A 55,963-nucleotide genomic window follows, 5' to 3' on the forward strand; every position below is an offset into this window, starting at 1 on the left:
GCGACGCCGGCGCCGGTGAGTCCTGCCGCGCGCAGGAAACGGCGCCGATCCATCGGGTTCTCGGCGGAGCGCTCGATCGAGTCGTTCAGGAACTTCTTGGTGAAACCGGGGAACACGAGTACTCCTCATGTCGGGCGCGTGGAGCGCAGAGCAGGGTTCGAGGGCGGCGCCAGAAACGTATGGGCGTGATCCTGTTGGGTCATAACGCCTCACCTGCCCCGTGCAACGACGCACACCCGGTCGAGGTAACAACCCGATCGAGTGAAAACCGTTCAAAGATCCAGTTCGAAAATTCGGTCCTCAAGCAGCTCAGGCGCGCACCCCCGGATACGGAGAATCGACCGTGCTATACCGTCCACAGCCATGTTCGATTCCGTGGGTTGGGCCGAGATTCTCGTGCTCGTCGTGGCCGGGCTGTTCATCCTCGGTCCCGAACGACTCCCCGAGGCTGCCGCTTGGTTCGGGCGGGCGGCCGCCCGCGCCCGCGAGTTCACCGCCGGTGCGGGCCAGAAGGTGCGGGCTGAGATGCCCGAGATCGACGAGCTCTCCCGCCCGGTGCGCGAGCTGGACCGGATGCGACGGGGTGGCGTACGGGGCGCGCTGAAGGGTGTACTCGACGACGAGTCGCCCACCCGCTGACCGGCAGGGCCGCCACCACACGATCCTCGTCGTCGTGACGTACGGCGGCCAGGAGCCTCTGGCCTCGTCGACTCCCACCACGCGTAGCCCCGTTCGCGTCGTCGGGGCTGCGACCTGGGCGGAGTCCGCCCATACGCGTTCGGTCGACGATGCGTGGGGCTGACCGCCTTGAGGAATCTCACGGAAACTGCGGCTACAAGTCGGGCCCGAGAGGCCCTCGGTAGCGACGCTCGCGCCCCGCTGTGTCCGTTCGGCCTGGGTCTACGTAGTCGCATCGCCGATCTCCGTACACGAAAATCGAACATACGTGACGCTGAACCTTGATTTGCCCGTGGTCGTCCTGATTGCCCGAGACCGCGGGTGCAGCAAGAATGGATTCAGGCCGGCTCGACCGGGTCGGTCCGAAAGGAAAGTGGATTCCGTTCGAACGGGGATCCACTTGCACGAAAGGATGACCGGATGATGGATCAGTTCCCCCGCCACTTCGAGGACGAGCAGGTCGAGCTGCTCCCCGCCCGGACCCAGCTGAGCCTGCTGGGCGTCGTCGGTGGCTCCGGTGGGGACGCCGGCGACGGCGGCGACGCCGAGGCCTCGGCCGATGGCGGCGATGGCGGCGACGGCACCAACGTCGCCGTGCTCAACGGCTTCAGCCTGACCGGCGACGGTGGCGACACCAACCAGCTCGCCGAGGGTGGCGATGGTGGCGACGGCGGTGACGCCGACGCCGACGCCGGCGACGGCGGTGATGGTGGCGACGGCGGCGACGCCGAGTCCTGGGTCTTCGACTCCTACCGCTGAGTCGGCGACCGTCGATGGGAGCTCGCGGTGACGGGTGAGTGATCGCTCGTCCTCGCGATCTCCGCTGGCGATGGAGGGGTGACCCGCGGGGCCGCCCTTCCATCGTCGTCCGAAACCGTTGTGTGCTGAGAGGCGACGATGCAGGCCCCGGTTCTCGACCCGCCCACCGAGCTCGTCAGCGCGCCGTTCCGGCTGGCCGACGGGGTCGAGCTGGTCGGCCCGTACCAGGGATCGGGGTACCGTGATCGGCGCTATGTGATCATGCGCGCCGACGGTCAGGTCGTGCAGGTCTCCGAACTGCTCTATCGGCTCGCCGCGGCGGTCGATGGCCGACGCGGGCCCGGGGAGCTGGCCCGACGCCTCGGCGAGGCCACCGGGCGCGAGCTCGCTGCCGCGGACGTCGAGGTCTTGGTCCGCGAACGGCTGGTGCCCGCCGGACTGGTCGACGACGGCGCCCCGGCCGGAGCAGGGGACGATGCCGCGTCCCCGGCGGCCCCGCAGCGTTCGGACCACCTGTTGATGTTGCGCTTCCGGCTGCCGGTGGTCCCGGCCGCGGTGACCTGGGGCATCGCCGGGGCGTTCCGATGGCTGCACCGCCGCGCGATCGTCGTCGCGGTGCTGGTCGCGGTGCTCGCGGTGGACGTCGCAGTACTGGTCGGCGGTGGCGTCTCGGGCGCGGTCACCGGCACGACCGACCTGGTCGAGAACCCGGCACTGGTACTTGCGGTGTTCGGGCTCTTGCTGGCCGCTGGGGCGTTTCACGAGTTCGGGCATGTCTCGGCCTGCCGTTACGGCGGCGCCCGGCCGGGCCCGATGGGCGTGGGCATCTACCTGGTGTGGCCGGCGTTCTACAGTACTGTCACCGACAGCTACCGGCTCTCCCGCGCCGGGCGGCTGCGCACCGACCTCGGCGGGGTCTACTTCAACGCGATCGTCCTGGCCGTGCTCGGCGCCGTGTACCTGACGACCGGCACGGACTGGCTGCTGGTCGTCCTGGCGTTACTGCATGTGGAGACGGCGCGCCAGTTCCTTCCGATGATCCGGCTGGACGGCTACTACATCCTCAGCGACATCGTCGGCGTCCCGGACCTGTTCAGCTACCTCGGGCCGGTGCTGCGTAACCGGTTGCCGGGGGCGACACCGGATCCGCGGCTGGAACGGCTGCGTCCAGCGGTCCGGCGCACCGTCGAGCTCTGGGTCGCCCTCGTCATCCCGGTGCTGGTGGTGTTCCTCGGCGGCTTCGTGCTCGCCGCGCCGGCGGTCCTACCGGAGATCGTCGCCGGCGTGCGCGGGCACCTCGGTGACGCCGCCGCCGGGATCCGGTCGGGTGCCACCGCGGAGGCCGTACTCGGTGCCGTGCGGGCGGCGTTGCTCGTTCTGCCCGCGCTCGGAGCGGCGTTGCTGCTCGGGGTGGTGGTGCGACGGATCGGCGCACCACTGGTGGCCCGGCTCATCGAGACCCGGACCGGCGGGGACCGCGCGATCCCGACCCTGGTCGGGTCGGTCCTGCCCGTGCTGCTGGTCGGGACGCTCGCCCTCACCGGATCCGCGGTACTCGGGGCCCCGGCGCCCTCGTGGGACCCGGTCGGAGCGGGACAACGGCAGCTCGCGGCGGTGGTCGCGTTGCTCGGCGGTGACGCCTCCCCGGCGGTGACCGGGGTGCTGGCCGGGGGCTTGGCGGCGGTCCTGCTGTGGCCGCTCGGCCGGCGTCTCGGGCTGCCCGCGCCGATCGCCGGGCTCGCTGTGGTGCTGGCGGGGGCGACCCCGCCGCTGGTCGTGCTGCAGGCCGGCGGGGACCCGGCGGCGCCGGCCGCAGTGTGGCTGGTGCTGGCGGCCCTTCTGGCCGGGCGAGGCCCGGCCGCGGCCCGGATCGCATACCTGGCGCTGGGCGCTGCGGCTGTGACAGCTCCGGTGGCCGGGGTGGCGCTGGCGGCCTTCGTGGCGCACGCCGTGCGGAGCCGCCAGCTCGGGCCTCGGCTGAGCCCGGAAGGACGGTGGGTGACCTCGGCCCTCGCCACCGCGCTGGCGGCGTCCGGTACGGGGTTTCTGGCCGGCTCCGCGCCCGCCGGCCCGCTCCCGGATGCCGGTCTGGTCGCGCTGCTCACCATCGGCGTGCTGGCCGTGATGCTGACCGTGCGGTTCCGCCGTCCACTCGCTCCGGTCGGCACCGCGGCGCTGGTGTTGCTGACCCTGGCTGCCGTCCCGGGGTCCCGGACGGCAGCGTTGCTACTGCTCGGCCCGGTGCTGGCGATGCTGGGCGCGGGTCTCGCAGACCGCGCACTGCCCCGGGACCGCCCGGCCCGGGCGGGCGCCGTCCTGGCGGTGACCGTCCTGGTGCTGCTCGCGGCCACAGGTCCGCTGCTGAGCGCGGCGGCGTCCGTCACCGGCCCCGATCGGGTCGCCGCACCGCTGCCAGGCGACGCGTCCGAGGTCGCCACCCCGGTGTCCGGTGTCGCACCCACAGGTGGGTGACCCCCGGCCGTCGTCGGTGAACCACGGGCGACACCGCTCCCGTACCTACGAGTGGAAACCGCAACCGCCGCAGGGAGTGAACGTGTCCGTGACGGGGTCGCTGTCGCGCGAGCCGACCGATGCCGCTCCCCGGCCGCCGGTACCCGCCGGGGACCCACCCTTGGTAGGCCGGGAAGGCGAGCTCGATGTGCTGGCCACCGCGCTCGCCGACCAGGAGGCGGGTGGTGTCCTGCTGAGTGGCCCGACCGGTGTCGGCCGCACGCGGCTGCTGCGCGAGGCCGTCCGGATCGGCGGGGACCTCGGGCTCCGCACCGTCCGGATCACCGGGTCGACCGCGTCCGAGGGGATCACGCTCGGGGCACTGGCCCACGTCCTGCCCCAGCCGCCGGGGACCCCGGACAGGTTCGCCCTGCTCCAGCACGCGCTTACCGCCCTGCGTGGCGACGGTGACCGGCCGCTGATCGCGGTGGACGACGCGCACCGGCTGGACGAGCTCACCATCGCGGTGCTGGAACAGCTCGTGCTCGGCGGGGACGTCGTCGTCGTCGCGACCGAACCGAGCGGGCACACGCCCTCCGACCCGGCGGCTCCCGACCCCCTGAGTACCTTGCGCGACGAGGTCCCCGCGGTGACGGTGGCCCCGCTCCCGGACCGGCACGTCGAGCGGCTGCTCGACGCGATGCTCGGGGGCGACGTCGAGGCCCGCACCTCCCACCGCCTGACGATCCTGTCCCGTGGCAGGCCGCTGTTCCTGCGGGAACTGCTGCGCACCGGCTGTGAGGCCGGACGGCTGACCACAGAAGACGGGCTCTGGCGCTGGGACGGCGGGATGGAACTTCCGCGCCGATTCCGCGAGCTCGTACCCGCTGCGTCCCGACCGCCGGTGTCAGACTCGCCGGACCCACCGGCCACTGCCCCTGCCCCGCATGTGGAGCTCGCCGGCGTGGGCGAGGCGGCCCGGGCCAACCGCGAACTCGACCACCCACGCGCCGAACGGATCGCCCGAGCACTCGTCCACGACGACCCGGACGGCGTCGCCCACCTGGAACTGATCGAGGCGGTCCGCTGGCAGGACCGAAGCGACGAGCTCGACCCGCTGCTCGAGAGCGCCGAACGCCGGGTCCTCACCGACGACGGCCGGGCTCGAGTCGCGCTGACCCGAGCCCTGCTCGCCCGCCGCCGGAGCAAGCCCGCGTCACGACCCGATCCCGGCGCGGACGGCGCGGGTCCGGCGCACACGGCCGTGCGGGAGACGGCGGCACGGATCGACGGCCTCGCGCTGTCCGAAGGCCGAGCTGCCCGGGAGCGACCGGACACCGGAGACATCGCCGTCGAGGGCCCGTGGGCCGCACTGGCCGGGGCCGCCCGGGCCGGACGGCTCGCCGCAGCGGGCAGGCCGGGGCCGGCCCTCGACGCCCTCGACCGGATCCGGGACGTGCTCGACCACGACGGTGACCAGGCCGAGGCCACGCTCGCCCGGCTCCTGCTGATCGACGCCGAGATGTCGGCGTTGTGGGTGGCCGGCCGTGGCGAAGACCTGGAACACGTCGCGCAGCAGGCCCACCGGCGGAACCTGGCAGCGATCGACTGGGCCGGAGACGCCTGGATCGCCTGGCACCGTGGGCGGGCAGCGCTCGTTCGCGGGAATCTCGCCGATGCCGCCCGCCGGCTGACCGAAGCCCGTTCAGGGACCGCGCGGCGCGATCCGCTCGCCCTCGCCGCCGACTGCGCCGGCTCGCTCGCCCTGGTGCACGTGCTCTCCGGGGACCTGGCCCGTGCGCGGGAGACCATGGCCGCCGCGCCGTCGGACCCGGTCGAGACAGCGCGCCCGAGCCTGGTCCGCGCCCAGGTCTGGCTCGACGCCGCCGGGCGGTCCGGGGCGCCCGCCGTCCGCCCGTTGCTGGACGTGGCCCGCGCCGCCGCCGCCCGGGGCGACCGAGTGACCGAAGTGGTGTTGCTGCACGACGTCGCCCGGCTCGGACGCGCGGACCTGGTCGCAGGTCGGCTGGAGGAGAGTTCCCGTTGCTCCGGTGCGCCGCTGGCCGGGCTCTACGCCGCGCACGCCGCCGCCGCCCGAGACGGTGCCGGCGACCGGCTGGATCGGGTGGCCGCCGGACTGGTCGCCGCCGGCGCCCGCCCGGACGCCGCCGACGCCGCCGCCGCGGCCGCAGTCGCACACCACACCGCCGGTGACCGGCGCCGCTCCGCGGTGTCGGCAGCGCACGCAGTCCGGCTCGCCGACGAATGCGGCGGTCTGCGAACCCGCGCCCTGAGCCGCATCGTCCGCCCCCACCTGACCCCTCGAGAGCGGGAGGTGGCGGAGCTGGCCGCGAACGGCGCGAACAACGCAGAGGTGGCCCGGCGACTGGTCCTGTCGGTGCGCACGGTGGAGACCCACCTCGCGCACGCCTACGCCAAGCTGGGCATCAAGACTCGCGCGGACCTGTCAGCGGCGCTGCCGGGAGCCCGACCGTCCACCGCCCCGGACGCCGTGCGCTGACTCCCTGACCGGCCTCCCTCCTCAGGGGGCGTCCTCGGCGCTGGCCGGTACCCTGCCGAACCGTTTCGCATCTCAGGGCCCCTGCTCCGCCGCCAGGATTCGAACCTGGACCATCGGAACCAAAATCCGAGGTGCTGCCTTTACACCACGGCGGATCGTGCCCGTCATCGTGGCACGCCCGGTCCGGCGCCCTCGCAGCGCACCTCCCGGTGAGGTTGCTTTGCGATGGCCCATCTCACGGACAAATGCCCACTATCGGGCGACTCCACCCCGCGCGCGGTGACCGTGCGTCGAGTTGACAGACTTCCCGCGTGCTGAACACGGACGCCTCGGGCGAGGCCGGTGGGACGGTGACGACGACGTCGTCCGGCATCACGGTCTCCTGTCGACTGTGCGGCTCGACGGACGTGCGCAGCTTCTGCGATCTCGGCGCGACGCCGCCCTGCGAGCTCTTCCTGACCGCCGAGACGGCGGAACGCCCCGAGCCGACGTATCCGCTGCACGTCCGGGTCTGCAACGCCTGCCTGCTGGCCCAGCTGCCCCCGGAGATCAGTCCCGAGGAGACGTTCTCCGAGTACGCCTACTTCTCGTCGTTCAGCTCGTCCTGGGTGGAGCACGCCCGCCGGTTCGTCGACGCCGCCCAGGAGCGGGCCGGGCTGACCGGCGACTCGTTCGTCGTCGAGGTCGCCAGCAACGACGGGTACCTGCTGCAGCACGTCGTCGGGAAGGGCATCCGCTGCCTGGGCGTGGAGCCGAGCGTGAACGTCGGTGAGGCGGCGCGCGAGAAGGGCGTGCCGACGCTGACCGCCTTCCTCACCCCGGAGACCGGGGCGCGGGTCCGCGCCGAGCACGGCCCGGCGGACCTGGTGTGCGGCAACAACGTCTTCGCGCACATCCCGGACGTCGTCGGGTTCGCCCGCGGCCTGCGCGCGATGGTCGCCGACGACGGCTGGGTCTCGATCGAGGTCCAGCATCTGCTCACGCTGGTCGAGCGCAAGCAGTTCGACACGATCTACCACGAGCACTTCCAGTACTACACGCTGCTGACCGGGCAGCGGGCGCTCGCGGCCGGCGGTCTGACCCTGGTCGACGTCGAGCTGCTCGACACCCACGGCGGCTCGATCCGGATGTGGGCCCGCCCGGCCGAGGTCGCCGGGGCCGCATCCGACCGGGTCCGTGAGGTGCTCGCCGCCGAGGGGGCCGCCGGGCTGCACACCCCGGAGGGGCACGACGGGTTCGCCGAGGCCGTCTCCACCATCCGCGACGACCTGGTGTCGTTCCTGATCGACGCCCGCCGGCAGGGCAAGCGGGTGGTCGGCTACGGCGCCCCCGGCAAGGGCAACACCCTGCTGAACTATTGCGGTATCCGGCCGGACCTGCTGGCGTACACGGTGGACCGGAACCCGTACAAGCACGGACGGCTGACGCCCGGCACGCGGATCCCGGTCCACGCTCCGGAGCGGATCGCGCAGGACCGCCCGGACTACGTGCTGGTCCTGCCCTGGAACCTGCGCACCGAGCTGACCGAGCAGCTGTCCTACGTGCACGAGTGGGGCGGCCGGCTGGTGTACCCGATCCCGTCGCTCGAGGTGGTCTGACGTGAAGGTCGTCCTGTTCTGCGGCGGCTACGGCATGCGGATGCGCGACGGCGCCTCCGACCTGCCCAAGCCGATGCACCCGGTGGGGCCGCGCCCGCTGATCTGGCACGTGATGCGCTACTACGCCCACTTCGGGCACAAGGACTTCGTCCTGTGCCTGGGCTACGGCGCGCACCACATCAAGGACTACTTCCTGCATTACGACGAGACCGAGTCGAACGACTTCGTCCTGCACCAGGGCGAGATCGAGCTGATGGGCAGCGACATCGGCGACTGGAACATCACGTTCGTGCACACCGGGCTGGACTCGCCGATCGGCGAGCGGCTGCGCCGGGTGAAGGCGCTGGTGGCCGGCGAGGAGATGTTCCACGCGAACTACGCCGACGTCCTCACCGACGCCCCGCTGGACCGGATGGTCGACCAGTTCGCCGGCACCGACGCCGTCGGGCAGCTGATGGCGGTGCCGCCGCAGTCGGCGTTCCACTGTGTCGACGTGACCGACGACGGCACGCTCGACTCGATCACCACGCTGCAGGAGATGCCGCTCTGGGAGAACGGCGGCTACCTGATGTTCCGCCCGGAGGTCTTCGACCATCTGGACAAGGACTGCGACCTGATCGGCGACGTCTGCGCGCCGCTGGCCCGCAAGGGCCGGATGTCGGCCTACCGGCACCGCGGGTTCTGGCAGCCGGCGGACACGGTCAAGGAGCGCAACGCCCTGGAGGCGGCCTACCAGAGCGGCGCCCGGCCCTGGATGCTGTGGGAGTCGCACGACCCGGACCGCGACCCGCTGCAGGCGGCGATCGCCGAGATGAACCACAGCAGCCACCAGCGGGACTGAGCGGTCCGGCTCCGGTGCGCCGGAGCCGACCACCTGGGGAGACGAGACCGTGCTGAATCTGCTGCCCGAGCGGCTCGACCGGATGCTGCTGCTCGGCGCGCACTGCGACGACATCCCGATCGGGGCCGGGGGCACGCTGCTGGAGCTGTGCCGGGCCTACCCGGGGGTCGATGTGACCGCGCTCGTCCTGACCGGCGCCGGGTCGTTGCGCGAGGAGGAGGAGCGGGCCGCGCTGGCCGCGTTCTGCCCGGGCGCGAACCTCGAGGTCATCGTCATGGACCTGCCCGACGGCCGGGTGCCGCTGCACTGGGAGCGGGCGAAGATGGCGCTGGAGGACCTGCGCACCCGGGGCGAGCCGGACCTGGTCATCGGCCCGTCGCCGCACGACGCGCACCAGGACCACCGCACGCTGGCGCAGATGATCCCGACCGCCTACCGGGACCACCTGACGCTGGGCTACGAGATCCTCAAGTGGGAGGGCGACCTGGCCCAGCCGACCCTCTACCTGCCGATGGCCGAGCCGGTGCTCACCGAGAAGATCGCCAAGCTGGGCGAGCACTACGGTTCGCAGCGCGACCGCACCTGGTTCGACGACGAGACCTTCCGCGGGCTCGCCCGGGTGCGCGGGGTGCAGTGCCACGCCCGCTACGCCGAGGCGTTCCACGTGCCGAAGATGACGATGTCCGTGGCGCCGATGGCCGGGTCCGACCCCTCGGGCTTCGGCGCCGGTGCCGGGTGACGTGGCGCGCACCCCCGAAACGAACGCCGGCCGCGGACCGATCCGACGGTCGGAACCGATCCACGCGAAGGGACAACCATGCGGGTACTGCTCACCGGACACCAGGGCTACCTCGGCACGGTGATGGCGCCGATCCTCGCCGCCGCCGGGCACGAGGTCACCGGCCTGGACTCGGGCCTGTTCGCCGACTGCGTCCTGGGTGAGCTGGACACCCCGGACGTCGCGGGCCTGAGCACCGATCTGCGCGACGTGACCGTCGATCAGCTCGCCGGCTTCGACGCCGTCGTGCACATGGCGGCCCTGTCGAACGACCCGCTGGGCTCGCTGGCCCCGGAGATCACCTACGACATCAACCACCACGCGTCGTCCCGGCTGGCGCGGCTGGCCAAGGAGGCCGGCGTCGGGCGGTTCGTCTACGCCTCCACCTGCTCGGTCTACGGTGCCCAGTCCGGTGACGACCTGGTCGACGAGGCCGCCCCGCTCAAGCCGGTCACCCCGTACGCGATCTCCAAGGTCCGGGTCGAGGACGACCTCGCCGAGCTGGCGGACGGCGACTTCGTGCCGGTCTCGATGCGCAACGCGACCGCGTTCGGGTTCTCCCCGCGGCTGCGTGCCGACATCGTGCTGAACAACCTGGTCGGCCGGGCCGTCCTCACCAACGAGGTCACCGTGCTCTCCGACGGCACACCGTGGCGCCCGCTGGCGCACGCCGACGACATCGCCGGCGCGGTGGCCGCCGCGCTGGCCGCCCCGGCCGACGTGGTGCGGGCCCGCGCCTACAACGTGGGCACCGAGACGAACAACCGGACCGTCGCCGAGATCGCCCAGGCGGTCATCGACGCCGTCCCGGGCTCGACGCTGAACATCACCGGCGAGGCCGGCAACGACCCGCGGTCCTACCGGGTGGACTTCTCCCGGGCCCGCAAGGAGCTCGGCTTCGAGGCCGGCTGGACGATCCCGGCCGGTGCCGAGCAGCTCGCGACCGAGTACCGCAACCGCGGCCTGACCCAGGACGCGTTCGACAACTCCTTCACCCGCCTCGCCGTGCTCAACGCCCGGCAGAAGGCCGGCGAGCTCGACGAGTGGTTCAGGCGCTGACGCGCCCGTGAGTGGTTATCGTGGCTCCGGCCGCGATAACCACTCACGAGCGCCGGAGGCGCCGATGTGCCGCAACATCCGGACGCTGCACAACTTCGAGCCGCCGGCCACCGCCGACGAGGTGGACGCCGCGGCGTTGCAGTACGTCCGCAAGATCGCCGGGGCGTCGAAGCCGTCGCAGGCCAACTCCGAGGCGTTCGAGAAGGCGGTCGCCGCCGTCGCCGACGCGACCCGGGAGCTGCTGGACGGGCTGACGACGACCGCCCCGCCGAAGGACCGCGAGGCCGAGGCCGCCAAGGCCCGGGCCCGCGCGGAGCTGCGCTACGCCCGCTGAGCGAGTACGCGAGTCGATCGAGTGTTGCGAAACGGTGGTCCCGGCCGCCGTTTCGCAACACTCGCCTCGCGGTCAGGCCGACGGGGCGGCCAGCGCGTCGATCTCGACCAGCATCTCCTCACGGGGCAGGCCGGCGATCACCGTGGTGCGGGCAGGCAGGTTCCCGTCCGGCACGTGCCGGGAGACGAACTCGCCGTAGGCCTCGTTCATCGCCGCGAAGTGCGCACGCTCGGTCAGGTAGACGCGGAACATCAGGACGTCGGCGACCGACGACCCCCCGGCCGCCAGGATCGCCCGGACGTTCTCCAGCGTCCGCAGCGTCTGTGCGTGCACGTCGCCCGGCGCGATGTAGGTCGCCGTCGCCGGGTCCATCGGGCCCTGGCCGGAGACCTGCAGCAGGCCGCCCTTGCGGATCGCCTGGCTGAAGGTGTGCGCCGGGGCCGGTGCGTCCGGGGTCGACACGACGGTGGTGCTCATCTCGATCGTCCTCTCAGGTCGGTCGCCAGCCGTGGTCGCGGGAGATCGCCCCGGCCACGGCCAGCAGTGACGGGACCAGCTCGATGAGCTGGTCGTAGGTGGCCACGATGCTCGGCACGGACACCGACACCGCCGCCACCGCGGTCCCGGCCGGTCCGCGGACCGGCGCCCCGATGCAGTTGATCGAGGGTTCGTTCTCCTCGCGGTCCTGCGCCCAGCCCCGTTCCCGGACGCGGTCCAGCTCGGACAGGTAGGCACCCCGGTCGATGATCGTGTGCGGGGTGCGGGGGCTGAGGTCGGCGCCCTCGAGCACGCGGTCCCGCTCGGCCGGGTCGAGGTCGGCGAGCAGCACCTTCCCGGCCGCCGTCGAGTGCACCGGACCGCGCAGCCCGACCCGGGACGCCATCCGCACGTGGTCGTGCGACTCCAGCTTGTCGATGTAGACGATCTCGCTGCCGATCAGCTCGGACAGGTGCGTGGTGTGGCCGTGCGCGCGGTTGAACGCGAGCAGGTGCGGGGCCGCGATCGGGCGCACCTCGCGCTGGTCCAGCCCGCGCGACGACAGCTCGAACAGCCGCGCGCCGAGGTGGTAGCGGAACTGCCCGTCGCGGTGCACGAAGTGCTCGTCGGCCAGCGTGCGCAGCAGCCGCAGCGCGGTCGTCTTGTGCACCTCGAGCCGTCCGGCGAGCTCGTCCAGCGACGCCGGCCCCTCGCCGAGCACGGTCAGCATCCGCAGCGCCTTGCCCAGGCTCCCGCTCACGCCGGCATCCCTTCCACGACGCCGTCCGGGCGTACGCGCAGGCCCGCCCAGGCGTCGTCGTCCAGGTCGAGCAGGTGCGCGGGCAGCGGTGGCGCCGAGTCGCCCGGCACGACGAGGACGGCGGCGGCGCCGAGGTGCCCGCGCCGCAGACAGCGACCGACGTCGTCGCCGCGCACCAGGCCGCTCAGCAGCCCGGCCGCGAACGCGTCACCGGCCCCGACCGGTTCGACGACGTCGACGGCGAGGGCGGGCCGCGACGTCACGGTGCCGTCCGGGTGCACGGCCAGCGTGCGGTCGGCGCCGTCCTTGAGCACGAGGAGGTCCGGGTCGGGCAGCAGCGCGCGGAGCCCGGCCGGGTCGGCGGTGCCGAACACCCGGCCGGCCTCGTCGGCACCGACGAGCACGACATCGGCCCGCGCGGCGAGGGCGGCGACGAGCGACGGGTCGCCGTCCGGCCACATCTGCTCCCTCCAGTTGACGTCGAACGTCACCCGGTAGGTCCGCGGCCGCTCCAGCAGCGCGTCCAGGGCGGCCGCACAGGACGGGGAGACGGCCGCGGTGATCCCGCCCAGATGCACCCAGGACGCGGTCGCCAGCAGCTCGCGCACCCCCGGCCGGTCCGGGAGGCCGGGCCCGGCCGCCGAGGCGGCGGAACCGGCCCGGCGGTAGTGCATCCGGGTCAGCGGCCCGTCGTGCGCGCCGGGGGCGCCGGGTGTCGCCGACTTGGCGTAGCGGCCGGTGGGGCGCGCCGGATCGATCTCGATGCCGCCGGTGTGCACCCCCGCCATCGCGAGCGCCCGGGTGATCAGCGCACCGTGCGGGTCGTCGCCGACCCGCCCGATCCAGGTGACCGGTACCCCGGCCGAGGCGAGATCGAGGGCCACGTTCACCTCGGCCCCGGCCGCGCTCGCCGGCGCGGCGGGGTCGTCGACCCGGGCGACCTCGGAGACCAGCGCCAGCGCCTCGCCGAAGCACACCACGCGGCCCGGAGCGGGGCAGCCGGACGCACCCTCGTGGCCTGCCGTTTCCACTGCTCGAACGCCTCCACAGTCATTGACCCGGTTCCCGGCCGATGCTAGAACAGCGACACCGAAATACGCAACAAGCGCTGCAAAATACGCAACGTTGCAGCTCAGAGGGGAGCAACGGATGACGAGTCCGACGGAGACCGGTCTCCGGCTCGGGTCGCTCGGCCAGGAACGGCCCGGCCCGTTCGCCAAGTCCGTCCCTGCGCTCACGGGCACGGTCGCCGGGTGGCTGGCCGGAGCGCCGCGGCTGTCCGCGCTGGCCACGCCGGTGCTGACGCTCGACCGGGACGCGCTGCACGCGAACGCCGACCGGATGGCGCGCTGGTGTGCCGGACACGGCGTCGAGCTGGCCCCGCACGGCAAGACGACGATGGCCCCGGCGTTGTGGGACCTGCAGCTGCGCACCGGATCCCGCGGGATCACGGTCGCGACGCCGTGGCAGGCCACGGTCGCGATCGAGTTCGGCGTCCGGTGGATCATGCTGGCGAACTCGCTGGTCGACCCGGCCGGGCTGCGTGCGGTGGCCGGTGCCCGCGACGCCGACCCGGAGCTGGAGCTGGTCAGCTGGGTCGACTCGGTCGACACCGTGGCGGCGATGGAGGCCGGGGCCGGGCAGCCGGAACGGCCGCTGACGGTCGTCGTGGAGCTCGGGGCGCCGGGTGGGCGGACCGGGGCGCGCTCGGTCGCCGAGGCCGAGCGGGTGGCCGCGGCGGTGGTCGCCAGCCCGGTGCTGCACCTGCGCGGGGTCGGCGGTTACGAGGGGGCGCTGGCGCACGATCCCTCACCGTCCTCGCTCGCCGTCGTCCGGGCCTACCTCGACGACCTCGCCGAGCTGCACCGGCGGCTGCTGCCCGTCTACGAGACCGGCGAGGTCGTCGTGACCGCCGGCGGGAGCGCGTACTTCGACCAGGTCGTCGCCGCGCTGGCCGGGCTCGCCGACGACCGCACCCGGGTGGTGCTGCGTTCCGGGGCCTACCTGGTGCACGATGACGGGTTCTACCGCGGCATCTCCCCGCTGGCCCGCGCCGACGGCGCGCCGTTCCGGTCCGCGATGCACGTCTGGGCCCGGGTGGTGTCCACCCCGGAGCCGGGACTGGCACTGCTCGACGCCGGCAAGCGGGACGTGCCCTTCGACGAGGGGCTGCCCGAACCGCAGCTGCTCGCCGACGACCTCGGCCGGGCCGCGCAGCCGCTGGACGGGACGATCACCGCCGTCAACGACCAGCACGCGTTCCTGCGCACCGGAACCCCGGTCCGGATCGGCCAGGTGGTGCGGCTGGGCATGTCGCACCCGTGCACCGCGTTCGACAAGTGGCGTTGGATCCCGCTCGTGGAGCGCGCAGACGAGTCCGACCCGCAGGTCGCCGACCTGGTGCGGACGTTCTTCTGATGCGCACGCTGCTGCGCGGCGGGACCGTCGTCGACGGGACCGGAGGGCCGCGGTACGCCGCCGACGTGCTCGTCGACGGCGACCGGATCGCCGCGATCGGCGAGGGCACGGATGTCCGTCCGGACCGGGTCGTCGACGTGTCCGGGATGGTCGTCGCCCCCGGCTTCGTCGACATGCACGCGCACTCGGACCTGCGACTGCTGACCGAGCCCGCGCACATCGCGAAGGTCTCGCAGGGCGTCACCACCGAGGTGCTCGGCCAGGACGGGCTGTCCTACGCGCCGGTCGACGACGACGTCCTCGCCGTGCTCCGGCGCAAGATCGCCGGCTGGAACGGCGACCCGGGCCCGGAGGAGTTCACCTGGCGCAGCGTCGCCGGCTACCTGGACCGGCTCGACGCAGGCATCGCGGGCAACGCCGCCTACCTGGTCCCGCACGGGACGGTGCGCGCCCTGGTCTGCGGCTGGGACGACCGGCCCGCCACACCGGACGAGATCGCCCGCATGGCCGAGGTCGTCCGCACCGGCATGGCCGAGGGCGCGGTCGGCCTCTCGGCGGGGCTCACCTACACCCCGGGCATGTACGCCGACGGGGGCGAGCTCGCCGAGCTGTGCCGCGCGGTGGGGGAGCTGGGCGGGTTCTTCGCCCCGCACCACCGCAGCTACGGCGCGGGTGCGCTTCAGGCCTACACCGAGATGATCGACGTCGCGGACTCCGCCGGCTGCGCGCTGCACCTGGCGCACGCGACGCTGAACTTCGGCCCGAACCGGGGCCGGGCCGGCGAACTGGTCGCGATGCTGGACGCGGCGATCGGGCGCGGCACCGACGTCACCCTGGACACCTACCCCTACCTGCCCGGCGCGACGACGCTGTCGGCGATCCTGCCCAGCTGGTCGCAGTCCGGCGGGCACGAGGCGACGCTCGAGCGGCTGCGTGACCCGGCCACCCTCGCCCGGATCCGGCAGGACCTGGAGGTGCACGGCTCGGACGGCTGCCACGGCGTCGTCGCCGAGTGGGACACCATCGAGATCAGCGGTGTCACGAACCCCGAGCTGGCCGGGCACGTCGGGCGCACGATCGCCGACATCGCCGGACCGGACGATGAGTTCGCGACCTGCGTCGACATCCTGCTCCGCGACGACCTCGGGACCGGGATCCTGCAGCACGTCGGGCACGAGGACAACGTGCGGGCGATCATGCGTCACCCGCGGCACACCGGCGGCAGCGACGGGCTGCTGGTCGGCGCGAAACCACACCCGCGGGCCTGGGGCACCTTCCCTCGCTACCTCGGGCGCTACTGCCGCGAGCTCGGCCTGTTCACGCTGGAGGAGTGCGTCGCGCACCTGACCGGCCGGGCCGCCGCCCGGCTGCGGCTGGCCGACCGCGGGCTGGTCCGCGCGGGCCTCGCCGCCGACCTGGTGGTGTTCGACCCGGACACGGTGATCGACACCGCGACCTTCGCCGAGCCGGCCCAGCAGCCGGCCGGAATCCCGTACGTGCTGGTGAACGGGGTCCTCGCGATCGACGGCGGGGAGCGGACCGCGGCTCTGGCCGGTCGCGCGCTGCGTCGTCGGGCCGACGGGAACACCGCATGACCCGCGTCGCTTTGCTCTGCTCACCGTTACGCACCGGTCCCGTTCGGACCGCAGCCCCGGCAGGAGAACTCCGATGACGGCCTTCCTCGACTGGCTGCAGAACGACACGTCCGGCCTGCTCACGCTGGCCGCGGTGAGCGTCGCGCTGCTGCTGGTGCTGATCATGCGGCTGCGCCTGGAGCCGTTCATCGCGCTGATCGTGACGAGCGTGCTGGTCGCCCTGGTCGCCGGCGTCTCGATCACCGACCTGGTCGGGACCCCCCTCAGCTCGTCCGACTCGCTGCTGGAGACCGGGTTCGCCGGGATCCTCGGCCACATCGCGCCGATCATCGGCCTGGGCACCGTGCTCGGGGCGATCATGGAGCGCTCCGGGGGAGCGGACGCGCTCACCGAGCGGTTGCTGCGCCTGTTCGGGCCGAAGGGCGCGCCGCTGGCGATGGGCGTGACCGGGCTGGTGCTCGGCATCCCGGTCTTCTTCGACATCGGGATCTTCGTGCTGGCGCCGCTGGTCTACGTCGCGGCCCGGCGCGGCGGGCGCTCGCTGGTGCTCTACGCGCTGCCGATGCTCGCCGGCCTGTCCATGACGCACGCGTTCCTGCCACCGCACCCCGGGCCGGTCACCGCCGGCGGGCTGCTCGGCGTCGGGATGGGCTGGATCATCGCCATGGGGCTGCTCTGCGGGATCCCGGCGTGGTTGGTCAGCGGCGTGTGGTGGGGCTCGGTGATCGGGAAGCGGGTGCTGATCGACGTCCCCGAGGACGTGCCGGGTGGCTCCGGGCCGGCCGGTGGCGTTCCGGCGGGCGGCGGCCCGGGCGCCCCCGCGGAACCGGTGCCCGGTGGCGCCGCGGCCACCGGTGGAGTCCCGCAGGCCGCGACCGGCACCGTCGAACCGGACACGGCCGGTGCCGCCGGGCGGGCCGGGGCCGTGACCGCACCGCCGTCGGTCGGCCTGATCTCGTTCATCATCGCGGTGCCGATGTTGCTGATCCTCGGCGCGACGGTCGGTTCGGTCGCGCTGGCCGAGGGCACCGCCCTGCACGACGTGCTCGTCTTCCTCGGCACCCCGGCCATCGCGCTGACGATCAGCGTGCTGCTCGCGATGTACCTGCTCGGGGTCCGGCGCGGGACGTCGATGGCCGAGCTGAGCCGGATCTCCGGCGAGTCGCTGCGCCCGGTCGGGATGATCCTGCTCGTGGTCGGGGCCGGCGCGTTCTTCGGCAAGGTCCTGCAGGAGACGGGGGTCGGCGACGCGCTGGCCGGGTCGATGACGGCGATCGGCCTGCCGCTGATCGTCTCCGCCTACCTGATCAGTGCGGCGCTGCGGATCGCGCAAGGCTCGGCCACCGTCGCGATCGTCACCACCGCGGGCATCATCGGCCCGACCGTCGCCGGCGGCGGCTACTCGCAGCCGCAGATAGCGCTGATCGTCGTCGCGGTCTCCGCGGGCTCGATCATCGCCAGCCACGTGAACGACGGCGGGTTCTGGATCGTGTCCAAGTACTTCAACATGTCGGTGAAGGACACCCTGAAGACCTGGACGGTGCTCGAGACGATCCTGTCCGTCGTCGGGTTCGCCGCCGCGGGGCTGGTGTGGGTGGTCGTGTGACCCGTGAGTGGTTATCGCGGCTCTGACCGCGATAACCACTCACGGGTGGCGGAGCCGCTCCGGGTCGGCGTCCAGGGTGATCGGGGAGCCGTGCGGGGTGGCGACGGCGGCGCGCTGCCAGGCGGCGGTGCGCTCGTCGAGGGAGCCGGTGTCGGCGAGACCGTGCTCGGCGAGCAGGCCCTCCAGGGCCGCCAGCCAGGCGTCCCAGTAGTCCTGACCGGTCTCCAGCTCGCTACCCAGCGCCTCGGCGAAGTCCTGCCGGCCGAGGATCCCGCGGTCCTGCAACGTCACCGCGATCGCGAACGCCTGCGCCTGCCAGGGCTCGTCGAACACCGGACCCTCAGGCACGCTCAAGGTAGCTCTCCCAGGCGTCGACGGAGATCGTCGTGGTCGGGTCGGCGTCGGGTCCCCACAGCTCCTCGCCGGCGAAGACGACGGTGTAGAGCTGCTCGGGCGCCTCGCCGTCCCCGTGCGCGCGGGCGTCGGGCAGTACGTGCGCCCCGCGCCGCGACTCGACGACCCCGCACCTGCCGCGGACGTAGCGGGGGAGCCGGGTGTGCCCGCGCGGGTGCATCACCCGGGCCCGCACCCGGTCGCCCGGGCCGAACCGCGGCGGGGCCGGTTCCGCGCGCTCGGTGGGGGCACCGGTCGCCAGTACCTCGGCGGTCGCGGCCGCGTCCAGCGGCTCCGGGGCGGGGACGCCGGGGCGCAGCGAGCGGCCCGCAGCGAGCTCGTCGGCGCCGACCAGGCCGTGCGCGACCAGCAGCTTCTCGGTCGCGGCCAGCCAGATCTCGTAGTAGGTCAGGTTCAGGTAGAGCGGCGGGGGCAGCGACTCGCGGGCGTGCCGGGACTCGTCGATCGACCAGCCACCGGGCCGGGCCGCGGCCAGGGTCAGCGCGAGCACGAGCGCCTCCCAGCCCGCGTGGAACCGGACGTCCTCCGGCTCCGGCTCGACCGGGCCGAACCCCATCGCGCCGCCGAGGTCGTGCGCGCCGTTCACGCCGTCACCAGCCGGGTGCCGATCATCGAGTCCCGGGAGACGAGCGCGGCGAGCGCGTCGGCCGGCCAGCCGTCGGTGCCGGCGGGGCGCTGCGGGACGACCAGGTAGCGCAGCTCGGAGGTGGAGTCGTGCACCCGGATCGCGACGTCGTCGTCCAGCACGGTGCCGAACTCGGCGAGCACCCCGCGCGGGTCCAGGACCGCCCGCGACCGGTAGGCCGCGGACTTGTACCAGACCGGGGGCAGCCCGAGGACGGGCCAGGGATAGCAGGAACACAGCGTGCAGACGACGAGGTGGTGCTCGCGCTCGGAGTTGAACACCGCCGCGAGGTGCTCGCCGCCGCGCCCGCCGTAGCCGAGCTCGGCCACCGCGGAGGTCGCGTCGTCGGCGAGCCGCCGGGCGTACGCCGGGTCGGTCCAGGCGCGGGCCACCACCCGCGCGCCGTTCCGCGGACCGACCCGGTGCTGGTAGGTCTCGACGATCTCGTCCAGCGCGGCCGGGTCGACGTAGCCCTTCTCGACCAGGATCGACTCCAGCGCCCGCACCCGCGCATCGACCGGCCGCAGCTCCCCGCTCACCGGCCCGACGCTAACCATCCCGTGGCCGGGAGTCGAGGGCCGTCGCCGGGCCCCGCCTCGCCGGGATGTGGCCCGGGGAGCGGCGGTGCGGTGTGGGACGTCGCACCCGTCGTCGCCGATCTGGACCGCCGCCGGACGCGCATGGTTAGCTGAGGCTCAGCTACCTTCAAGGGAGGTCCGCGTGGTACAGGAGACCGCAGCCGCAGTGCGGGTGACCGACGTGCGGAGGCTCTCGGAGACGTTCGTCCGGGCCGAGGTCGAGGGCGGGGCGCTGGCCGAGCTCGGCCTGACCGGCGCGCCGGACGAGGCCTGCGTGTTCCACTTCCCGCTGCCCGACGGCGGGCGCGACGACCACGGCCGCTGGTACACCCTGCGCGAGGTCGACCCGAGCGGAGAGCGGGCCCTGATCGACGTGGTCTGCCACCCCGGCGGCGTCGGGGCGAGCTGGGCGCGCAGGGCCCGGGTGGGCGACGAGCTCGGCGTCTCCCGCTCGCACTTCTGGTTCAAGCGACCCGCCGACGCCCGCTGGCAGATCCTCGTCGGGGACGCCGCGGCGCTGCCCGCGCTGGCCCGGATCGTGGCCGAGTCACCGCCCGGGCTCGCCACCCGGGTCGTGCTCGAGGTGGACGAGGTCCCGGCCGACTTCCCGGGCGGTGCCCGGGTGCACCGGGAGCCCGTGTCCGAGACCGGGAGCCGTCTCGCCGAGATCGTCGCCGGGCTGGAGCTTCCGGAGGGCCCCGGTTACGTCTACGTCGGCGGCGAGGCCGCCGCCACCCGCGCCGCCCGCAAGCACCTGCGGCACGAGCGCGGGCTGCCCGCCTCCGCCTACGGCGTGCTCGGTTACTGGCGCCGCGACGCCGACACCTTCCGCCGGACCTGGGAGGCCAACCAGGACCGGTTCGCCCGCGCCTGGGCCGAGGCCGAGGCCGCCGGCGGCGGGGACGACGAGCGGCAGCTGGACCTCTACGAGGCGAGCCTGAGCCGCGACGGCCTGCTGTAGCGCGAGCGGCCAGCGGACGCCCGCCCGACCCGGCGTATCGTCGGAACCCGGCACCCCGACCGGGCCGTCGCACGTCGCGTCCCGGGCAGGGGTCTGTCACGCGCTGCCGGATCGCCGCCGTCGGGTCGACGACACCGCAGGATCGACGACACCGCAGCGCGCCACCCACGCCCGTCCCGAGCGAGGAGCCAGCGCCTCCGTGGCCATCCTGTCCGGTCTGCTCACCTCCGCCCTGTCCGACGCCGGCCTGCGGGCCGCCCTGGACGCCGCCCGCGGCGTCGATCCCCGCACCGCCGAGACCCCGGCCGTTCGCGTCGAGGGCCCGGCCGCGCTGCGCCCGCTGCTGACCGCCGGACTGGCGGGATCCCCGGCGGACGGGGACGACGACACCCCCGGCACCGTGCTCGCGGTGACCGCCACCGACCGGGAGGCCGAGGACCTGGCCGCGGCGGTGTCCGACCTGCTCGGGCACGGCACCGACGTGGGCGCGGCCGCCGATACGGTCGCCGACTGCGCGAACGCGCCGGTCGTCGTGCTGCCGTCCTGGGAGACGCTGCCGCACGAGAAGCTGTCCCCCCGGCCGGACACCGTGGCCCGCCGGCTCACCGTCTTCCACCGGCTGGCCTCGGTGGCGACCGCGCCGCGGGTCGTCGTCAGCGCCGCGCGGAGCCTGATCCAGCCGGTCGCGCCGGGCCTGGGCGCGCTGGAGCCGGTGTCGCTGGCCGTCGGCACCGAGTACGACTTCGAGGCACTGCTGGAGCGCCTGGTCGAGCTGGCCTACACCCGCGCCGAGATGGTCACCACCCGCGGCGAGTTCGCGGTCCGCGGCGGCATCCTGGACATCTTCCCGCCGACCGCCGAGCACCCGGTGCGCGTCGAGTTCTGGGGCGACGAGGTCGCCGAGCTGCGCGCGTTCTCCGTCGCCGACCAGCGCTCGGTCGGCGAGGTCGACCGGGTCCTCGCGCCGGCGTGCCGGGAGCTGCTGCTGACCGGCCCGGTCCGGGAGCGGGCCGCCGCGCTGGCCGCCGAGCAGCCGGAGACGGCCGGGCTGAACCGGAACCCCCTGCGCGAGATGCTGGAGAAGCTCGCCGAGGGGATCCCCGGCGAGGGCATGGAGTCGCTGATCCCGGCCCTCGTGGGCGGTGTCGATGCCGACTCCGCTGACGCCGCGTCGGGTGACATGCAGCAGCTCACCGACCTGCTCCCGGCCGGTTCCCGGGTGCTGCTCGCCGACCCGGAGCGGATCCGCACCCGGTGCGCCGACCTGGTCCGCACCGGCCAGGAGTTCCTGGAGGCGTCCTGGCTGGCGTCCGGCTCCGGCGGCGAGGCGCCGATCGACGTGTCCGGTTCGGCCTACCGGGACCTGACCGCGACGCTGGAGCACGCCACCGCCACCGGACGTCCGGTCGTGTCGCTCTCGCCGCTGCTGTCCGGCGCCGACGACGTGATCGTCCCGGCAGTGCACGAGATCGAGCCCTACCGCGGGGACACCGACCGCGCGCTGACCGACCTGCGCGCGCACGTCGCCACCGGCGGCGCCGCGGTGCTGGTGCTGGCCGGGCAGGGCACCGCGGACCGCTCGCTGGAGCAGTTGCGTGAGGCCGAGGTCCCGGCGACGAAGGTCGAGCAGCTCGGCGACGCCCCGGAGAAGGGTCTGGTCACCGTCACCTGCGGGCGGCTGCTGAACGGCTTCACCGCCACCGAGATCGGGCTGGTGCTGCTGTCCGAGGCCGACCTGACCGGCAGCCGGGCCGGGCTGGACACGGCCCCGCGCAAGACCACCCCGCGCCGGCGCAACGCCGTCGACCTGGCCGCGCTGCAGCCGGGCGACTACGTCGTGCACAACCAGCACGGCATCGGTCGCTTCGTCGAGATGAAGGAGCGCACCGTCCAGGGCGCCACCCGCGAGTACCTGGTGCTGGAGTACGCCAGCTCCAAGCGCGGCCAGCCCGCGGACCGGCTGTTCGTGCCGACCGACGCGCTGGACGAGATCAGCCGCTACGTCGGCGGCGAGCAGCCCGCCGTCAACAAGCTGGGCGGTGCGGACTGGGCGAAGACCAAGGGCCGGGCCCGCAAGGCCGTCAAGGACATCGCGGCCGGGCTGGTGCAGCTCTACGCGGCCCGGCAGGCGTCGCCGGGGCACGCGTTCGGGGCGGACTCGCCCTGGCAGCGCGAGCTGGAGGACGCCTTCCCCTACACCGAGACGCCGGACCAGCTGACCGCGATCGACGAGGTCAAGAAGGACATGGAGCGGGCGGTCCCGATGGACCGGGTGATCTCCGGCGACGTCGGGTTCGGCAAGACCGAGATCGCGGTCCGGGCGGCGTTCAAGGCGGTGCAGGACGGCAAGCAGGTCGCGGTCCTGGTGCCGACCACCCTGCTGGCCACACAGCACCTGACGACGTTCGCCGAGCGGATGCGGGCGTTCCCGGTCAGCGTGCGCGGGCTGTCCCGGTTCACCGACCCGGCCGAGGCCAAGGAGACGATGGCCCAGCTCGCCGCCGGCGACGTCGACGTCGTCGTCGGGACGCACCGGCTGCTGCAGGGCGGGGTCCGCTGGAAGGACCTCGGCCTGGTGGTGGTCGATGAGGAACAGCGCTTCGGCGTCGAGCACAAGGAGCACATCACCGCGCTGCGCGCGCACGTCGACGTGCTGACCCTGTCCGCGACGCCGATCCCGCGGACCCTGGAGATGAGCCTGGCCGGGATCCGGGAGATGTCGGCGATCACCACCCCGCCCGAGGACCGGCACCCGACCCTGACCTACGTCGGGGCCTACGACGACAAGCAGGTCGCCGCCGCGGTGCGTCGCGAGCTGCTGCGCGACGGCCAGGTGTTCTACGTGCACAACCGGGTCTCGTCGATCGACAGGGCGGCGAAGAAGGTGCAGGACTTGGTGCCCGAGGCCCGGGTCGCGGTGGCGCACGGGCAGATGAACGAGGATCTGCTGGAGCGCACGGTCAACGCGTTCTGGCACCGCGAGTCCGACGTGCTGGTCTGTACCACGATCGTCGAGAACGGCCTGGACATCTCGAACGCGAACACGCTGATCGTGGAGCGCTCGGACACCCTCGGGCTGTCCCAGCTGCACCAGCTGCGCGGCCGGGTCGGCCGGGGCCGGGAGCGCGGCTACGCCTACTTCCTGTTCCCGCCGGAGCACCCGCTGACCGAGACCGCGCACGACCGGCTCGCCACCATCGCCCAGCACTCCGAGCTGGGCTCCGGTGCGGCCGTCGCGATGAAGGACCTGGAGATCCGCGGCGCCGGCAACATCCTCGGCGCCGAGCAGAGCGGCCACATCGCCGGCGTCGGGTTCGACCTCTACATCCGGCTGGTGGGTGAGGCGGTCGCGGCGTTCCGCAAGCAGGCCGGCGGCGAGCAGGTGCAGCCGGAGGACGAGGCGCTCGCCGAGGTCCGGGTGGACCTGCCGGTCGACGCGCACGTCCCGCACGACTACGTCGACGGCGAGCGGCTCCGCCTGGAGGTCTACCGCAAGATCGCCGAGGCGGCCGACGACGAGATGCTGTCGGCGATCGTCGAGGAGCTGACCGACCGCTACGGCGAGCCGCCGACGCCGGTGCGCAACCTGCTGGAGGTCGCCCGGTTCCGGCAGCTGTGCCGGCGGCTCGGGATCGGCGAGGTGGCCGCGGCCGGGGCGCAGATCCGGATCGGGCCGGTCACGCTGCCCGACTCGGCGCAGCTGCGGCTGCGGCGGCTGTACCCGAAGGCGCAGTACAAGCCGGCCGCGCAGATGGTCACGGTGCCCAAGCCGGTGCAGGGCGGCCGGATCGGCGGGGCCCCGGTGCGGGACACCGAGCTGCTGGGTTGGTGCGCGGAGCTGCTGCTGCAGATCGTGCCGAGCCCGGCACCGGCGCAGGCCTGACCCGGCACCGGCGGCCCGGATCGTCGGTGGGCCGGGTTAGGTTCGGCTCATGTCCTCGTACCTGCGCTACCCGCACCTGCGCGACGACACCCTGGTCCTCGTCGCGGAGGACGACGTGTGGACCGCCCCGGTCGACGGCGGGCGGGCCCACCGGCTGACCGCCGACGCGCTGCCGGCGTCCGGGCCGCGGATCTCCCCGGACGGGGCGAGCCTGGCGTGGACCTCGTGCCGGGACGGGGCGTGGGAGGTCTACCGGACCGGCCTCGAGGGCGGCGGCGTGCAGCGGCTGACCTGGTGGGGGGACATGCTCACCCGGGCGGCCGGCTGGACCCCCGACGGCGAGGTCGTCGCCCTCTCGGCGCACGGCGACCCGACCTCGCGGAGCTGGGCCTACGCCCTCCCGGCGACCGGGGGCACCCCGCGGCGGCTGCCCTACGGCACGCTCAGCGCGCTGGCGTTCGCGCCCGGCGGGCCCGCGGTCCTCACCCAGGTCGAGGGCGGCCGCGACGCGGCCTGGTGGAAGCGCTACCGCGGCGGCCGGGCCGGCCGGCTCTGGCTGGACGCCGCCGGCACCGGCGAGTTCACCCGGGTGCTGGCCGGGCTGGACGGGCAGCTGGAGTGCCCGATGATCGTCGACACCCCGGACGGGCCCCGGCTGGCCTTCCTGTCCGATCACGAGGGCTGGGCCAACCTCTACTCGGTGCCGCTGGCCCACCCGGCCACCGGCCTGCGCCGGCACACCGATCACGGGGCCGGTGGGGCGCTGCCGGACTTCTACGCCCGGCACGCCTCGACCGACGGCCGGCGGGTCGTCTACGAGTGCGCGGGCGAGCTGTTCCTGCTCGACGACCTGGACGCGGCCGCGCAGCCGCGCCGGCTGGACGTGCGGCTGGGCGGGCCCCGCTCGGCCCGCGATCCGTTCCGTGCCCCGGTGCCCGCCGACCTCGGCCCGGTACGGCCGGACCGGACCGGGCGGACCAGCATCGCCGGCGTCCGCGGCACCGTGCACCGGCTGACCCACCGGGACGGCCCGTCCCGGACGCTGCTCGCCGAACCCGGGGTGCGGGCCCGGCTGGCGCACCCGCTGGGCGAGCACCGCGCGGCCTGGGTGGACGATGCCGAGGGCGAGGACGCGGTGTGCGTCGCGCCGCTCGACCCGCACCGGCCCGGGGCCCCGGAGCGGGTGCGGTACGCGGCGGGCGGGCTCGGCCGGGTGCTGGAACTCGTCCCGGCGCCGGACGGTTCGGCGCTCGCCCTGACCACCCACGACGGCCGCCTGCTGGTGCTGCACACCGGGCCCGACCCGGCGCCGGGCACCGGCGCCGGCCCGGCCGACGGGGTGGTCGACGGGGTGGTCACCGATGCCGCTGATCCTGCCGATCCCGTCGACGCGTCCGGGGAGGCCGGTCCGGAGCGCGCGGCCGGGGAGCTGCGCGAGCTGGCCCGCAGCGCCGCCGGTGAGCCGTTCGACCTGGCCTGGTCGCCGGACTCGGCGTGGCTGGCCTGGTGCGAGCCCACCGAGCCGGGCCTGTCCCGGATCCTGCTGACCCGGCTCACCGACGGCGAGCACGTCGAGGTCACCCCGGCCCGGTTCCTGGACTCGGACCCGGTGTTCACCGCGGACGGCAAGCACCTGGCGTTCCTGTCCCGGCGGGTGTTCGACCCCTCCTACGACCAGCACGCGTTCGACCTGACCTTCGGCAGCGGCTGGAAGCCGTTCCTGGTGCCGCTGGCGGCACGGACGCCGTCGCCGTTCGGGGCGAGCCCGGACGGCCGTCCGGTGACCGCGGGCGAGGAGAGCCCGGAGGACCCGCCGGCGACCCCGCCGGACCCGGGCGAGGGCGGGGACCCCGGGACGGACGCCGCCGGTGGCGCCGCAGCCCACACCGTGACCGGCACCGCGACCGCGTCCGGAGCGCCGGCGGACCGGGCCGCGCTGGCGGACACGGGCCGGAAGAAGGGTGACGACGGCCCACCCGAGGTCCGGGTCGACCCGGAGGGCCTGGCGGACCGGGTCGTCGGGATCCCGGTCGAGGCGGCCCGCTACACCGGGCTGGCCGCGGTGGCGGGCGGGCTGGTCTGGCTGCGGGTGCCCGGCGGCGGCGTGCTCGGCGACAGCCGGGCCGACGACGCCGCCGAGCGCGAGCCCGCGGTGCTGGAGCGCTACGACCTGGTCCGCCGCAGCAGCACGGTGATCGCCGACCCGGCGACCGGGTTCGCGGTCAGCGGGGACGGCACCCGGATCGTGGCCCGGGACCGCGGCAAGGTCCGGCTGCTGCGCGCCGACCGGTCCGGCTCGTCCACCCCGGACGACGAGGGCGGCGACGAGTTCGAGATCGACACCGGGCGGCTGGTGGTGACCGTCGACCCGTCCGCGGAGTGGCGGCAGATGTTCGACGAGACCGCCCGCCTGATGCGCGACCACTTCTGGACCGCGGACATGGCCGGTGTCGACTGGGCCGCGGAGACCGCCCGCTACCGGCCGCTGGTCGAGCGGGTCGGCAGCCACGACGACCTGGTCGACCTGCTCTGGGAGCTGCACGGCGAGCTCGGGACCTCGCACGCGTACGTCATGGGCGGGCGTCCGGCCGGGGACCGGGACGGGCGGCCGGGCCTGCTCGGCGCCGACCTGGAGCCCGAGCCCGGCGGCCCGGGCTGGCGGGTGACCCGGGTGCTGCCGCCGGAGACCTCCGCCCCGGCCGCGCGCAGCCCGCTGTCCGCACCCGGCGTCGACGTCCGCCCCGGCGACGTGCTGCTCGAGGTCGGTGGCAGCCCGGTCGACCCGGCGTGGGGCCCGGCCCCGCTGCTGGTGGCACGGGCCGGCCGGACCGTGGAGCTGACCGTCCGATCCGGACCCGACCGGGCCGACGCGGGCACCGTGCGCCGGGTCGCGGCGCGCCCGCTGGGGTCCGAGGACGAGCTGCGCTACCAGGACCGCGTCGCGCGGCTGCGGGCCGAGGTCGCCGAGCGCTCCGGCGGCCGGCTCGGCTACCTGCACGTGCCGGACATGATGGGGTACGGCTGGGCGCAGCTGCACCGGGACCTCGCCCGGGAGACCGCGAAGGACGGGCTGCTGCTCGACGTCCGGGGCAACCGCGGCGGGCACACCTCGCAGCTGGTGGTCGAGAAGCTGGCCCGCACGGTGATCGGCTGGGACCTGCCCCGGCACCGGGCTCCGGCCACCTACCCGGAGCAGGCGCCGCGCGGGCCGGTCGTCGCGCTGGCCGACGAGCGCTCCGGCTCGGACGGCGACATCGTCACCGCGGCGATCAAGCGGCTCGGGATCGGGCCGGTCGTCGGCGTCCGCACCTGGGGCGGCGTGATCGGCATCGACGGCCGCTACGGGCTGGTCGACGGCACCCGGATCACCCAGCCCCGCTACGCCACCTGGTTCGACGACGTCGGGTGGGGGATGGAGAACCACGGCGTCGACCCGGACGTCGAGGTCGTCGTGACCCCGCAGGACCGGACCGCGGGCCGGGACCCGCAGCTGGACCGGGCGATCGCGCTGGCGTTGCAGCGAGTCGAGGAGCAGCCGCCGGTGCGCCCGCCGGACCGGGCGACCCGGCCGTCGATGACCAGGCCGGTGCTGCCGCCGCGTCCTGCCGTCTGACCCGCGGGGCGGCGAGACGGGCGCCACATCCGGCGTGAGAAGGTGCTCGGGTGCGCACTCCCACGGGCAGGTTGCTGGCCGTCCTGATCGCCGCCGGGGCGCTGGTGGCCGGCTGTGGCGCCGGACCGAACCGGGCCGACTCGGCCGCGATCGTGGGCCAGGAGTCGATCCCGCTGGCGGAGGTGCAGCCTGCGATCACCTCGGTGCTCACCCGGCCCGGGCTGGTCGAGGGCTTCGAGGCGCAGGGTGGCTCGCAGGCCGACATCGGCCGCGCCGTGGTCTCCCAGCTCGTGGTGCGCCGGCTCCTGGAACAGGCCGCCGCCGAGCACGGCATCACGATCGGGGAGGACCGGATCGACGCGGCGATCGCCGCGTCCGGCGGGGAGCAGGCGGTGGCGTCGAGTTCGCTGGCGGCCGGCGGGGCACGTGCCGCGGCCCGGGACCGGCTGATCGCCACCGAGCTGGCCACCCGGGAGCTGGACCGGCTCGCGGTGACCGCGGACCTCGCCGTCGCCCAGACCAGGGAGGAGGCCACCGCCCTGGCCCGGGCGCTGGCCGCCGGCGGTGCGGAGGCCGAGCGGGCGCTGGCCGGCGCCGGCACCGCCCAGCGGGACCTGGAGATCCGTCCCGCCGCGACCCCGCAGGCCGCGCTCACCCCGCTGGTCGGGATCCCGGCCGGGCAGGTGGCCGCGTTCCAGCTCGGTGCCGGGCAGGGCTGGGTGGTGGTCCGGGTGAACAGCCGGGAGCTCGGCCCGCCGCCGCCCGCCCCGGTACTCGCCGGCCGGCTGGATCAGCAGAGCCTCGGCGAGGCCGGGATCCTGCTGCTCACCCCGCTGGCGCTGCGCGAGGGCGTGCAGCTCAACCCGCGCTACGGCACCTGGGACCCGGTGTCGCTCACCGCCGTCCCGGACGCCGGCCAGGCCGCGCAGCTGTTCCCGGTCGCCGAGCCGGCCCCGGCGGGCTGATCGTGAGCGCCGCCGTCGTCGTCTGCCCGCGCCGGGTCGCCGTGCTGCCGGCCGCGGCCGTGCCCGCGCTGCGCACCGCGGACGCCGTGCTCGCCGCCCCGGAGCTGGACGAGGGCACCGCCCGCGCGGCCGGCGCGGCACCGTGGGACGGCACCGACCCCGCCGCACTGCCGGACCGCACCGTGCTGCTGGTCCCGGCCGGGCACCCCGCCGCCGCCGGCCCCGGTGCGCTGCCGCCGCCCACCGGGTCCGCGCTGCTCGACGCCGTCGCGGTGATGGACCGGCTGCGCTCGCCCGGCGGCTGCCCGTGGGACGCCGAGCAGACCCACGAGTCGTTGCTGCGCTACCTGGTCGAGGAGTGCTACGAGCTCTACCAGGCGATCGAGGACGCCGACCGGGACGAGCTGCGCGAGGAGCTCGGCGACGTGCTGCTGCAGGTGCTGTTCCACGCCCGGGTCGCGGCCGAGTGCCCGGACACCCCGTTCGGGATCGACGAGGTCGCGACCGGACTGGTGGACAAGCTGGTCGGCCGGCACCCGCACGTCTTCGCGCAGGGCGAGCGGGTGCGGACGGCCGCGGACCAGGACCGTCGCTGGGACGAGCTGAAGCGCGCCGAGAAGCAACGTGACTCCAGTGTGGACGGTGTCGCGACCGGCCAGCCGGCCGTCGCGCTGGCCGCCAAGCTGGCCTCGCGGACCGCGAAGGCCGGGCTCCCGGCCGACCTGCTGCCCGCCGGCGAGGAGCCGGGGGAGACGCTGTTCCGGCTCGCCGCGGCCGCCCAGCTCGACGGCGGCGACCCGGAGGCCGCGCTGCGCGCCGTCGCCCGCGCGTTCGACGCCCGGGTCCGCTCCGCCGAGAAGGCCGCCGCCGCCGACGGCAAGGACCCCCACACCCTGACCCCGGAGGACTGGCGCCACTACTGGCCCGTCCCCTGACGCCCACCCCCCTTCCACGACGCGAGGGGCGGCACCGTCGGTAGGCTCGAGGTGGTGCGTACCCGGTCCGTGGTGATGGCGATCGGCGGGATCCTCGTCCTGATGCTGCTCGTGACGCTGGCGGTCGGGCAGGACGGGCGGCGGGGGCCGTCGTCGCCGCGGACGCCCGTGGACCGCTCGGAGCCGCCGCCTGCGGTGGCACCGCTGCCGCGCGGCACCGACGTCGACGCCTGGGCAGCCGGCACCGCGGACGCGGCCGGCATCCCCGAGCGCACCCTGGCGGCCTACGCCACCGCCGAGCTGCGGCAGCGCGAGCGCACCCCGGCCTGCCGGCTGAGCTGGGCCACGCTGGCCGGGATCGGTCGCGTCGAGACCCGGCACGCCACGTTCCGCGGCGCCGAACCGGGACCGGACGGCCGGGTGGACCCGCCGATCGTCGGGATCGCCCTGGACGGCGGCAACGGCACCCGCCGGGTCACCGACACCGACGGCGGGCGCCTCGACGGCGACCCGGTCCTGGACCGCGCCGTCGGCCCGATGCAGTTCCTCCCGGAGACCTGGGCCCGCCACGGCGTCGACGCCGACGGCGACGGCACGGCCGACCCGCAGCAGGTCGACGACGCCGCCCTCGCCGCGGCCGGTCTGCTCTGTACCGACGGCCGCGACGTCGGCGACGGCGACGACTGGTGGTCCGGCGTGCTCGCCTACAACGCCTCGCGGTCGTACGCCGACGACGTCTGGGCCGCCGCCGCCGAGTACGCCCGCAGCGCCCCACCCCGCGTCGTGGAGCCTTGACGCTGCCCGGAAGCCACGGGACGGCATCAAGGCTCCACGACGCGTCATGGGGTCACGGGGTGGCGGTCATGGGGAGCCCAGGGCGATCCGGGCGCGGATCTCGCCGAGGGCCTCCTGGTACTCCGGGCGCGGGTCCATCGCCGAGGCCATCTTCAGCTGCGTCTCGGCCTCGGGGAGCCTGCCCTGCCGCTGGAGCGTCTTGCCCAGGGCGAACCGGGCGTAGTGATCGGCCGGATCGAGCTCCAGCACTCGTTCGAACGCACCCTCGGCCGGGCGCAGCTGGGCCGAGTCGAAGTACGCGCGGCCGGCCAGCAGGTGCACCGAGACCTCGTCCGGAGCGGTGTCCAGCACCGGGGTCAGGGCGGCCAGGGCCTCGAGCGGGCGGCGTCCGGAGAGCAGATCCTCCGCGCGCCGGAACGCGGCGACCGGGTCCGACTTGTTCGCGCGTGGACTGCTCATGGTCACTCCCACGTTAGGTGCGATCGGGGCGCCGCGCGAGGGGTTGACGGCGGCCCGGTCGGGGACGTGACGCAAGCGTCCGTCGCGCTCGGACGACCTGCGGTTACGCTGACGCACCGGACACGACCAGCGATGCGGACAGGAGTGACGGTGGCGGTCATCGAGCAGGTCGGGGCACGCGAGATCCTCGATTCCCGAGGCAACCCCACGGTGGAGGTCGAGGTCGCGCTGGACGACGGCACGCTGGCCCGCGCGGCCGTGCCGTCGGGCGCGTCGACCGGGGAACACGAGGCCGTCGAGCTGCGCGACGGCGACCCGAAGCGCTACGGCGGCAAGGGAGTGGAGAAGGCCGTCGCGGCGGTCCTCGACGAGATCGGCCCGGAGCTGGTCGGCGTCGAGGCGGTGGACCAGCGCCTGGTGGACCAGCGGCTGGTGGACCTGGACGGCACCGCGGACAAGTCGAAGTTCGGCGCGAACGCGCTGCTGGGCGTGTCGCTGGCGGTGGCCAAGGCCGGCGCCGAGTCGTCCGGGTTGGAGCTCTTCCGCTACGTCGGCGGCTCCAACGCGCACGTGCTCCCGGTCCCGATGATGAACATCCTCAACGGTGGTGCGCACGCCGACACCTCCGTCGACGTGCAGGAGTTCATGATCGCGCCGATCGGGGCGGAGACGTTCCGCGAGGCCCTGCGCTGGGGCGCGCAGGTCTACCACGCGCTGAAGGCGGAGCTGAAGGACAAGGGCCTCTCCACCGGTCTGGGCGACGAGGGCGGGTTCGCCCCGGACGTCAAGGGCGGCACCCGCGGTGCGCTGGACCTGATCGCCGCCGCCGTGCAGCGGGCCGGGTTCACCCTGGGGACCGACGTGGTGCTGGCCCTCGACGTGGCCGCGACCGAGTTCCACACCGATGGCAAGTACGCCTTCGAGGGCAAGAAGCTCACCGCGGAGAAGATGGCCGAGGTCTGGAAGGACCTCGTCGAGTCCTACCCGCTGGTGTCCATCGAGGACCCGCTGGACGAGAACGACTGGGACGGCTGGGCCGCGCTGACCGAGGCGATCGGGGACAAGGTGCAGCTGGTCGGCGACGACCTGTTCGTCACCAACCCGGAGCGGCTCGAGGAGGGCATCGCCCGTGGTGCCGCGAACGCGCTGCTGGTCAAGGTCAACCAGATCGGCACGCTGTCCGAGACGCTCGACGCGGTGACGATGGCGCACAGCGCGGGCTACCGCTGCATGATGAGCCACCGCTCCGGCGAGACCGAGGACGTCACCATCGCCGACCTGGCCGTCGCCACCGGCTGCGGTCAGATCAAGACCGGTGCCCCGGCCCGGTCCGAGCGGGTGGCGAAGTACAACCAGCTGCTGCGGATCGAGGAGCTGCTCGGCGACGCCGCCCGCTACAACGGCGAGCTGGCGTTCCCGCGCTACCAGGTGCCCGGACAGGGCTGACCCGTACTGCCGGCAGGGCGGACACTCCGCCGATCCGGTGCCGCGCCGGACACACCTCGGCGCGGCACCGGGACACCGCCCACGATCGGGGGGCATCCTGGACCGCAGCGATCACGCAGCGGTCCCGGGGGTACTCCCGGCGCGGCGGTGGGAGGAGGACGCATGGGGGGCACCCGCGGGCGAGCCCGTGACACGCGGGCCCGAGCGTCCGGCGGCGGCCGGGGCCGGGCCGCGGCCAAGCCCCGTGCCACCCCGTCCCGCGCGAGCGGCGGCCGCGACGGCGGCCCCCGCTCCCGGCCGTCCGCCCCGGCGCAGGCCCGGCCGCGGCTGACCCGGGCCCGGTCCCGGGCAAGTGAGGTCGTCGCCCGGACCACCGGGATGCTGGGGCTCTCGTCGACCAAGCGAGCGGCGATCCTGGCCCTGGTGGTGTGCGCGCTCGCGCTGACCGTCGCCGTCCCGCTGCACAACTACGTCTCCCAGCGACAGGAGCTGGCGGCCGTCACCGAGCAGCAGCGGGCGCTGGAGGCCGACGTCGAGCGGCTGTCCGCGGACCGGGCCCGGCTCTCCGACCCGGCCGAGGTGGAGGCGCAGGCCCGGGCCCGCCTGCACTACGTGCGTCCCGGTGAGACCCCCTACGTGGTGCAGTTCCCGACCCCGCCCGCACCGGAGGTCACCGACGGTCAGGCCGAGCCGGGCGTGCCGTGGTTCCACACCCTGTGGAACGACGTCACCGGCGAACCGCGACGATGACACGGTGAGCGAGCAGCACGACCGCGACCCGATCCGCCCGTCCGGCCTCGAGGCCGGGCCGGTCCCGCAGGACGACCTCGACGCCGTCGCCGACCAGCTGGGACGCACGCCGCGCGGCATCCTCGCGGTGGCACACCGCTGCCCGTCCGGGCACCCGTCGGTGGTGCAGACCGCGCCGCGGCTGCCGGACGGGACGCCGTTCCCGACGCTGTACTACGTGACGTGTACCCGGCTGGCATCCCGGATCGGAACCCTGGAGGCCGAGGGCCGGATGAAGGAGATGACCGACCGGCTGGAGGAGGACCCCGACCTGGCACGGCGGTACCGGCGGGCGCACGAGCTCTACCTCGCCGAGCGGGACGCGATCGAACCGCTCCCGACACACCCGGACGTCACCGCCGGCGGCATGCCGGACCGGGTGAAGTGCCTGCACGTGCACGTCGGGCACGCGCTGGCCGCCGGGTCCGGGGTGAACCCGTTCGGGGACGAGGCGCTCGACGAGATCGGCGCGTGGTGGCGCGCCGGACCGTCCTGCTCCTGAGCCCGGCTCAGGTGCGCGGGGTGGCCCGCTGCAGGACGTCGTCAACGCCGGTGCCCGGCCGGGTGCCGGCCGTGCGCAGCGGGCCGTCACCGGCCAGCCGGGTCCCCAGGAAGGCCTCGGCGACGGTGCCCGGCGCGTGCCGGGTCATCAGCGACCCCTGCAGGCAGAGCGCGGCCAGCTCGGCCAGCCGGCGGGCCCGGCGCTCGTCGGGGGAGGCCAGCTCGTCACGCAGCGCACCGATCGCCCGGTCCAGCCGCGGGTCCAGCCCGGCGGCGAGGTCGATCTCGGCCAGCAACGCCTCGACCGCATGCGGCTCGCGGGTGATCGCCCGCAGGCCGTCGAGCGCGGTGACGTTGCCCGAGCCCTCCCAGATCGAGTTCAGCGGAGCCTCCCGGTAGAGCCGGGGCAGGTCGGACTCCTCGACGTAACCGTTGCCGCCGAGGCACTCCAGCGCCTCCGCGACGATCGCGGACGTCCGCTTGCAGAGCAGGTACTTCGACACCGGCAGCGCCAGGCGCAGGAACGCGGTCTCCTCGCGGTCCACCGCCCCGGCCAGCCGCAGCGCGAGCGTCGTGGCGGCCTCGGTCTCGGCGGCGAGCTCCCCGACGACCTCGCGCATCAGCGGCTGGTCGGCCAGCCGCCTGCCGAACGCGGACCGGTGGGCGATGTGGTGCGCGGCCTCGGTCACCGCGGCCCGTGCCGTCGCGGCGGCGCCGAGCACGCAGTCCAGCCGGGTCATCGAGACCATCTCGATGATCGTCGCGACGCCGCGTCCCTCGTCGCCGACCCGCCAGCCGGTCGCCCCGAGGTACTCGATCTCGGACGACGCGTTGGACCGGTTGCCGAGCTTGTCCTTGAGCCGCTGCAGCCGGATCGCGTTCCGGGTGCCGTCGGGCAGCACGCGGGGCAGCACCAGGCAGGTCAGCCCGCCGGGGGCGCGGGCGAGGGTGAGGAACAGGTCGTTCATCGGGGCGGAGGTGAACCACTTGTGCCCGGTGAGCCGGTAGCTGCCGTCGGGCTGCGGGGTGGCGACGGTGCTGCCGGAGCGGACGTCCGAGCCGCCCTGCTTCTCGGTCATCGACATGCCCGCGAGCAGCCCGGGCTTGCCCGACGGCACGGCGAGGCCGGGCTCGTAGCAGCGTGCGGTGAGGCCCGGCTCGTACGCGGCGGCCAGCTCCGGGGCGTGCCGCAGCGCCGGGACCGCGGCGTAGGTCATCGAGATCGGGCAGAGGTGGCCCTGCTCGACCAGCGAGTGCAGGTAGAAGCCGGCGGCCCGGGTGACGTGCGCACCGGTGCCGGGCGCGGCCGTCCACGGGGCGGCGGCCAGGCCGTGCTCGACGCTGGTGCGCATCAGCACGTGCCAGGACGGGTGGAACCCGACCTCGTCGATCCGGTGCCCGGTGCGATCGTGCGTGTGCAGCTCCGGTTCGTGCGCGTTCGCCAGCCGGGCGTGCTCGCGGTGATCCGCGGTCCCGACGACGACGGCGAGCTCCCCGACCGCGGCCCGCGCCGACGGTGCGGCGGCCCCGGCCTCGCGCTCGAGGGCCTCCAGTAGCGCCGGGTCGCAGCCCAGCAGGTCGCCGTCGGCGCGCGGCGGAACCTGGTTGGTGACCTCGTGGGTGCCGAGATCGGCCGCCGGGACGGCCGCGAGGGGAGTGTCGAGCCCGTCGGGCCGGTCGTGCGTCGTCGTCACTACTCGAGGGTAACTTGGCCGGGGCGGGCCGGGCCATCCTTCCGCGTACCGTGACCGGCGCCGATCCGGTAGACCCCCACCACCACAGGAGTGCCGATGTCGCGGGTGGCCGCCATCGACTGCGGGACCAACTCGATCCGTCTGCTCGTCGCCGACGTCACCGAGTCCTTCGACGGGCTCAAGGACCTGCGCGACCTGCACCGCGAGATGCGGATCGTGCGCCTCGGCAAGGGGGTGGACGCGACCGGCCGGCTGGATCCCGAAGCCCTCGAACGGACCCGGGTGGCCCTGGTCGACTACGCGGCCGCGGCCCGCCGCAAGGGTGCCGAGCGGATCCGGATGGTGGCGACCTCGGCGACCCGGGACGCGTCGAACCGGGAGGAGTTCTTCGCGATGGTGCGCGACACCCTCGGCGTCGACGCGGAGATCATCTCCGGTGACGAGGAGGCGCGGCTGTCGTTCGTCGGGGCGGTCGGCGACCTGGACCCGGAGGACGGTCCGTTCGTGGTCACCGACGTCGGCGGCGGGTCCACCGAGGTCGTGGTCGGGGAGCTGCGCGACGGCGCCGCCGAGGTGACCGCGGCCAGGTCGGTGGACATCGGATCGGTGCGGCTGACCGAGCGCTGCCTGCCCGCCGCCCCGCCGTCCGAGGAGCAGATCGCCGAGGCCCGATCGGTGGCGGCCGGGGTGCTCGGGGAGGCGTTCGCCGCGGTCCCGGTCGAGGGTGCCCGGACCTGGGTCGGCGTCGCGGGAACGATCACCACGCTCTCCGGTATCGCGCAGGAGCTGCCCGAGTACGACCCGGAGCAGGTGCACCTGTCGAGGCTGTCGCGCGACGAGCTGCACCGGGTCGCCGACCTGCTGATCCACTCGCCGCGCGCGGAGCGGGAGAAGCACGGGGCCCTGCATCCGGGCCGGGTGGACGTGATCGGCGCCGGGTCGCTGGTCGTAGAGGCGCTGGCCGACGAGCTAGCCGCCCGCGCCGGGATCGAGCGGGTCGTGGTCTCCGAGCACGACATCCTGGACGGCATCGCGCGTTCGATCGCATGAGTGCGTTCACCGATCTCGACGCCCTCGATGCCGCGGTCTCGGAATGCCGGGCCTGCCCGCGGTTGGTCGCGTGGCGGGAGCAGGTCGCCGTCGAGAAGCGTGCCGCGTTCCGGGACCAGACCTACTGGGGACGCCCGGTCCCCGGCTTCGGCCCGGCCGACGCGGCGATGCTGATCGTCGGGCTGGCCCCGGCCGCGCACGGCGCGAACCGGACCGGGCGGATGTTCACCGGCGACCGCTCCGGCGACGTGCTCTACGCCGCCCTACACGCCGTCGGCCTGGCGTCCCAGCCCACCGCCGTCCACCCCGGTGACGGCCTGGAGCTCTACGGGGTGCGGATCACCGCTCCGGTGCACTGCGCGCCGCCGGCGAACAAGCCGACCCCCGGGGAGCGGGACACCTGCCGGACCTGGCTGGAACGCGAGCTGGACCTGCTCGCCCCGACCCTCCGCTCGGTGATGGTGCTGGGCGGGTTCGGCTGGCAGGCGCTGCTGCCGGTGCTCGCCGGCGCGGGCTGGGAGATCCCGACTCCGCGGCCGAAGTTCGGGCACGGGGTCTCGGTGAGCCTCGCGCCGACGGCTCCCGGCCGCGCGCAGCTGGAGCTGTTCGGCTGCTACCACGTGAGCCAGCAGAACACCTTCACCGGACGGCTGACCCCGGCGATGCTCGAGCAGGTCCTGGCCGACACGGCCCGCGCCGGAGGCCTGTCACCCACCGCGTAGTTGATCTTCTTCTCGCGCGCATCCCCTCGCCGGCCATGAGGTCGCCCGGGTGCGCTTTGCTCTGCGTACCTCCACGCAGCGCACCCCCGGAACCGCCGGCCGGCTCCACATCACCGGCCGTAGGTGAAGTGGTGCAGGCGCAGCGAGTCCTGGAACGCGGGGACGTGGCCGGTCGCGGAGAGCAGCGGCCGCAGCCAGACCCGGGGTTCGCGGAGGGTGACCTCGTCGTAGATCGAGACGTCGTCGCGTTCGAGCAGGTCCGGATGCCGGTGCGCGAACCCGGCCGGGTCCCACGCGGAGTGGAACTCGGTCCCCATGAACCGCAGGAGCGGCGTCCACCGGGAGACGGGAAGGGTCCAGGGCGCGACGGCGTCGAACGCGATCTCCCCGCGAGGTGTGCCGCCCGTGACCCGGTCGACCGCGGTGTGCAACGCCTCGCCTGACAGGTACATGAACAGGCCCTCGGCGACCACCAGGGTCGTCCGTGCAGGGTCGATCGCGGCCCACCAGCCGTCGTCGGTGACGGAGCCGGCGACCTGACGGACGTGCGGCGGGAGGTCGTAGAGCCGGCGCCGGATCGCCATCACCTGGAGCTGGTCGACATCGACCCACCGGCAGCCCGGCGGCGGCGTCACCCGCAACGGCCGGCTGTCCAGGCCACAGCCCAGATGCAGCACCTGACCGTCCGGCTCGGCGGCCAGGAACCGCCGGGTCCAGTCGTCCAGGAGCGCGGACCGGCAGACGATCGCCGGAACGTCCCAAGCGGCCCGCCACAGGCCGTGCACGTCGTGCTCGATCCGGTCGTAGACCTCCTCGGCGTAGGGGTCACCGAGGATCGGCCGCCGGGACAGCGCGTCCAGGCGTCGCATGTAGAGCGTCATCAGCAGGGTTCCCGCCGCTCCGCGCAGGTCCACCTTCCTGGTGGCGGTCATGATCGGCCTCCTGCCCGGCTACGCTGGCCCGACGCCCCCGTAGCCCAACGGCAGAGGCAAGCCCCTTAAAAGGGTTACCGGTGTGGGTTCGAATCCCACCGGGGGCACCCGCTACGCCCCCGACGATACGCGCCTGACCAGCACGTTTCCCCGTCGACTGCTCGGCGATCCTGTCCGTGTGCCCGGCCCTGACCGGTGTTCGCCGGGGGTGGCGGTCTCGTCGAGGCCGGCGGCCTGCCCGACGGACTTGGAGGTATCTCGTCAGGTAGCCGATATGGCGTCCGGCTTCCTCGGAGCCGCCGAGGATGCCCTTGACGTGGACCTGCGGCCCGAACGCCACCGTGTGGCGCCGCCTCCGACCCAGAACACGGCGCCGTCGAATTCCACGGCGACCGGCACGACGTCGGGCTGGCCGACGGCGTCTACGGTCGCCAGACGGCCCTGATCGGGTCCACCGAAGTCGATCCGCGCAAGCGAGAACCCGGTCGGGTCGACCACCACCCCACGACGCTGCGAGCGTTCGACCCGGTTGCACGCTGGCCGGCGACCTGGCGGCTCGCCCCTACTCCGGCGCAAGATCGACGAACTCGTCATGATGCAAGCGCCCACCACGCGAATCGACGTGAGCGCGCGCGGGCCGGCCACGCCGGCCCGCCGTCCGACCCTCTACCTCCGGCCCGGGCGCGGCCGTCGGTCCGGCTACCCGGCCACAGCCACGGGGAGGCGTCCGATCACCGAGGCGACTCGGGCACGCCGACGAACACGGCGAGTCGAGCAGCTATCCGTCCGCGCGCTTCCACAGCGACGTCAGAATCGCCGCTACTCGTTGCGGCTCGGCCTGGTGCGGGGCGTCGGCGTGATGGCGGTCTTCGTAGCGCACGACCGCGCAGTCCGCGAGCACGTGCGAGAGCCGCTCGGCCATCGCCTCCCACCGCTCGTTGCTCAGCGCTCCGTACCCGACGTAGGACGGTCCGGGATAGCGCCGTAGAGCGTCGTCGTCGACGCGGTAGGCGTCCACGACCGGGATCGTGGCTGCTACTCCCGCGGGCCGCTTGGCCATCTCCGGGTCGTCGCTCGGCGGCGGTGGTGGTGGCAGCTCGACGCCCGGCCGGACGAACTGCTGCACGAACCGCCGCATGCGCTGGTCCTCGGGGCCATCGGACAGCTGTTGGGCGGCAATCGCCGCCCGGTCGGCATCGCTGAAATCGGTGGCCGGTTCGTTGAGCGCCAGGCTCGCGACCCGGTCCGGGTGGCGGGCGGTGTAGGCCAGCGCGACCGCGCCACCGAACGATTGACCGTAGAGGTGGAACCGGTCGAACCCCTGCTCGGTCGCGAATCGATCGAGCCCGTCTATCTCCAGATCCAGCCCATAGTCCTGCGGGGGCTGGTCACGGGCGTAGACCTCCAGCTCCTTGGTCACGACGGGTGAGGAGTGCGCGAGCTCCGCCATCAGGGGCGCGTAGGCGACATGCGCGGGGATCATGATCCCGGGGAGAAGGATCGCCGCGGTCATCGCTGCTCCTCACAGCCGTCATGGGATGAGCGATCCTATCGATGTGCTGGTGTGGGCCGAATACCCTCGATTGACGAAAGTGTCCCCTCGGCCGATCAGCATCCACGTCGTGGTCTCGACTGCAAGGGCGCCTCCGGCGGTCGCTACGCGATGGCTGCGCCACGCTTGCCCCCGACACCACGATGAGCAGAGCGACCAAGACGAGGGGACGGGGGAGGAGCGGTCTCGATCCCGTCCGGGCGAGTCGCGGGCCATACGCGGACGCAAGCGGCTGCTTCGCTACTCCGTCGCACGTCAGAGGGGTTTGGGAGCTCTCTCTAATTCGTCGGCAGGTCGAAGAAGGAGGAGTCACGTTGGTCGGTGCGGGTTCCTACCCACCGGTCGGACCAATGATGTCTGCTGACGGTTCGCCCCGATGTTCCTTCAGCTCCATAAACAGTACGTGTGTGTCCGAGCTTCCGATGTTCTCGCCGTAATGACGCTGTGCTGGCAGCCAACCTGTCATTCCAGCGGGCAGCTCGACCTGACGCTCCCCACCGTCGGCACCAAGTCGGCGCCGGAAGGAACTCAGCGTGTGCATCACGCTGTCCGGGTGCTCGTGGGGTGTGGTCTTGTCACCTGGACGGTCCTTGTACTCCAGCACACGTACGCGATCGTTCTCGAACACGACCTTGTACAGGTCCGGGTTCGTCGTGACCGGGTCCATGTCCGTGTCCATCGGCGGAGTATGGCGTGGCCTCACCTCCCTGCCAATACGCCACTCGCCGGACCGGTTGTGCCGAGTACGTGTCAAACCTGCTGCCTACTCGCCGCCGATCGCAGCATCGCTGCAGGTCCGTGCGGGGGCTCGTCGCGCACGGCGACTCTCCTTGAAGGGCTACCGGTGCGGACGAGTTGCTGCACGAACCGCTGCATGAGCTGATCCGCGGGAACGTCCCGGTCCGTCGCGAATCGATCGAGCCCGTCGACCTCCAAGTCCAACCCGTAGCCCTCCGGTGGCTGGTCGATCAGTTCCGGACGGGCCGGTCGATAGTAGGACTGGCGCCCCTCGGCGCGGGAGTCGACCAGGCCGCAGTCCCGCAGGCAGGCGAGGTGCTTCGACACCGTCGACCGTGCCAGGCCGAGCTGGTGGGTCAGGTCCACCACGCGCGCCTCCCCTCGCCCAGCCGGGACACGATCGCCAGACGAGCCGGGTCGGCCAGGGAGCGGAAGAGCGCGACGGCCGGGCCGACGTCGGGACAGCAGCTCATCCCCCAGTAGCGCTGTCAGCCGGATTGGGCGATGAGAAGGAAGGGTGTAACCCGCTGCAGGACGGGAAGCCACCCGTATAGCCGCTGGACGACGGCCACTCCGATGGAGGTGCGGCACATGCGCGCGGGCGAGCGGTTCCAGATGACGGTCGAGACGCCGAGCGAGCGGGTACGGCTGATCCGGGTGGCCGGGGGCCTGGACCAGGCCACGGCAGCGGCGCTGCTGCGGATGATCGACGCCCAGCTGGAGTCGATCGTGGCACGGCGCCGTTCGGTCACCGACCTGCTGGTGGATCTGGAAGGCGTGAGCAACTTCGAGCCCGCCGCCGTGAAGGCCATGCGACACGCCCGGCACAGCACGGCGGCCCGGGGCGTCCGGCTCCACCTGACCGGCTGCACCTCGCGCTTCTTCCTGCTCCCACTGAGCGTGCGACGACTGCTGGCCGAGTTCCGCGCCTACCCGACCGTCGAAGTGGCGCTGGCCGCACTGGCCCGGCCCGCGGCCGTCGCGGCGGATCCGGGACCGGCTCCCTCGGCGCCGTCGTCGACGGGACGACACGAGCCGCCCACCGCCCAGCCACACGACGGTCCCGGGGTGCTCGGCGAGCCTCCGATCTGGGCACCGGCCCGGGGCGGGTGGCCGCACGTTCCTGCTCCCCGGAGCATCCCCGGGGAGCAGCGTCGGCGGGACGCGCTAGGCACGGTGGGTCTCGACGCGATCCGATAGCCGGTGTCACCCTCAGGTGCCGGGGCTCAGGACGCGGTGGTGGCGAGGGTGGGGTCCCGCATGCCGGTACGGTATCGACGCCGATGCCGTACCCGTAACGAACTCCGGGTCGGCCGCGGGCGTGCGCCGCTCAGGACCGGCGTCCGTACACCGAGACGTGTAGCCGGCTGTCCGCGGTGAACGGCTCGTCGGACCAGCCGCCGTGCCGCTCCCGCAGCTCGAGGCCGGCGAGCCGGGCCATCAGGTCCAGCTCGCTCGGCCAGACGTATCGCAGGGCCAGCGTGTCCCGGGTGATGCCGTGCTCGCCGATCCGGACGTGGCACTTGTCGACCCGCTGGGTGACCCGGTCGTAGCGGCCGACGTCGAGGTGCACGCCCGTCGTCGAGATCCCGGCGGCGTGGCAGTACTGGTCGACGCCGTCCCGCCGCTCGAGCCGGTACATGGGGTCCGGGCAGACGTTCTCGACGACGAACACGCCCTCGTCGTCGAGGTGTCGGGCCGCGTTCGTGACGCAGCGGACCTGGGCGTCCTGGGTGGTCAGGTTCATCAGCGAGTTGAACGCGACGAACACCAGCCGGTAACGCCCGGGCAGGTCCACCTCCGCCATGTCGCCGTGCACGACGGTCGGCTCCCCGCCGCCGGGCTTCGCCTGCAGCCGCTCGATCATCGCCGCGGACTGCTCGACGCCGTCCACCCGGATCCCGGCCGCGGCCAGCGGCAACGCCAGCCGACCGGTGCCGATCGCGAGCTCGCAGACCGGGCCGCCTGCGGCGAGCGCGGCCAGCCGGGCCACGGCGGCCTTCTCGTCACCGCGGGGATGGTCGTCATAGTGGGCGGCCACCTGCGGGCCGAAGCTGGTGAAAGGATCGAAGTCCATCGCCGGGAAGCTCATCGGCGCGATGGTGACCCGCGCCACGGCTCGGGTGCGAGCGATTTCAGTGCGGGGCCGGCCGGTCGAGCTGCGCGGTGAGGGGGCCGGCGACTTGAGCCCTCCCGGTGGACGCGGGTCGGGTCCGGCCGGATGCTCGCGGGGTGACCACATCTCGCGAGCGGGAGATCGAGCAGGTCCTGGTGCACGGTCTGTGCCCGTTCGTCGTCGAGCTGACCGAGGCCGACCCGGCCTGGCCGGACGCCTACGCGGAGGTCGCCGCCCGGCTGCGTGAGGTGCTGGGCCGGCGTGCGCACCGGGTCGAACACATCGGATCCACCGCCGTGCCGGGCCTGGTCGCGAAGCCGGTGATCGACGTCGTCGTCGGGCTGGACGACCCGGACGACGAGCCCGCCTACCTCCCGGATCTGACGGCCGACGGCTGGGATCTGCGGGTCCGGGAACCCGGGCACCGCTGCCTGCGCGGCGCGGTGTGCGACCTCGCGGTGAACCTGCACTGCTACGCCGACGACAGCCGGGAGACCGTCCGCTACCTCGCCCTGCGCGATCGGCTCCGCGCGCATCCGGACGAGCGCGCCCGGTACGCGGCGCACAAGCGATCGCTGGCCGGACGGGAATGGGCCGACATGAACCTCTACGCCGACGCCAAGGGGCCGGTGATCGAGGAGATCCTCGCCCGGGCCGGCGTGCCGCCCCGCTGACCCGGCCGAGTGGTACATCCCGTGTCCGCGGAACGGCTCCCGGCACACGGGATGTACCGGTGATCACGGTCGGCCGGCGCCGGCGGCGCGGAGGAACCGTAGATGGCCCAGTTCCGCCGCGTTCTTCATCAGCTCGGCGTTCGCCCACGCCGTCAGGTGCCCGGCGGTGTGCCCGGTGGGCCAGGGGAAGGTCACCGGCCGGTCCGGGTCCACCGCGTCCAGCGCCTCCCGCCACCGCCCGGCCAGCTCGTGCAGGGCGGTGACCAGCCCGGCGGCCGAGCCCGGCCAGACGACGTCGGTGCGGTCCCGCCGCCGACGGCCGGTCAGCTCGTCCAGCGCGGTGCCCCACCACCAGAGCAGGTGCCAGCCGAGCCAGGCCCCGGTCGGCGCCGGCACCGGGTCCGGCTCGGTCTCGGCGAAGTCCGGCGTCCAGCCACCGTCGGGTCCCGGGTGCAGCGTCCAGTGCAGCGGGGCGGGTAACCAGGTCAGGTCGTCGTCGACGAGCCGGTCGAGGTGGTACTCGCACAGCGCCCAGGTCAGGTCGAACTGCCAGCGGATCAGGTCGGTCACGGTGGGCGATCCTGGCCGCCGGGACCGGCGCGGTCGAGCGGGTTCGGTCCCGGGCGGTCAGCCGCCGGGCCGGATCGCCCGCCCGCCGAGCATCGCCCCGGTCGCGGCCCGTACCCCGGTTCGCCGACCTCGGCGGCGCCGTCCGCCGGGGTCGAGCACCGCTGATCCTTCCCTCCGCGTGCAGCCCGGTCCAGCGGGTGACCGCTGCCGACGGAGCGCCCGCAGGGCAGACTCGACCCGTGACGACCGCACGGGAACGGGCCGGGGACTTCTGCACGCGGTACGGGCTGACGGCGCCGGTGCTCGGTGCGCCGATGGCCGGGGCGTGTCCACCGGAACTCGCCGCCGCGGTCGCCGGGGCGGGTGGGATGGGCGCGGCCGGCGTGGTGAACGACTCACCGGAGAAGATCGCGGGCTGGGCCGCCCGGTACCGGGAGCTCTCCGGCGGACCCTTCCAGCTCAACCTGTGGGTTCCGGACGCGCCGGGCCCCGGATCCGGACCCGGCACTGCATCCGGCACCGCCGAGGTCGCCGGGTTCCTGGACTCGCTCGGTGGGCACGCCGCCCCGCCCGCCGGGTCCGCCCCGGACTTCGAGGCCCAGTGCGCGGCCGCGCTGGCGGCCCGGCCGACCGCCGTATCGTCGATCATGGGGGTGTTCGACGACACCTACGTGGCGGCCCTGCACGACGCCGGGATCGCCTGGTTCGCCTGCGCCACCACCTTAGCCGAGGCGCTCGCCGCCCAGCGGGCCGGCGCGGACGTCGTCGTCGCGCAGGGGATGGAGGCCGGCGGGCACCGCGGGACCACCGACCCGGACGCCGCCGAACGCACCACGGTCGGGCTGTTCGCGCTGGTCCCGCAGCTCGCCGACGCGCTGTCGGTGCCGGTCGTCGCGGCCGGCGCGGTGGCCGACGGCCGCTCCCTGGCCGCCGCGCTGACCCTCGGGGCGAGCGCGGTGCAGGTCGGCAGCGCGCTGCTGCGGGCCCCGGAGACCGGGATCGACGCCGGCTGGGCGGCCGCCCTGGAGGGGCTGGCGCCGGAGGACACCGTGCCCACCCGGGCCTACACCGGGCGGCTGGCCCGGGCGATCCCGACCGCGTACGTGCGGGCGTGGGCCGAGCCGGACGCGCCGGTCCCGGCCCGCTACCCGCAGCAACGCCGGCTGGTCGCCCGCTACCGGGCGGGCGAGCCGGGCGCGGTGGACAGGGTCAACCACTGGGCCGGTCAGGCCGCCGGCCGGGCGGGTGCCGAGCCGGCCTGGGAGATCGTGGCCCGGATGTGGCGGGACGCCGACGCGCTGCTCCCGTGAGCGATGGGTGCTCGCCCGGGCCCGTGCCGTTGCTTCGCCCGCCGGCCGCCCGTGCTCAGTCCCCGACCCGCGCTCAGTCCCCGACCATGTCGTCGAACTCGCCCTTGCGGGCGCCGTCGATGAACGCCGAGATCTCGTCGGGGGTGTAGACCAGCACCGGTCCCTCCGGGTCGCGGGCGTTGCGCACCGCGACCTGACCGTCGCCGAGGACCGCGAACTCGACCCCCGGGCCCCCGGTGCGCCACTGCACCGGGCCCAGGTCGGTGGCGCGGGTTCCGTTGGGGTGGGACACGGCGACCTCCGTGAGTGCCGACGGCGTTCGGATGACTTCGGAGAGTAGCAAATGAATATGCATCTGATCTTGCAACAGCAGCGTCGTTCGGTGACGATGGAACCAGTCGTTCTCGAAGGAGTCCCGTAGATGCGCCGGTCGACGCACGGAGCCGCCCCCGAAGGGCCGGTCACGTGACCGCCGGACGGCCGCAGGAGGATCTCCAGCCCGACGTGCTCACGCTGACGTCGGTGATCGACAGTCGTGCACACAAGGTAATCGACAGCGAACTCTGTGCGCCGCACGCGGTGCGCGCCGGACGTTACGAGGCGCTGTGCGGGCATCTGGTCGCGCCGGCCCCGCTGATCGAGGCCGACGGTGCGCCGTGCGCCCGCTGCGTGCAGCTGGACCCGACCGTCCCGGCGACCGAGAAACCCCCCGGCCGCCGGAGCCGCGGCCGTCGCCTGCGTCGGATCCGCGCGAGCTGATCCGGCCCGGCGTCAGCGGGCCAGGCGGTCCGGGTCCGGCTGCGGCCGGCGGCGCAGCGGACCGCGGGTGCGGCGCTCGAGGAACCGGCTGCCCGCCTGCAGGGTCTTCGAGAAGGCGTTCGGACCGCGCCGGCGCTCGATCGCCTCGCCGATGCGTCCGAGCAGCCACGCCGCGATCGGCGCTCCGATCGCCAGCAGCAGCCACATCCGCAGGTGGCGGGAGAACAACGCCCACATGGTCGGCTCCTTTCGCGCCACGCCGGCCGGTGCCGCACCGGCACGGCGCGGACCCTATCCCGGTGCCCGGCATCGCGCCGGACGCCGGGCCGTGACCGCGGCGTGACCCACTCGTTGATCGAGTGCGGGCAGATCCGGCGCGGCCCCGGCCGGATGCCCGGGCACGAGGAGGTACGCCCATGTCCCCGATGGGTTCCGGTGGCGTCGTCACGCTGGCCGTGGTCCTGCTGGTGGCCGTCGTCGCGCTGCTCAGCCCGGCCGGGCGGCGGGTCGCGACGTCCGCGCTGGGATCGGTGGGCCGCTGGCCCGCGCTGATCCGCGCCGAACTCCGCGGGAAGGCACCGCTCTCGGACGACCCCCGCGGAGACACGACGCCGGACATCCCGGTCGTCGCGGACGAGTCGCTGCCCCCGACCCGCGGCCTCCCGCAGGTCGGACGGCCGCGCCGCTGATCCCGGCGCCGCCCCCGGGGCGGGCCTGTCGCGCGCTCGGCCGGACGCGGTAAATTTTCTTTTACCGGCGGGAACCCTCGGGCGGCTCTCGACGTTGACAGGATGCGAGGGCCGCCGGAGGCGGTCCCGCACACGTCCGTCGAGGAGGATCCAGGTGCGCTCCACGAGCAACCCGGCGTTCCGCAACCTGCCCACCCAGCAGGGCGGATACGCCACGTTCGACCGCTCGGGTGGCGGCATGATGGGCGGTGGTGCTGCCCTCGGGGGCGCCCAGTCGTCCTACGTCGACCCGAGCCAGACCACGCAGGACACCGGCCGCCCGATCACGATCGACGACATCGTGCAGAAGACCGCGATCAGCGGTGGTCTGGCCCTGGTCGCGGGCTTCCTGACCGTGCTGTCCGGCCTGTACGTCCTGGCGCTGCCGGCGTTCATCGTCGGCATCGTCGTCTCGCTGATCGTCATCTTCAAGCAGAAGCCCAGCGCCCCGCTGACGCTGACCTACTCGATCGCGATGGGCATCGCCCTCGGCGGGATCACCGGAGTCATCCAGGACTCGGCCCCGCAGCAGTACGCCGGAATCGGCCTCCAGGCCGTCATCGGCACGGCCGGCGTGTTCTTCGGGATGCTCGTCGTCTACAAGACCGGCGCCGTGAAGGTGACGCCGCGGTTCACCAAGTGGCTGATGGGCGCGATGATCGGCGTCGTCGTCCTGATGGTCGCCAACCTGGTCGCGAGCTTCTTCACCACCGGCGGCATGGGCCTGCGCGACGGTAGCCCACTGGCCATCCTGTTCAGCATCGTCGTGATCGGTGTGGCGGCGTTCAGCCTGCTGCTCGACTTCGACGCGGCCGACAACGCGGTGAAGGCCGGCGTCCCGGAGAAGTACTCCTGGTACATCGCGTTCGGCCTGATGACCACGCTGGTCTGGCTCTACATCGAGATCCTGCGCCTGCTGAGCTACCTGCGCGGGGACTGACCCGACGGCCCGGCCGCCGAGGCCGGGAAGCGGACCGGAATCGCCCCCTCCGGTCCCACACGCCGCGGACGCCCACCGGGTGTCCGCGGCGTCGTCGTGTCCGGGCCGGGCGGGCTCCTGCCGCCCTGTCGCCGGGGGTCCACACCGCAGTACCGTTCCCGACGTGTCCGGGAACGGCTCGGTCACGGCCGGGGTCACCGTCTTCCTGGCCATCGCGTTCGGTCCGGCGTTGCTGCTGGGGCTGATGATGCGCCTGCCGACGGTCGTTCGTCGGGTCGCCGAGGCGCACCGGCGCCGCCGCCCACCGGCACCCGGGACGGCCGGGCCCCCGCTGGAACGGCTGGTCGCCGACCTACGCCGGCTGGACCGGATGCGGCGTGGCGCCCCGGCGCCGACCCGGGTCCGCCGGGTCGCGCTGCTGGCCGCCTACGACGAGGTGCTGCTCGCCACCTGCCGGGCCGTGGGCGTCCCGGATCCCCCGCTGCGCGGCTGGGTGCAGGCCGGCGGCACCGCCGGGGCGCTGGACGCCGGCCGGGACCTCGCCCGGTTGCGTACCGAGGCGGAGCTGGAGGCGACCGGGATCCGGATCGATCCGCCGGGACCGGCCGTCGTGTGACGACCGGGTGCGGATCGACCCTCCCGGGCCGGCGTTGCCGGGTGTGTGCGGAGCGGAGCCGCCCGGTTCGGCGCGGGTGGGCAGCGCGGGTGGGTCAGCGCGGCTGCAGCATGGCCGCGAGGTCGTCCGGAAGCTGGCCGACGGTGTCGGACAGCTCGGAGTCCGGAGCCCATGAGCCCAGGGTCGCCAGGACCGCGCGGACCTGGCCGTCGGCCTCGTCCAGGTCGGTAGCACCGGTCGAGCCGGACACGGCGTCGACGAACGTGCGCCGGTCGAAGCTGCGGGCCTGCGCAGCGGTCGGGGTCAGCAGCTCGGCGGAGAGCTCCCGGGGGAGTCCCGACGCGAGCTTCTCGGCCTGCCCGCGGCTGACCTGCTCGCCCAGTTGCCGGAACGTGGCCCGGCTCAGCGCCTCGGCCTCGGAGTCGGTGTCGAGCCGGGCGTCCTGGCGGACACGGACGACGAAGTCGTGCAGGCTACGGGTCGAGTCCGCGGGGTGCGGATCGTCGGTGGCGATGGAGCGTCCCCTCCTAGGTCGGTCGGTCGCGCGGCGATCGTCGGAGCCGCCGCACGCCGGAGGGCTACCCGGCGCCGGCCGGTCCAAACCGGGCCCCGACCGGGGAGGGGACGTGGCGACGGGTCCGGCCCGCCGCACCTCGTCAGCTCAGGCGCTCGAGCACCATCGCCATGCCCTGGCCGCCGCCGACGCACATGGTCTCCAGGCCGTACCGGCCGTCCCGGGCGCGCAGCCCGTTCAGCAGCGTGCCGGTGATCCGGGCGCCGGTCATGCCGAACGGGTGGCCGAGCGCGATCGCGCCGCCGTGCACGTTCAGCTTCTCCTCGTCGATGCCCAGGTCGCGGGCGCTCGGCAGGACCTGAGCGGCGAACGCCTCGTTGATCTCGACGAGATCGATGTCGTCGATGGTGAGCCCGGCGCGCCGCAGCGCCTGGTTCGAGGCCTCGACCGGGCCGTAGCCCATGATCTCCGGGGACAGCCCGGTGACGCCGGTGGAGACCACCCGGGCCAGCGGGGTGATCCCGAGCTGCTCGGCCTTCACATCGGACATGACCACCAGCGCCGCGGCGCCGTCGTTGAGCGGGCAGGCGTTGCCCGCGGTGATCCGCCCGTCCGGCCGGAACACCGGCTTGAGCTCGGCGAGCTTGTCGTAGGTGGTGCCCGGGCGGGGGCCGTCGTCGGTGTCGACTCTCGCGCCGTCCGGCAGCGTCACCGGGGTGATCTCCCGGGCGAAGAAGCCGTCCGCGATCGCCTGTTCGGCGCGGTTCTGCGAGCGCACCGCGAACCGGTCCATCTCCTCGCGGGACACGTCCTTGAGGCGGGCCAGGTTCTCCGCGGTCTGGCCCATCCCGATGTAGGCGTCCGGCAGCAGGTTCTGCTCGCGCGGGTCGGTCCAGCCCTCGGCGCCCTTCTCCGCGGCCGCGGCGGTCCGGGCCTCGGCGTCGGCGAACAGCGGGTTGTGCGTGTCCGGCCAGGAGTCCGAGGTGCCCCTGGCGAACCGGGACACGGTCTCGACGCCTGCCGAGACGAACACGTCGCCCTCGCCGGCCTTGATCGCGTGTAGGGCCATCCGGGTGGTCTGCAGCGACGACGAGCAGTACCGGGTGATCGTGGTGCCGGGCAGCGAGTCGTAGCCGAGCTGGACGGCCACGATCCGGGCCATGTTGTTGCCCTGCTCACCGCCGGGCAGGCCGCAGCCCAGCATCAGGTCGTCGATCTCGGACGGGTCCAGCGCGGGTACCTGGTCGAGCGCTGCCCGCACCATCTGCACGGTCAGGTCGTCCGGGCGCATCCCGGCCAGGGAGCCCTTGTTCGCGCGGCCGATCGGGGACCGGGCGGCGGCGACGATCACGGCTTCGGGCATCGGACGTCCTCCTTCTTCGCAGGTGCCTGTCTCGCCGCGCGAGACTACTCACGGGTAATCGTGGGCGGGTCGCGGACGTGACGAAACCGTCGGTGGCGGGGTGCATGCTGCGCCCATGACGTCATGGGGTGGGTTCGAGCGGGCCGAGCCGGAGTTCGCGGCACTGGCGAGGCGGGTGCTGCAGCGGAACGTGGCGCTGGTGGTGGCCACGCTGCGCACGGACGGGTCCCCGCGGGTGTCCGGGATCGAGATCGTGTTCGACGGTGGCGAGCTGGCGTTCGGGTCGATGCCCGGTGCGCGCAAGGGCGCCGACCTGCGGCGGGACCCGCGGTTCGCGCTGCACGCCGCGCCGGCCGACCAGTCCGGTGGTGACATGGGAGAGGGGGACGTGAAGGTCGCCGGCCGGGCGGTCTGGACCGGGCCGTTGTCCGGCCCGGTCACCGGTGACGCGTTCCGGGCCGACCTGACCGAGGTCACCTGGACCGGCCTGAACGACGCCCGCAACCGGCTCGTCGTGCGGTGGTGGCGGCCCGAGGACGGGGTGCGATCGGTGGAACGCGAGTGAGCTGCCCACCCGGCTGTCGGTGACCGGTGCGAGGATGCGCACATGCGCTACGTCGAGCATGTCGTCGACCTGGTCGGGAACACCCCTCTCGTCCGGCTGGGAGCGGTCGCCGAAGGCATCGCGCCACCGGTGCTCGCCAAGATCGAGTACCTGAACCCGGGCGGTTCGGTGAAGGACCGGATCGCCCTGCGGATGATCGAGGCCGCCGAGGCGTCCGGCGAGCTGCGCCCTGGCGGCACGATCGTCGAGCCGACCTCGGGCAACACCGGCGTCGGGCTGGCGATGGTGGCCCAGCGCAAGGGCTACCACTGCGTGTTCGTCTGCCCGGACAAGGTCGGCGAGGACAAGCGCAACGTGCTCAAGGCCTACGGCGCCGAGGTCGTCGTGTGCCCCACCGCGGTCGACCCGGAGCACCCGGACTCCTACTACCGGACCTCGGACCGGCTGGTGACCGAGATCGAGGGTGCCTGGAAGCCCAACCAGTACGCGAACCAGGCGAACCCGGAGTCGCACTACGCGACGACCGGCCCGGAGATCTGGGAGCAGACCGACGGGAAGATCACCCACTTCGTGGCCGGGATCGGCACCGGCGGCACGATCTCCGGGATCGGCCGGTACCTCAAGGAGGTCTCCGGCGGCGCGGTGCAGATCATCGGCGCCGACCCGGAGGGCTCGGTCTACTCCGGCGGCACCGGGCGCCCGTACCTGGTCGAGGGCGTCGGCGAGGACTTCTGGCCGAGCACCTACGACCGCGACGTGTGCGACGAGATCGTCCCCGTGTCGGACACCGACTCGTTCGCCATGACCCGGCGGCTCGCCCGCGAGGAGGCGTTGCTGGTCGGCGGGTCCTGCGGGATGGCCGCGGTCGCCGCCCTGCGGGTCGCCCAGCGGCTGCCGTCCGACGCGGTGGTCGTCGTGCTGCTGCCCGACGGCGGGCGCGGGTACCTGGGCAAGGTCTTCAACGACGCGTGGATGGCCAGCTACGGTTTCCTGCCGCCGTCCGAGGGCGCCACGATCGGTGACGTGCTGCGCCGCAAGGACGGCTCGATCCCGGCGCTCGTGCACGCGCACCCGAACGAGACGGTCGCCGACGCCGCGCTCTACCTGCGCGAGTTCGGCGTCTCGCAGATGCCGGTGGTCAAGGCAGAGCCGCCGGTGATGGCGGCCGAGGTGGCCGGCGCGGTCGTCGAGCGGGACCTGCTGGACGCCCTGTTCACCGGCCGCGCGCAGCTCGCCGACCGGCTCGAGAACCACATGTCCGGGCCGCTGCCGACGCTGGGCGCCGGTGAGTCGCTGCAGAACGCGATGAAGGCGTTCGTCGGCGCCGACGCGGCGCTGGTGCTGATCGACGGCAAGCCGGCCGGGGTGGTCACCCGCTCCGACGTGATCGCCTTCCTGGGCAACGGCTGAGCGCGCGCGGGTCGGGCGCGGTACCCGAGTAGCCTCGGGCCACATGCAGGGCTTCTCGACGCGCTCGATCCACGCCGGCCAGGAGCCGGACCCGACCACCGGCGCGGTCACGACCTCGATCCACACCAGCTCGACCTACGCCCAGGACGGCGTCGGCGGCACCCGCGGCGGGTACGAGTACTCGCGCAGCGCGAATCCGACCCGGACCGCCCTGCAGGAGTGCCTGGCCGCCCTGGAGGGCGGCCGGCACGCCCGGGCGTTCGGCTCCGGGATGGGGGCCACGGACACGCTGCTGCGGATCCTGCTCCGTCCGGGCGACCACATGGTCATCCCGCACGACGCCTACGGCGGGACGTTCCGGCTGGTCGACAAGGTGCTGACCGGCTGGGGCGTCGAGCACACCCCGGTCGATCTCGCCGACCTCGACGCCCTGCGCGCGGCGATCCGGCCGACCACGAAGGTGGTCTGGTCGGAGACCCCGACCAACCCGCTGCTCGGCATCGCCGACATCGCCGGGATCGCCGCCATCACCCGGGAGGTGGGCGCCCGGCTCGTCGTCGACAACACGTTCGCCTCGCCGTACCTGCAGACCCCGCTGGCGCTGGGTGCCGACGTCGTCGTGCACTCGACGACCAAGTACATCGGCGGGCACTCCGACGTCGTCGGCGGCGTGCTGGTCACCGACGACGACGAGCTGGCCGAGACGGTCACCTTCACCCAGAACTCGACCGGCTCGGTGCCCGGCCCGTTCGACGCGTGGCTGACCCTGCGCGGTGCGAAGACCCTCGCCGTCCGGATGGAGCGGCACTGTGACAACGCCGAGCGGGTCGCCGAGCTGCTCGACGCGCACCCGGCGGTGTCCCGGGTGCTCTACCCGGGCCTTCCCGAGCACCCGGGCCACGAGGTCGCGGCCAAGCAGATGCGCCGGTTCGGCGGGATGGTGTCGTTCCTGGCCACCGGTGGCCGCGAGGCCGCGCTGCAGGTCTGCGCCTCCACCCGGCTGTTCACCCTCGCCGAGTCCCTCGGCGGCGTCGAGTCGCTGATCGAGCACCCGGGCCAGATGACCCACGCCTCGACCACCGGTTCGATGCTCGAGGTCCCGGAATCGCTGGTCCGGCTCTCGGTGGGCATCGAGGACGCCGACGACCTGCTCGACGACCTCCGCACCGCCCTGGACGCCGCGCGCTGACCCCGGCCGCGCCCGCCGCGACCATGGGGCGGGCGGGCGTGCGCCCGGGGTCAGCTGCGGGACTGCTCTGTGGGGGCGGGCGGTTCCGGCGGGGCGTGGGGCGGTGGGACGACCAGGTCGCCCGGCTCGACGCAGCCGCCGACCAGCGACCACCCGCCGTCGGGGCGTTGCTCGTAGCGGCCGGGGTCGTCGCAGCCCGCGTCGCGCACGGTCGCCACGGCCAGTGCCGTCAGGCCGGCGGCCAGCAGCAGGGGCGCGGTGGTGCGCAGCCGGGTCATGCGGTGGTTCCTCCCGACGCCGGGCGCGGAGCGTGCGGAGCGGGTCCCGATACGGCCCGGGATCGCGTCCGGCTGACAGGACGAGATTACCGTCACGGGTGCGAGACTGCCCGGATGGCCGCCGTACCGGACGCCCCTGTCACTCCACCGGTCACCGCAGCGGACGTGCGGTCCGCGCGCGAGCTGCTCTCCGGCGTCGTCCGCCCGACCCCGATCGCCGGCGCCCGCGCGCTCTCCGACCTGACCGGCACGTCAGTGCACCTGAAGTGCGAGAACCTGCAGCGCACCGGCTCGTTCAAGATCCGCGGTGCGTACACCCGGATCGCCCGACTCACCGCGGCCGAGCGGGCCCGCGGAGTGGTCGCGGCCTCGGCCGGGAACCACGCCCAGGGCGTCGCGCTGGCCGCCCGGCTGCTCGGCGTCCGGGCGACGGTGTTCATGCCGGAGCGGGCCGCGCTCCCCAAGGTCGACGCCACCCGCGGCTACGGCGCCGAGGTCGTCCTGACCGGCGAGTCGGTGGACGACGCCGTCACGGCGGCGACCGCGTCCGCCGCCGACTCCGGCGCGGTCCTGGTGCATCCGTTCGACCACCCGGACGTCGTCGCGGGGCAGGGCACCGTCGGCCTGGAGATCCTCGAGCAGGTGCCGGACGTCGGCACCGTGCTCGTCTCCGCCGGGGGTGGCGGCCTGCTCGGCGGGATCGCCGCGGTGGTGCGCGAGTACCGGCCGCGCACCCGGATCGTCGGGGTGCAGGCGGCCGGGGCCGCGGCCTGGCCGTCGTCGCTGGCGGCGGGACGGCCGATGCCGCTGGCCGGGATGCGCACGATGGCCGACGGGATCGCCGTCGGCCGCCCCGGCGACGTCACCTTCCCCCAGGTCGCGGGCCTGATCGACGAGATGGTCACGGTCGGGGAGGACGCGCTGTCCGGGGCGCTCGTGCACTGCCTGGAGCGGGCGAAGATGGTCGTCGAGCCGGCCGGGGCGGCGCCGGTCGCGGCGCTGCTGGAGCGGCCGGACCGGTTCGCGGGCCCGATCGTCGCCGTGCTCTCCGGCGGCAACGTCGATCCACTGGTGCTGCTGCAGGTGATCCGGCACGGCCTTGTCGGCTCGGCCCGCTACCTGACCCTGCACGTGCAGATCCAGGACCGGCCCGGTGCGCTGGCCGAGCTCCTGGCGCGGGTCGGCTCGCTCGGCGCCAACGTCACCGACGTCGCGCACTCCCGGATCAGCGGGGCGCTGGCGGTCGGTGAGGTGGACGTCGAACTCAGCCTGGAGACGCGCGGCGCGGAGCACCGGGACGCGATCGTGGCCGGGCTGCGCGAGGCCGGGCACGCCGTGCCGGCGCCGGCCTGAGCGGGCCCTCACGAGCGACGGGCCCGGCCGATCGGCCGGGCCCGTCGTCGGGAATGCGGGGCTCAGCCGGTGAAGACCTCGATCGAGACCAGGGTGACCTTCATGCTGCCGCCGTCGGGGAGCTGGTACTCGCGGGCCTCGCCGGGCTTCGCGCCGAGCAACGCGGCGCCGAGCGGCGAGTTCGGGGAGATCACCTGCACGTCGCCGTGGCTGCCCTCCTCGCGGGAGCCCAGCAACACCTTCTCGGTGTCCTCGTCGTCCTCGTACTTGATCGTCAGAACCGTGCCGGGCGCCGCCTCGTCCGCGCTGCTCGGAGCGGTACCGACCTGAGCGGTGCGCAGCAGCTCCTGCAGCTGCCGGATGCGGGCCTCCTGCTGGCCCTGATCCTCCCGAGCCGCGTGGTAGCCGCCGTTCTCCTTCAGGTCGCCCTCCTCGCGGCGGGCGTTGATCTCCGCGGCGATGACGGGCCGGTTCGCGATCAACTCGTCCAGCTCGGTCTTCAGCCGGTCGAAGGCGTCCTGGGTCAGCCAGGTGGCCTGGGTGTCCGTCACCGTCATCAACTCCTCCAGGAAAACAGGGCGTGTTGCCACCGGGGTGCTCTGCGCGCCGGCGGTCCACGGGCGTGGCGGCGCCGGGCGGCACGCCCCGAGTAAGGAAAAACACGACCCGCTGGCGGGCCGTGTGCAGACGACACTAGCACGAGGAGCACCGTTCAGCGCAGCCATTCGTCGAACGGGCGACGCCCCGAAAGAGTTCCCGCGTGGGGCGTTTTCGCAGGTGGGAAGGTTTCTGCGGGGTTCGTGAGGATCGTTTCCGAACCGGAGACGCCGGTCGGACGACCGTCGACCGCGAGGTGCCGCCCGGTCGTCCCGGGGCCGGGGAACAGCTTCCGCGTCCCGGGCGTTGAGGAGCGGGTGAGCCCGTTCGGCCCGATCGTTGTCGGTGTCTTCTGCCAGGATCGGTCCGAGCGTGACGTGCGTGCGCGCGTGCCCGGCGCCCCGGCCGGGGCCACGCGACGACGACGAGCCCGGTGACGTGGAGGAACCCGCCC

Annotated in this window: 53 protein-coding genes, 2 tRNA genes and 1 pseudogene; 35 read left to right on the plus strand and 21 right to left on the minus strand. The window is 73.9% G+C overall.

Translation table 11 applies throughout. The features are described 5' to 3' along the window. Positions 1 to 363 precede the first annotated feature (363 nt). The 4 genes from ACLFMI_RS01920 (at position 364) to ACLFMI_RS01935 (ending at position 6,409) form a co-directional block, all read left to right on the plus strand. Positions 364 to 639 carry a twin-arginine translocase TatA/TatE family subunit gene (locus tag ACLFMI_RS01920; protein WP_410945950.1) on the plus strand — a complete coding sequence of 92 codons (276 nt, stop codon included), beginning with the start codon at positions 364 to 366 and terminating at the stop codon, positions 637 to 639. Positions 640 to 1,098: 459 nt separating this feature from the next. Further along, positions 1,099 to 1,437 (plus strand): hypothetical protein, encoded by a 339-nt coding sequence (locus tag ACLFMI_RS01925; protein ID WP_410945951.1) that lies wholly within the window; start codon positions 1,099 to 1,101, stop codon positions 1,435 to 1,437. Positions 1,438 to 1,575: 138 nt separating this feature from the next. After that, positions 1,576 to 3,909, plus strand: coding sequence for a hypothetical protein (locus tag ACLFMI_RS01930; protein WP_410945952.1), 2,334 nt, complete (start codon positions 1,576 to 1,578; stop codon positions 3,907 to 3,909). 160 nt (positions 3,910 to 4,069) lie between these two features. Then, on the plus strand, positions 4,070 to 6,409 hold the full coding sequence (locus ACLFMI_RS01935) for a LuxR C-terminal-related transcriptional regulator (RefSeq protein WP_410945953.1): 2,340 nt from the start codon (positions 4,070 to 4,072) through the stop codon (positions 6,407 to 6,409). A gap of 84 nt (positions 6,410 to 6,493) precedes the next feature. On the opposite strand, the gene ACLFMI_RS01940 is transcribed toward ACLFMI_RS01935, so the two are convergent. Continuing rightward, positions 6,494 to 6,564, minus strand: a tRNA-Gln gene (locus tag ACLFMI_RS01940). Between the two features lie 216 nt (positions 6,565 to 6,780). Between ACLFMI_RS01940 and ACLFMI_RS01945 the strand changes: the two genes are divergently transcribed. The 5 genes from ACLFMI_RS01945 to ACLFMI_RS01965 all read left to right on the plus strand — a co-directional run bounded on the left by ACLFMI_RS01945 (position 6,781) and on the right by ACLFMI_RS01965 (position 11,019). Beyond that, positions 6,781 to 8,007 (plus strand): methyltransferase domain-containing protein, encoded by a 1,227-nt coding sequence (locus tag ACLFMI_RS01945; protein ID WP_410946286.1) that lies wholly within the window; start codon positions 6,781 to 6,783, stop codon positions 8,005 to 8,007. 1 nt (position 8,008) lies between these two features. Further along, positions 8,009 to 8,848 carry a sugar phosphate nucleotidyltransferase gene (locus tag ACLFMI_RS01950; protein ID WP_410945954.1) on the plus strand — a complete coding sequence of 280 codons (840 nt, stop codon included), beginning with the start codon at positions 8,009 to 8,011 and terminating at the stop codon, positions 8,846 to 8,848. 49 nt (positions 8,849 to 8,897) lie between these two features. Beyond that, complete coding sequence (locus tag ACLFMI_RS01955) at positions 8,898 to 9,587, plus strand: PIG-L deacetylase family protein (protein ID WP_410945955.1); 690 nt, start codon at positions 8,898 to 8,900, stop codon at positions 9,585 to 9,587. A gap of 78 nt (positions 9,588 to 9,665) precedes the next feature. Further along, a complete protein-coding gene (locus ACLFMI_RS01960; protein ID WP_410945956.1) occupies positions 9,666 to 10,685 on the plus strand; it encodes an NAD-dependent epimerase/dehydratase family protein in 1,020 nt (339 codons plus the stop codon). Between the two features lie 64 nt (positions 10,686 to 10,749). Then, the gene (locus ACLFMI_RS01965) at positions 10,750 to 11,019 is read left to right on the plus strand and encodes a DUF2277 domain-containing protein (RefSeq protein WP_410945957.1); all 270 of its coding nucleotides are present in this window, start codon (positions 10,750 to 10,752) and stop codon (positions 11,017 to 11,019) included. Between the two features lie 72 nt (positions 11,020 to 11,091). Here the strand turns inward: ACLFMI_RS01965 and ACLFMI_RS01970 are convergent, their stop codons facing one another. From ACLFMI_RS01970 to ACLFMI_RS01980, 3 genes are read right to left on the minus strand one after another with little or no spacing between them, the layout of a single operon-like run. After that, positions 11,092 to 11,496, minus strand: coding sequence for a RidA family protein (locus tag ACLFMI_RS01970; RefSeq protein WP_410945958.1), 405 nt, complete (start codon positions 11,494 to 11,496; stop codon positions 11,092 to 11,094). Between the two features lie 13 nt (positions 11,497 to 11,509). After that, positions 11,510 to 12,256, minus strand: a complete 747-nt coding sequence (locus ACLFMI_RS01975) for an IclR family transcriptional regulator (protein WP_410945959.1) — start codon at positions 12,254 to 12,256, stop codon at positions 11,510 to 11,512. Next, a complete protein-coding gene (locus ACLFMI_RS01980) occupies positions 12,253 to 13,287 on the minus strand; it encodes a sugar kinase (protein WP_410945960.1) in 1,035 nt (344 codons plus the stop codon). The genes ACLFMI_RS01975 and ACLFMI_RS01980 overlap by 4 nt, the downstream gene beginning before the upstream one ends. Positions 13,288 to 13,405: 118 nt before the next feature. Here ACLFMI_RS01980 and ACLFMI_RS01985 point away from each other — a divergent pair, with 118 nt between their 5' ends. The 3 genes from ACLFMI_RS01985 (at position 13,406) to ACLFMI_RS01995 (ending at position 17,875) form a co-directional block, all read left to right on the plus strand. Next, a complete protein-coding gene (locus tag ACLFMI_RS01985; RefSeq protein ID WP_410945961.1) occupies positions 13,406 to 14,674 on the plus strand; it encodes an alanine racemase in 1,269 nt (422 codons plus the stop codon). Next, on the plus strand, positions 14,674 to 16,269 hold the full coding sequence (locus ACLFMI_RS01990; protein ID WP_410945962.1) for an N-acyl-D-amino-acid deacylase family protein: 1,596 nt from the start codon (positions 14,674 to 14,676) through the stop codon (positions 16,267 to 16,269). Before ACLFMI_RS01985 ends, ACLFMI_RS01990 begins: the two co-directional genes overlap by 1 nt. Before the next feature lie 73 nt (positions 16,270 to 16,342). Beyond that, a complete protein-coding gene (locus tag ACLFMI_RS01995; RefSeq protein WP_410945963.1) occupies positions 16,343 to 17,875 on the plus strand; it encodes a GntP family permease in 1,533 nt (510 codons plus the stop codon). Positions 17,876 to 17,914: 39 nt separating this feature from the next. On the opposite strand, the gene ACLFMI_RS02000 is transcribed toward ACLFMI_RS01995, so the two are convergent. Genes ACLFMI_RS02000 through nthA form a run of 3 tightly spaced genes read right to left on the minus strand, consistent with a single transcriptional unit; the run spans position 17,915 to position 19,471 of the window. Next, the gene (locus ACLFMI_RS02000; RefSeq protein ID WP_410946287.1) at positions 17,915 to 18,223 is read right to left on the minus strand and encodes a nitrile hydratase accessory protein; all 309 of its coding nucleotides are present in this window, start codon (positions 18,221 to 18,223) and stop codon (positions 17,915 to 17,917) included. After that, complete coding sequence (gene nthB / locus ACLFMI_RS02005) at positions 18,216 to 18,875, minus strand: nitrile hydratase subunit beta (protein WP_410945964.1); 660 nt, start codon at positions 18,873 to 18,875, stop codon at positions 18,216 to 18,218. The genes ACLFMI_RS02000 and nthB overlap by 8 nt, the downstream gene beginning before the upstream one ends. Then, a complete protein-coding gene (nthA, locus tag ACLFMI_RS02010) occupies positions 18,872 to 19,471 on the minus strand; it encodes a nitrile hydratase subunit alpha (protein ID WP_410945965.1) in 600 nt (199 codons plus the stop codon). Before nthA ends, nthB begins: the two co-directional genes overlap by 4 nt. Positions 19,472 to 19,634: 163 nt before the next feature. Here nthA and ACLFMI_RS02015 point away from each other — a divergent pair, with 163 nt between their 5' ends. The 6 genes from ACLFMI_RS02015 to ACLFMI_RS02040 all read left to right on the plus strand — a co-directional run bounded on the left by ACLFMI_RS02015 (position 19,635) and on the right by ACLFMI_RS02040 (position 30,644). Further along, a complete protein-coding gene (locus ACLFMI_RS02015) occupies positions 19,635 to 20,453 on the plus strand; it encodes a siderophore-interacting protein (RefSeq protein WP_410945966.1) in 819 nt (272 codons plus the stop codon). A gap of 208 nt (positions 20,454 to 20,661) precedes the next feature. Beyond that, positions 20,662 to 24,336, plus strand: a complete 3,675-nt coding sequence (gene mfd, locus ACLFMI_RS02020) for a transcription-repair coupling factor (RefSeq protein WP_410946288.1) — start codon at positions 20,662 to 20,664, stop codon at positions 24,334 to 24,336. 49 nt (positions 24,337 to 24,385) lie between these two features. Beyond that, entirely contained in the window at positions 24,386 to 27,949 is a 3,564-nt protein-coding gene (locus ACLFMI_RS02025; RefSeq protein WP_410945967.1) for a S41 family peptidase, read from the plus strand. 50 nt (positions 27,950 to 27,999) lie between these two features. After that, entirely contained in the window at positions 28,000 to 28,914 is a 915-nt protein-coding gene (locus ACLFMI_RS02030) for a SurA N-terminal domain-containing protein (protein ID WP_410945968.1), read from the plus strand. Further along, positions 28,911 to 29,849 carry a MazG family protein gene (locus ACLFMI_RS02035; protein WP_410946289.1) on the plus strand — a complete coding sequence of 313 codons (939 nt, stop codon included), beginning with the start codon at positions 28,911 to 28,913 and terminating at the stop codon, positions 29,847 to 29,849. The genes ACLFMI_RS02030 and ACLFMI_RS02035 overlap by 4 nt, the downstream gene beginning before the upstream one ends. 54 nt (positions 29,850 to 29,903) lie before the next feature. Beyond that, positions 29,904 to 30,644, plus strand: coding sequence for a lytic murein transglycosylase (locus ACLFMI_RS02040; protein WP_410945969.1), 741 nt, complete (start codon positions 29,904 to 29,906; stop codon positions 30,642 to 30,644). A 66-nt stretch (positions 30,645 to 30,710) separates the two neighbouring features. On the opposite strand, the gene ACLFMI_RS02045 is transcribed toward ACLFMI_RS02040, so the two are convergent. Then, complete coding sequence (locus ACLFMI_RS02045; RefSeq protein ID WP_410945970.1) at positions 30,711 to 31,103, minus strand: tetratricopeptide repeat protein; 393 nt, start codon at positions 31,101 to 31,103, stop codon at positions 30,711 to 30,713. Positions 31,104 to 31,253: 150 nt separating this feature from the next. On the opposite strand from ACLFMI_RS02045, the gene eno reads away from it, so the two are divergent. From eno to ACLFMI_RS02060, 3 genes are all read left to right on the plus strand, one after another. Continuing rightward, positions 31,254 to 32,549, plus strand: coding sequence for a phosphopyruvate hydratase (eno, locus tag ACLFMI_RS02050; protein ID WP_410945971.1), 1,296 nt, complete (start codon positions 31,254 to 31,256; stop codon positions 32,547 to 32,549). Positions 32,550 to 32,711: 162 nt separating this feature from the next. After that, the gene (locus tag ACLFMI_RS02055; protein WP_410945972.1) at positions 32,712 to 33,299 is read left to right on the plus strand and encodes an FtsB family cell division protein; all 588 of its coding nucleotides are present in this window, start codon (positions 32,712 to 32,714) and stop codon (positions 33,297 to 33,299) included. A gap of 4 nt (positions 33,300 to 33,303) precedes the next feature. Continuing rightward, on the plus strand, positions 33,304 to 33,840 hold the full coding sequence (locus ACLFMI_RS02060; RefSeq protein ID WP_410945973.1) for a DUF501 domain-containing protein: 537 nt from the start codon (positions 33,304 to 33,306) through the stop codon (positions 33,838 to 33,840). A gap of 7 nt (positions 33,841 to 33,847) precedes the next feature. Here ACLFMI_RS02060 and ACLFMI_RS02065 read toward each other — a convergent pair whose 3' ends face one another. Then, positions 33,848 to 35,533: an acyl-CoA dehydrogenase family protein gene (locus ACLFMI_RS02065; RefSeq protein ID WP_410945974.1), complete on the minus strand. Its 1,686-nt coding sequence runs from the start codon at positions 35,531 to 35,533 to the stop codon at positions 33,848 to 33,850. A 96-nt stretch (positions 35,534 to 35,629) separates the two neighbouring features. On the opposite strand from ACLFMI_RS02065, the gene ACLFMI_RS02070 reads away from it, so the two are divergent. After that, on the plus strand, positions 35,630 to 36,583 hold the full coding sequence (locus ACLFMI_RS02070; RefSeq protein ID WP_410945975.1) for a Ppx/GppA phosphatase family protein: 954 nt from the start codon (positions 35,630 to 35,632) through the stop codon (positions 36,581 to 36,583). Continuing rightward, a complete protein-coding gene (locus ACLFMI_RS02075; protein ID WP_410945976.1) occupies positions 36,580 to 37,305 on the plus strand; it encodes a uracil-DNA glycosylase in 726 nt (241 codons plus the stop codon). The genes ACLFMI_RS02070 and ACLFMI_RS02075 overlap by 4 nt, the downstream gene beginning before the upstream one ends. A 110-nt stretch (positions 37,306 to 37,415) precedes the next feature. Here the strand turns inward: ACLFMI_RS02075 and ACLFMI_RS02080 are convergent, their stop codons facing one another. Beyond that, entirely contained in the window at positions 37,416 to 38,237 is an 822-nt protein-coding gene (locus ACLFMI_RS02080) for a class I SAM-dependent methyltransferase (protein ID WP_410945977.1), read from the minus strand. Between the two features lie 33 nt (positions 38,238 to 38,270). On the opposite strand from ACLFMI_RS02080, the gene ACLFMI_RS02085 reads away from it, so the two are divergent. Beyond that, positions 38,271 to 38,344 (plus strand) — tRNA-Leu (locus ACLFMI_RS02085). 671 nt (positions 38,345 to 39,015) lie between these two features. Here ACLFMI_RS02085 and ACLFMI_RS02090 read toward each other — a convergent pair. From ACLFMI_RS02090 to ACLFMI_RS02100, 3 genes and pseudogenes are all read right to left on the minus strand, one after another. Continuing rightward, positions 39,016 to 39,750, minus strand: a complete 735-nt coding sequence (locus tag ACLFMI_RS02090; protein ID WP_410945978.1) for an alpha/beta fold hydrolase — start codon at positions 39,748 to 39,750, stop codon at positions 39,016 to 39,018. Between the two features lie 370 nt (positions 39,751 to 40,120). After that, positions 40,121 to 40,468: a cytoplasmic protein gene (locus ACLFMI_RS02095; protein ID WP_410945979.1), complete on the minus strand. Its 348-nt coding sequence runs from the start codon at positions 40,466 to 40,468 to the stop codon at positions 40,121 to 40,123. A gap of 284 nt (positions 40,469 to 40,752) precedes the next feature. After that, a pseudogene (locus ACLFMI_RS02100) lies at positions 40,753 to 41,000 on the minus strand (ArsR/SmtB family transcription factor); the annotation flags it as partial. A gap of 118 nt (positions 41,001 to 41,118) precedes the next feature. On the opposite strand from ACLFMI_RS02100, the gene ACLFMI_RS02105 reads away from it, so the two are divergent. Then, on the plus strand, positions 41,119 to 41,727 hold the full coding sequence (locus ACLFMI_RS02105; RefSeq protein WP_410945980.1) for an STAS domain-containing protein: 609 nt from the start codon (positions 41,119 to 41,121) through the stop codon (positions 41,725 to 41,727). Between the two features lie 130 nt (positions 41,728 to 41,857). On the opposite strand, the gene ACLFMI_RS02110 is transcribed toward ACLFMI_RS02105, so the two are convergent. Beyond that, the gene (locus ACLFMI_RS02110; protein ID WP_410945981.1) at positions 41,858 to 42,619 is read right to left on the minus strand and encodes a class I SAM-dependent DNA methyltransferase; all 762 of its coding nucleotides are present in this window, start codon (positions 42,617 to 42,619) and stop codon (positions 41,858 to 41,860) included. Positions 42,620 to 42,759: 140 nt separating this feature from the next. Here ACLFMI_RS02110 and ACLFMI_RS02115 point away from each other — a divergent pair, with 140 nt between their 5' ends. After that, positions 42,760 to 43,317: a GrpB family protein gene (locus ACLFMI_RS02115; RefSeq protein ID WP_410945982.1), complete on the plus strand. Its 558-nt coding sequence runs from the start codon at positions 42,760 to 42,762 to the stop codon at positions 43,315 to 43,317. Between the two features lie 63 nt (positions 43,318 to 43,380). Here the strand turns inward: ACLFMI_RS02115 and ACLFMI_RS02120 are convergent, their stop codons facing one another. Further along, positions 43,381 to 43,887, minus strand: coding sequence for a DinB family protein (locus ACLFMI_RS02120; protein WP_410945983.1), 507 nt, complete (start codon positions 43,885 to 43,887; stop codon positions 43,381 to 43,383). Positions 43,888 to 44,126: 239 nt separating this feature from the next. On the opposite strand from ACLFMI_RS02120, the gene ACLFMI_RS02125 reads away from it, so the two are divergent. Next, positions 44,127 to 45,197: an NAD(P)H-dependent flavin oxidoreductase gene (locus ACLFMI_RS02125; protein ID WP_410945984.1), complete on the plus strand. Its 1,071-nt coding sequence runs from the start codon at positions 44,127 to 44,129 to the stop codon at positions 45,195 to 45,197. A 73-nt stretch (positions 45,198 to 45,270) separates the two neighbouring features. Here the strand turns inward: ACLFMI_RS02125 and ACLFMI_RS02130 are convergent, their stop codons facing one another. Next, entirely contained in the window at positions 45,271 to 45,489 is a 219-nt protein-coding gene (locus tag ACLFMI_RS02130) for a DUF397 domain-containing protein (RefSeq protein ID WP_410945985.1), read from the minus strand. Between the two features lie 173 nt (positions 45,490 to 45,662). Between ACLFMI_RS02130 and ACLFMI_RS02135 the strand changes: the two genes are divergently transcribed. After that, positions 45,663 to 45,956, plus strand: a complete 294-nt coding sequence (locus ACLFMI_RS02135; RefSeq protein WP_410945986.1) for a hypothetical protein — start codon at positions 45,663 to 45,665, stop codon at positions 45,954 to 45,956. 12 nt (positions 45,957 to 45,968) lie between these two features. Here the strand turns inward: ACLFMI_RS02135 and ACLFMI_RS02140 are convergent, their stop codons facing one another. Beyond that, a complete protein-coding gene (locus tag ACLFMI_RS02140) occupies positions 45,969 to 46,193 on the minus strand; it encodes a hypothetical protein (RefSeq protein ID WP_410945987.1) in 225 nt (74 codons plus the stop codon). 179 nt (positions 46,194 to 46,372) lie between these two features. On the opposite strand from ACLFMI_RS02140, the gene ACLFMI_RS02145 reads away from it, so the two are divergent. From ACLFMI_RS02145 to ACLFMI_RS02155, 3 genes are all read left to right on the plus strand, one after another. Then, entirely contained in the window at positions 46,373 to 46,645 is a 273-nt protein-coding gene (locus ACLFMI_RS02145; RefSeq protein WP_410945988.1) for a hypothetical protein, read from the plus strand. 154 nt (positions 46,646 to 46,799) lie between these two features. Then, complete coding sequence (locus ACLFMI_RS02150; protein ID WP_410945989.1) at positions 46,800 to 47,624, plus strand: Bax inhibitor-1/YccA family protein; 825 nt, start codon at positions 46,800 to 46,802, stop codon at positions 47,622 to 47,624. Between the two features lie 163 nt (positions 47,625 to 47,787). Beyond that, on the plus strand, positions 47,788 to 48,240 hold the full coding sequence (locus ACLFMI_RS02155) for a hypothetical protein (RefSeq protein ID WP_410945990.1): 453 nt from the start codon (positions 47,788 to 47,790) through the stop codon (positions 48,238 to 48,240). Between the two features lie 94 nt (positions 48,241 to 48,334). Here ACLFMI_RS02155 and ACLFMI_RS02160 read toward each other — a convergent pair whose 3' ends face one another. After that, positions 48,335 to 48,841: a DUF2267 domain-containing protein gene (locus tag ACLFMI_RS02160; protein ID WP_410945991.1), complete on the minus strand. Its 507-nt coding sequence runs from the start codon at positions 48,839 to 48,841 to the stop codon at positions 48,335 to 48,337. 55 nt (positions 48,842 to 48,896) lie between these two features. Continuing rightward, positions 48,897 to 50,117 (minus strand): acetyl-CoA C-acetyltransferase, encoded by a 1,221-nt coding sequence (locus ACLFMI_RS02165; RefSeq protein ID WP_410945992.1) that lies wholly within the window; start codon positions 50,115 to 50,117, stop codon positions 48,897 to 48,899. Between the two features lie 115 nt (positions 50,118 to 50,232). On the opposite strand from ACLFMI_RS02165, the gene ACLFMI_RS02170 reads away from it, so the two are divergent. The 3 genes from ACLFMI_RS02170 to ACLFMI_RS02180 are packed head-to-tail and all read left to right on the plus strand — an operon-like array spanning position 50,233 to position 53,281. After that, complete coding sequence (locus tag ACLFMI_RS02170; RefSeq protein ID WP_410945993.1) at positions 50,233 to 50,682, plus strand: pyridoxamine 5'-phosphate oxidase family protein; 450 nt, start codon at positions 50,233 to 50,235, stop codon at positions 50,680 to 50,682. 42 nt (positions 50,683 to 50,724) lie between these two features. Next, complete coding sequence (locus ACLFMI_RS02175) at positions 50,725 to 52,092, plus strand: cystathionine beta-synthase (protein WP_410945994.1); 1,368 nt, start codon at positions 50,725 to 50,727, stop codon at positions 52,090 to 52,092. A 43-nt stretch (positions 52,093 to 52,135) separates the two neighbouring features. Beyond that, positions 52,136 to 53,281 (plus strand): cystathionine gamma-synthase, encoded by a 1,146-nt coding sequence (locus ACLFMI_RS02180; protein ID WP_410945995.1) that lies wholly within the window; start codon positions 52,136 to 52,138, stop codon positions 53,279 to 53,281. A 50-nt stretch (positions 53,282 to 53,331) separates the two neighbouring features. On the opposite strand, the gene ACLFMI_RS02185 is transcribed toward ACLFMI_RS02180, so the two are convergent. Further along, on the minus strand, positions 53,332 to 53,559 hold the full coding sequence (locus ACLFMI_RS02185; RefSeq protein WP_410945996.1) for a hypothetical protein: 228 nt from the start codon (positions 53,557 to 53,559) through the stop codon (positions 53,332 to 53,334). A 114-nt stretch (positions 53,560 to 53,673) separates the two neighbouring features. Here ACLFMI_RS02185 and ilvA point away from each other — a divergent pair, with 114 nt between their 5' ends. Then, the gene (gene ilvA, locus ACLFMI_RS02190) at positions 53,674 to 54,912 is read left to right on the plus strand and encodes a threonine ammonia-lyase (RefSeq protein WP_410945997.1); all 1,239 of its coding nucleotides are present in this window, start codon (positions 53,674 to 53,676) and stop codon (positions 54,910 to 54,912) included. Positions 54,913 to 54,974: 62 nt separating this feature from the next. Here ilvA and greA read toward each other — a convergent pair whose 3' ends face one another. Continuing rightward, on the minus strand, positions 54,975 to 55,463 hold the full coding sequence (gene greA, locus ACLFMI_RS02195; RefSeq protein ID WP_410945998.1) for a transcription elongation factor GreA: 489 nt from the start codon (positions 55,461 to 55,463) through the stop codon (positions 54,975 to 54,977). Positions 55,464 to 55,963 lie beyond the last annotated feature (500 nt).

The sequence above is a fragment of the Pseudonocardia nantongensis genome (genome assembly GCF_046546495.1).
GTDB classification, from domain to species: domain Bacteria; phylum Actinomycetota; class Actinomycetes; order Mycobacteriales; family Pseudonocardiaceae; genus Pseudonocardia; species Pseudonocardia nantongensis.

Coding starts and splice junctions, on each gene's coding strand:
- ACLFMI_RS02180 (WP_410945995.1), top strand. CDS start 52,136: ATGCAGGGCTTCTCGACGCGCTCGATCCACGCCGGCCAGGAGCCGGAC.
- ACLFMI_RS02025 (WP_410945967.1), top strand. CDS start 24,386: ATGTCCTCGTACCTGCGCTACCCGCACCTGCGCGACGACACCCTGGTC.
- nthA (WP_410945965.1), bottom strand. CDS start 19,471: ATGGTTAGCGTCGGGCCGGTGAGCGGGGAGCTGCGGCCGGTCGATGCG.
- ACLFMI_RS01985 (WP_410945961.1), top strand. CDS start 13,406: ATGACGAGTCCGACGGAGACCGGTCTCCGGCTCGGGTCGCTCGGCCAG.
- ACLFMI_RS02090 (WP_410945978.1), bottom strand. CDS start 39,750: ATGACCGCGGCGATCCTTCTCCCCGGGATCATGATCCCCGCGCATGTC.
- ACLFMI_RS01930 (WP_410945952.1), top strand. CDS start 1,576: ATGCAGGCCCCGGTTCTCGACCCGCCCACCGAGCTCGTCAGCGCGCCG.
- ACLFMI_RS02110 (WP_410945981.1), bottom strand. CDS start 42,619: ATGAGCTTCCCGGCGATGGACTTCGATCCTTTCACCAGCTTCGGCCCG.
- ACLFMI_RS01925 (WP_410945951.1), top strand. CDS start 1,099: ATGATGGATCAGTTCCCCCGCCACTTCGAGGACGAGCAGGTCGAGCTG.
- ACLFMI_RS01965 (WP_410945957.1), top strand. CDS start 10,750: ATGTGCCGCAACATCCGGACGCTGCACAACTTCGAGCCGCCGGCCACC.
- ACLFMI_RS02170 (WP_410945993.1), top strand. CDS start 50,233: ATGACGTCATGGGGTGGGTTCGAGCGGGCCGAGCCGGAGTTCGCGGCA.
- ACLFMI_RS02095 (WP_410945979.1), bottom strand. CDS start 40,468: ATGGACACGGACATGGACCCGGTCACGACGAACCCGGACCTGTACAAG.
- ACLFMI_RS02075 (WP_410945976.1), top strand. CDS start 36,580: ATGAGTGCGTTCACCGATCTCGACGCCCTCGATGCCGCGGTCTCGGAA.
- ACLFMI_RS01920 (WP_410945950.1), top strand. CDS start 364: ATGTTCGATTCCGTGGGTTGGGCCGAGATTCTCGTGCTCGTCGTGGCC.
- ACLFMI_RS02140 (WP_410945987.1), bottom strand. CDS start 46,193: ATGTGGGCGTTGTTCTCCCGCCACCTGCGGATGTGGCTGCTGCTGGCG.
- ilvA (WP_410945997.1), top strand. CDS start 53,674: ATGGCCGCCGTACCGGACGCCCCTGTCACTCCACCGGTCACCGCAGCG.
- ACLFMI_RS02080 (WP_410945977.1), bottom strand. CDS start 38,237: ATGACCGCCACCAGGAAGGTGGACCTGCGCGGAGCGGCGGGAACCCTG.
- ACLFMI_RS01990 (WP_410945962.1), top strand. CDS start 14,674: ATGCGCACGCTGCTGCGCGGCGGGACCGTCGTCGACGGGACCGGAGGG.
- ACLFMI_RS02185 (WP_410945996.1), bottom strand. CDS start 53,559: ATGACCCGGCTGCGCACCACCGCGCCCCTGCTGCTGGCCGCCGGCCTG.
- ACLFMI_RS01995 (WP_410945963.1), top strand. CDS start 16,343: ATGACGGCCTTCCTCGACTGGCTGCAGAACGACACGTCCGGCCTGCTC.
- ACLFMI_RS01970 (WP_410945958.1), bottom strand. CDS start 11,496: ATGAGCACCACCGTCGTGTCGACCCCGGACGCACCGGCCCCGGCGCAC.
- ACLFMI_RS02165 (WP_410945992.1), bottom strand. CDS start 50,117: ATGCCCGAAGCCGTGATCGTCGCCGCCGCCCGGTCCCCGATCGGCCGC.
- ACLFMI_RS02105 (WP_410945980.1), top strand. CDS start 41,119: ATGCGCGCGGGCGAGCGGTTCCAGATGACGGTCGAGACGCCGAGCGAG.
- ACLFMI_RS02070 (WP_410945975.1), top strand. CDS start 35,630: ATGTCGCGGGTGGCCGCCATCGACTGCGGGACCAACTCGATCCGTCTG.
- ACLFMI_RS02055 (WP_410945972.1), top strand. CDS start 32,712: ATGGGGGGCACCCGCGGGCGAGCCCGTGACACGCGGGCCCGAGCGTCC.
- ACLFMI_RS01960 (WP_410945956.1), top strand. CDS start 9,666: ATGCGGGTACTGCTCACCGGACACCAGGGCTACCTCGGCACGGTGATG.
- ACLFMI_RS02175 (WP_410945994.1), top strand. CDS start 50,725: ATGCGCTACGTCGAGCATGTCGTCGACCTGGTCGGGAACACCCCTCTC.
- ACLFMI_RS02045 (WP_410945970.1), bottom strand. CDS start 31,103: ATGAGCAGTCCACGCGCGAACAAGTCGGACCCGGTCGCCGCGTTCCGG.
- ACLFMI_RS02145 (WP_410945988.1), top strand. CDS start 46,373: ATGTCCCCGATGGGTTCCGGTGGCGTCGTCACGCTGGCCGTGGTCCTG.